A 57,185-nucleotide genomic window follows, 5' to 3' on the forward strand; every position below is an offset into this window, starting at 1 on the left:
GTCTCACCGGTATCCGGATTGGCGATGCGGATCTCGACATGTGGATGAACTCTTCCAACCGTTCCCACGCGCTTGTCGAGGGCGTCATCGCGCGCCGTCTGCGTCGACACCGGCGAGGTTTCGGTCATGCCGTAGATGATGGTCAGCTCCGGCATGTGGAAATCGTCGACCAGGCGTTTCATCACTTCCACCGGGCACGGCGAGCCGCCGATGGCACCGGTGCGCAGGCTGGATTTGTCGGAGCTCGCAAAGCTCGGATGCGCGAGCATGGCGATGTGCATGGTCGGCACGCACATGCAGGACGTGCAGCGTTCTCGCTCGATCGCCGCAAGGGTTTCACCCGGATCAAAGCTGGCCGCCGGCACCACCAGGGTGGCGCCATGCGCGGCGCACATCAGCGTGCCCATCACCATGCCCGCGCAGTGATAGAACGGCACCGGCACGCAGTGACGATCCTCCTCGGTGAAGCCCATGATCACACCGCCGAAATAAGCGTTGTTGAGAATGTTGCGATGGCTCAAGGTCGCGCCTTTCGGCGTGCCGGTGGTGCCCGAGGTGTACTGGATGTTGATCGGATCGTTCGGCGTCAACGTCTTCATGTGCGCGACGAGATCGGCCTGAGGTACTTGCTCCGCATCCGCCAGCAGCTGCGCCCAGTCTCCAGGCTCGCCTGGCTCGTCGATGAAGATCAGATCGCGCAGCGCCGGACATTCGCCGCGTACCTCATCAAGCATCGCTCGATAGTTGCTGGTCTTGAAACTGCGCGCAGCGAGAATCCCCCTGCAGCCGGACTGGCGCAGCGCATGCGCCATCTCGTGCGCACGGTAGGCCGGATTGATGTTGACCTGAATCACGCCGAGCTTGGCAGTGGCGTGCTGCATCAGCACCCACTCGACCAGATTCGGCGCCCACACCCCGATCCGCGCGCCCTTGGCATAACCCCGCGCCAGCAGGCCCCGCGCCACGCGGTCCACCTGCTCGTTAAGTTGCCGATAGGTCCAGCGAATCTGCTGGTGCGGCATCACCAGGGCTTCGCGATCGGCAAAGCGCTGGACCGTGGCCTCGAAGTAGTCGCCGATGGTCTGTTCGAACAACGGAATATCGGTACGTCCCCAGCGGTGTGCGGGCATGGTTTTCTCTGACGTTCTGAATTTCACGGCGATCGCACAGTAGTCCGGATGGAATATTGCCGCCACATCACTCGGGGTAGCTAGCTGAGGCTCGCTCCAGCGTCGAAGTTGCCGACATACCCACCGAAACTGACTGACGGTGCCGCAAGCACGGCAACCTAAGCAGCTCTGTTTCCGCTAGGTTCAGTATGAGCACAGATGCGTTTAGCTTAAGGTGGAGATCAGGAGCCGGTGGCATCTAGTTTTGGGGCCGGCATGACACCGCCGTTAACTTGAACTGCCAATGCCACGCCGCAAAGGAAAATCCGCATTCGACGACTGGGTAGAAATCCTGTCGCGCCTCCCTTGGCAGGCTTGCCTGATCCTGGCCTTCGTCTCCTGGCTCGGCTTTCACCAACTCGCCCAGATCGAGCTGCCGAAGCCGACGACCGTCTCCGGACTCGGTGCCGCCTACGGGCCAATGATGGCGCGCACGCTGGGCATGTTCATGCAGCTGATGGCGCCGGCCGCATGCGTCTTCGCCGCCCTGATTTCCTGGGTCGGCAAGCGCCGCAGAACAAAATTGCTGGCGGATGCCGAAGCCAGAACCACTGTCGCGCCGCTTGCCCAACTAACCTGGAAGGAATTCGAGCAACTGGTCGGCGCGCACTTCGAGCGTCTCGGCTACTCGGTTCGCTTCACCCCTGACGGTGCGGATGGCGGCGTGGACGTTGTTGCCAGCAAGGGCTCGGAGACTTACCTGATCCAGTGCAAGCAATGGCGCGCAACGCAGGTCGGCGTCAGCGTAGTTCGTGAGCTGTTCGGTCTCATCGCAGCACGTGGAGCGACTGGCGGTTATGTCGTATCAATCGGACCGTTCACGCCCGACGCCCACGCTTTCGCGGCAGGCAGGAACATCGAACTGGTTGATGCGAACCAACTTCTGCGGTCGAAGCAAGCCGCCGTACCAACGTCTCCCACAGCGGCGGCCCCCGCCTTAAAGCCAGCCGAGGCATCGAATACCACTTCACCAATCTGCCCAAAATGCGGATCACAGATGACTCGCAGAATTGCCAAGCAAGGAGCCAATGCCGGCCAGGCGTTTTATGGTTGCAGCACCTATCCGAAATGCCGGGCTGTCCTTCCAGCCTCCTGAGACCGCCCTTTGATGGTCATGTCTGTGCCAGAAGCGGTCGGTCGCGCTGCGGCTCTAAGCGGCCGCGTTTGCCCCTTTGCCAACTACGGCGCTCAAGAGGGTCAAGGACCGCCAAGCAGTGGAAGCAGTCGGTCGATCCGATCCTTGAGCTTGGTAGCCTTGGTCACATTGGCGCATCCGGGTTATTGATAATGACCAACACCACGTCAAAGAGGCAAACGTAGAATGAGCGAAACTAGAAATCTGAACCAAGCCGTCGAAGCCGATCCACTGGGACCAGCCGACCGCGCGCGCTCTAACTTCGTGCGCGACATGGTGCAGCGCCGTGACGGCTTGACGCTCGACTCGACGACGTGGTCCATTCCTACTCCAAAGCGCATCGTGCAGTTTTGGAACGATCTGCGGCGTTTGCCAGAAGACGTCAAAACCTGCATGGACTCGTGGAAACGACTCGAGCGGTTCGGGTTTGTGTTAGAGGTGTTCGATGAGAGTTCTGCGAGAGAATTCATCCGAAGCCGCTTAGGGGATCGCCATGAGAAAGCCTTTAACAGGTGCTACCACCCATCAATGATGTCGGACTACTTTCGCTACTCGTACGTGTTCGCGGAAGGGGGGTTTTATATCGATGCCGACGATGTCTACCACGGCACGCCGATCGACCAACTATTTGTGGACGGCCGTCTGAAGCTGCAGCCGTTCTGTTACGACGTTGCAACGTCTCAAATGGTGGCGCCGTCGATTTTTACTGAGCCAGGGGCCAACCAGCCGGGATGGATCTTCTACTTCAACACCACGCCTCTGATCGCGTCTCGCCATCATCCTATTATTAAAAGAGCGTTATTGAACGCCACCGTATCCCTTGAAGCGGAGCTAGCGAGAGGGTTGCCCGAAGTCCAGGCTACGACGGGCCCTGGTAACCTCACCCGGTCGGTGTTCGAAGTGCTCAACGAAGGATGCTCGCCTGATGCGATGGTGGTCGCGCCCGATTGGGAACTGACATCGACGAGCCAGTGGCCACTTAGCTACCGCAACGACTCGAGGAACTGGAGGCTGTCCAATCAGCAGGCGTACCGTGCATCTTCGCTTTTAGGCGCCCAGTGAATTTAGCACGTCCACCCCTGGCCGCACTTCGTCTGGTATTACGCTTGGCGCACGGCCTCCGGAAGATGCTTCCGGTGCAAACGTCGCGAGCATTCGGCGCTAAACGAACGTCGAACGGTCAGACGATTGAAAAAATCTACGTAATCAACCTCGACCGCGAGCCGGCCCGTTGGTCCAGCGTCAAGCAAGAGCTTGGACGCATATTGGATAGGTCTGGCAATGATCTTCTCAGCCTCACGGAGCGGCATGCCGCCGTGGATGCGCGGGATTTTTCGCAGGATCCGCCCAAAGACGCTGACGTTGACCCCTATTACACGCTGGCAGATCAACTTTTTGTGGAACCTCAACCGCGGGCACTTCCCACCCGGTACGAGCTTGATGTACCGATCCGAATGAGCAGGGCCGAGGTGGCGGTCGCCAAATCACACATTGACGTTTGGAGGCGAGTTGCTCAGGGCATGCAAGAACATGCTCTCATCCTTGAAGACGACGTTTGGTTTCATCCCAGTCTTGCTCGCCATCTGGACCAGGCCTGGAACGATGTTGCGATGGAGAGCAGAAACCACGAAAGCTTCGACGTCCTTTATGTGTCCTATATGGAAGTGACGCATGGGGCTCCAAAAACGTTTGTGTCGAGCCATGTGTTCCGGCCTGTACGCGGGTTATGGTACTTGTCCGGGTACATACTCTCCCGACAAGGCGCACAAAAACTTCTACGTTTACTTCCTTGTCGCGGCCCGATCGATCTCTGGATCAATCACCAGTTCAACGTGCTGAACGTGCGAGCAACCAGGCGGTCCCTCGTCCTTCAGAGAAGAGACGCCCCGTCTACAAACTCGTACTCGATTCTTCCCACCCTCTCCATGATTGGCGCGATCAACAGCGAGGGCGCTTCCCTGTTCAACATACGCCCGACTCAGTTACCTGTTTTTTCCTTTGGGCCAGAAAACTCGGGCCAATCTTCCCTCGCAATGGCGCTGTCGATGCTCGGGTATCGATGCTGCAGTGATCTGAATATGCTGCCATCGCTGGAGTTGCAGCGGCTCCGCGAAGGCAGTGTCGACCGGATCTTCAATGCGTACGTCAACGTGGGATGTCTGGAATCGATGGTCAGGGATCTGCGACGTGGCTATCCTCAAGCTAAGTTCATCGTGACAGCCCCTCAAGGCGATGCCCCTACCCAAAGCGCCTGGAGTCTTCCTGTCGGCCTCGAAGGCGCGGATGTTGTTGTCCTTGATTCGGGCAACCTCGATTCTTGGCGAATCCTTTGTGAGCACCTTAGGTGCGCGCCACCTTCAGGCTCGTTCCCAAAATTGGACGACCTGGGGCAACGGCATACCCTCGAGGCAGACCTGCAGCCTGGCCTTGCTCGCAAGCGCGCGGCGCCTGAGCGGGATCGGTCTCCTTGGGTCGTGGAGTCTGGTCACCGCAGCTGGATAGGCGTTCGTGTCGTGCCCGCGACCCATGAGAGCGAGAGACAGTGGGTCGATTTCGAAGATCGCTTGGAGCGCCTCGACCCACTACGCTGGTCTGCAAGGACCGACACCTTCCCAGGCAATATGGCGTTGTTCCGTCCGCTGAACGTCGAGTTCGACACCAAAGGCGCAGAATTTCACGTTCGACGAGAAGCGCTTGGCGTTCGCCAGTACAGCGCAGGCGCCCTAAGCAGCCGTGCCCGTTATCTTTTCGGAAGGTTTGAGTCAACCTTCCAGGCGTCTAACGTGCCAGGGGTAATCACTGGGTTCTTTCTCCACCGTAACTTACCGCATCAGGAGATTGACATCGAAATTGCCGGCAACATGCCGACCCGCCTCCTCGTCAATGTCTTCTACAACCCAGGCAATGAAGGCGCTCAGTTCGACTACGGCTACAGAGGCGCTCCAAGCCACATCGAGTTGGGCTTCGACGCTTCGAAGGGTATGCATCGATATGCCATCGAATGGACCTCGTACGAGATCCGATGGTGGGTAGATAACCGGCTTGTCCATCGGCGTGTACTTTGGGATCCAACCCCGATTCCCCACTTGCCGATGAAATTGCATGTCAACACTTGGCCCTCTCAATCCACTCAGCTTGCAGGGAAACTTAGTACCCACCTGCTCCCGGCCACGACCCATGTGCAGTCGATTCTCGTGAGAGCGCACGGCCCATTGGTGCTGGAGCATCAAGATGAGGCTCGTTCCACCCCGGACAGGTCATTTTCCTGCGAAGTTGCAACATGAAGATACTCTCTTACAACCCTGGGCACGACGGCGCATTTGCGTATGTGGAGGACGGCCGCTTGGTGTTTTCTATTGAGGCCGAGAAGGGTTCAAGGTACCGGCATTCATCGCTAACTATCCCCGATGCCTTCGACGCGCTCGCCGAACTTAATACCATTCCCGACGTGCTGTGTAGAGGAGGTTGGTGGCCCGGCGACTCCCCGCGCGCGCAGCACGCCGTAGCTGACTACCGAGGCAGCCACAACCATCACGTAGTTGTCAGCAAGAAGCGCCTGTTGGGTAAGACCGTCGACTTCTTCTCATCGTCCCACGAACGCTCTCACATTCTATGCGCATTCGGGATGTCAAACCTGCCGCAGGGAACTCCCTGCTACGTGCTGCTTTGGGAGGGTGTCATCGGAGCGTTCTACGAGATCGATGCGGAGCTGAACGTGACGAAGATCGGCGATGTCATGCCAGAGCCTGGCCATCGCTACGCCATGCTCTACGCGTTGGCAGATCCGAGTTTCGACAAAAGCACCGCCGAGTTCTCCCGTCTTTCTGATGCCGGGAAATTGATGGCGCTCGCTTCTTTTTCGACGAGAAGCCATCCCTCGGACGAGGAAGAGAGAATTACTTCCTTCTTATTACAGGATTGCCAGCATCTTAAGCCCAGTCAGTGTGAAGCCTTGAAAGAGTTGAGGCACTACAACGTGGGGCTGGACGATCCGGAGTTCCGCAACTTCGCAGGCATCTTCAGTGATCGCCTATTCGACCGCTTTCATCGGTTCGCTAAAGAAAATTTGAAACGGGGTATGCCGCTGCTGATTGCGGGAGGATGCGGCCTGAATTGCGACTGGAATACGAAGTGGAGAGAGTCAGGTTTTTTTTCCGACGTGTTCGTCCCTCCAGTCGTGAACGACTCAGGATCTGCGATTGGTACCGCTATCGACGCACAGTTCCATTTCACCGGCAATCCCAAGGTCGCGTGGGATGTTTACTCCGGACTACATTTTTTGGCCGACGAAGCTGTGGATGCCGCCCACTTCGACGAGTGGGAGCCGAACATAGCGACCATTGCCGACATGTTGGCCAATGACTTGATCTTGGGGTGGGCGAACGGCCGATATGAGATCGGACCGCGCGCTCTTGGCAATCGCTCCATCCTGGCCGCGCCCTTTAAAGCCACCACCAGAGAGCGGCTGAACGTCATCAAGCAGCGAGAGCAGTTCCGTCCGATTGCTCCCGTCTGCTTGGAGGAGGATGCCGGAAAGTGGTTTGGATGCAATCTCCCAAGCCCGTTCATGCTTTATACCTATCGAGCCACCACTGATGCTCTGGCAGCGGTAACCCATGTGAACCAGACTGCGCGCATTCAAACCGTGTCTGCGCTGACCAACCGTCCGCTGTTCGAGTTGCTGAATGCGTTCAAGGCGCTAACAGGCTATGGAGTCTTATGCAATACATCTCTGAATTTCAAGAGCAAGGGTTTCATCAACACGATGTCTGATCTTTCGGCTTACACGTTGCAGCATCAACTTGACGGGTTTGTGGTCGGAGGACGAATTCATATGCTGAAGTCGTCGGTGAAGTACCAGAAGTACCTGCGTGACAATAAGCGCACCCCGGCAGAAGGTTGACATATGCTTACCCCTCTCGCTGCACCGAACTGGACTGGCGAAACAACAGGCTACTGAATCGCTACAAATTCACCTTCTGAGAACCAATTGCTCTCCTTAATTCTGTTCAGTGCAGTCGCGGGGTCGGAGGACCAAAGCACGAAGGCCAGAGATTCCTGAGCTCGGCTGCAGGTGACATACAGAAGACGCAAGGTCCGGTCGATGGTCGTCTCCTTTCGTTTCCCCACATTCTCCCAGTCCGAATTGCTGAGCTGAACACCCCCAAAAATCTTGTCGTACGAAATTTGATTGCCGCCGGCCAGCTTGTCGTCCATCACGACCATCACATGGAGTAACTCTGAGCCTTTGACCACCTGATGAGTGGCGAGCACCGAATTTCCCGCGAGGTAAGTGCGATACTTCTGCAGCTGACTCCACGGAGTGGCGAACAGCGCAACTACAAGCAGAAGTCCGACGACTATGAGCCTCTCCCGATAGTCGGAGAGACCGGAGGTGCGGCCATCCTGAAGTCGCTCCTGAAGGTGCACTTCCTGCGTGCTCAGCGACACCTTGATGACCCCGGGAGCGGTGGTCGGACCGAGCAGAAAGTCTTTCGCGACGACTGAGCAGGTTCTATCAACGCAACCTGGAGAAGCGAGGTGACGACCATGCGGTTCTGAAGGCACTCGACTCTTCCGAGAAAGGCTTGAACTTCCACCTTGAGCAGGTCTTCCGATATGGTCACCGCAACACGCGCGGGAAACGAGTTCAGAGCAATGACTCTATTGCGACAGTACTGTCCTCGCTTGGCGGCGGGGTCTCTGCCGAAGGTTGGAGCTGTGGTTGTGTTGCAGGAGGCGCGAGCGGCCGTGATGGAACTCGTCGAGATACTGAATGACTCCGACGCTTCAGCGCGAGATGTGGCTGTACATCTTCGTGACACGGGCCTCTGGGCCTTTGAGGAGCGGTTCGAGCGAGTGCTACAGCTCCAGACCAGCTCGTCAGAACCTGCTGAGGAAGCACTTGAGCTGAACTCGTCAGACCTCGCGGTACTGAAGATGCTTGCGTGTCCCGCGCAAGAGCTTTGGCCTTATGAGCGGTATATCTCGGAGGGTTCGCCGTACGCCACACAGCATGGGGTGAAAGGTGCTCAGTTCGACCGAGTGCTCGTGGTGCTCGACGAAGAGGAGAGCAACTACAACAGCTACAACTACGAGCGGGTCTTTGCAGACGAGCAGTCACGAGCTGCAGACCGCGCGGCATTCGAAGCCGGAGGTGACAACACTTGGAGCAGAACTCTGCGCCTGCTCTATGTCTGCTGTACCCGCGCTAGGCGAGGGCTGGTACTGGCATTCTTCGTCACCGCCCCCGAAGCAATGAAGGCCAACGTCATTTCGAGCGGCATTCTTCCCGCGCATGCAGTGCTCACCGAGAAAGAATTGCACGACATCGCATCCATATAGCCGATCTGGCGCCAAGCGGTCAGAGAGCCGCCTCGCACATTCCCAAGTAAAAGTCCGAGACGCAAGACAGTTATAAATCAATTAGTTATGACGCTAGCTGCCGCGTGCGCATCTCGGACTTTATTTGCCTGTCTCAGACTTTATTTGCGAGCAACAGAATCCTTAAGCCCGTGCTCAACTATTCCACAGTCACAGACTTCGCCAAATTCCGCGGCTGATCGACATCCGTCCCCCGCAGCAGCGCCACGTGATACGCCAGCAACTGCAGCGGGATCGTGTAGAGGATCGGCGCCTGCAGCGGCGTGATGTGCTCGGGCATGGTGATGACTTCGATGCCTTCGCTGGCGGTGAAGCCAGATTCGGGGTCGGCGAACACGTAGAGCTTGCCGCCGCGGGCGCGGACTTCTTCGAGGTTGGATTTGAGCTTTTCGAGCAGGGCGTTGTTCGGTGCTACGGCAATCACCGGCATGTCGTGATCGACCAGGGCCAGCGGGCCGTGCTTGAGTTCGCCGGCGGGGTAGGCCTCGGCGTGGATGTAGGAGATTTCCTTCAACTTCAATGCACCTTCGAGCGCCACTGGCCAGGTGGGGCCACGGCCGAGGAAGAGCGCGTGGCGCTTGTCGGCGAAGTGCTTGGCCAGTTCCTTGATCTGCGGTTCGAGCTTCAGGGTGCGCTCGATCATTTCCGGCACATGGGCGATCTGGCGCACGTACTGGGCTTCCACCGCGGCACTCATGCCGTTGTGGCGCGCCAACGCCACGCCAAGGATGCCGAGCGCGGCGAGCTGGGTGGTGAAGGCCTTGGTCGAGGCCACACCGATCTCCGGGCCGGCGCGGGTCATCAGCACCAGATCGGCTTCGCGAACGAGCGAGGATTCCGGCACGTTGCAGATCGCGGCCGTGGCCAGATAGCCGAGCTTCTTGGCTTCCCGGAGTGCAGCCAGGGTGTCTGCCGTTTCGCCGCTCTGGGAGATGGCGAGGAACAGCGTGTCCTTCGGCACCACGGGGTTGCGGTAGCGGTATTCGCTGGCCACTTCGACGGTGCACGGCAGTTCAGCGCCCTGTTCGATGTAGTAACGGGCGATCAGGCCGGCGTGGTAGCTGGTGCCGCAGGCGACGATGTGGACGTTGCGCACTTTCGGCAGCAGTGCTTCGGCATGCGGGCCGAGGGCGGCGACCAGTACGCGCTTGCCGCTGATCCGTTCGGACAGCGTGTCGGCCAGCGCGCGCGGCTGCTCGAAGATTTCCTTGAGCATGTAGTGCGCGTAGTCGCCGCGTTCGACGGCATCGGCAGACAGGCTCGATTCGCGCACAGCGCGCTGCACCGGCTGGCCGCGGGCATCGACGATGGTGACGCCGCTTTCGCGCACTTCGGCGACATCGCCTTCTTCGAGGAAGCTGAAGCTGCGGGTGACTGGCAGCAGCGCCTGCACGTCGGAAGCGACGTAGTTCTCGCCATCGCCATAGCCGACGACGACCGGGCAGCCGGCGCGAGCGGCGACGATGCAGTCAGGATCTTTCGGCGAGATCACCACGATCGCGTAAGCGCCATGCAGGCGCTTGACCGCGGCCTGCACGGCCGCACGCAGCGAGCCAGTGAGCTTCAGTTCTTCGGCGACCAGATGGGCAACGACTTCGCTATCGGTCTCGCTGGTGAACGGATAGCCCTTGGCGCGCAGTTCATCGCGCAGCTCATCGTGGTTTTCGATGATGCCGTTGTGGACCAGGGCCACCGAATCGCCGGAAAAATGCGGATGGGCGTTACGCTCGCTGGGCACACCGTGGGTCGCCCAACGGGTGTGGGAAATGCCGCGATGGCCGGCGATCGGATCGGCGGCGATGCCATCGGCCAGTTTCTGCACCTTGCCTTGGGCACGGCGACGATCAAGCACACCGCTGGCGGTGAGCAGGGCGACACCGGCGGAGTCGTAGCCCCGGTATTCGAGACGGCGCAGGCCGTCGATCAGCATCGGGGTGACATCACGCGCCGCAACAGCGCCGACGATTCCGCACATGGCATGGAGGATAGGGAGGTGCCCGCGCTATTGTATCGGCAGCGCTTCCCCTTCCTTGTCGCAGGCCAACGCCTGCTTTCCGGAGATGCCTTTTGAGCCTCCTGCTGGCGATCCTTTCATTGCTCGTGGTGTTGCTGTCCGCCGCCCTCGGCTGGGCGCTGCTGCGCTTGCAGCGGAGAGTCGACGCGCTGCATACGCAGATCGGCGACGGCGCGTCTGCCATGCCGTCACCTCCGCCGGGATCCGGTCGCGCGCGGCCGGTGATCAAGATCGAAATCCTCAATCCGTTCGAGCTGGCGGTGCGCGATACACCGCTGGCCGGACCGGCAGCCAAGCTGGCGCCGAGGATGATCGAGCGCATCGTCTATTCGCGCGCGGCGATGCAGATTGCCGAGCAGCTGAAGGCGCAGGGTGTCGACGCGCAGGTGACCACCCATGGCGCCTGAAGTGGCTCAGATCGAAGCATCTGCAGATCCCTTGTTCTGGGCGCTGCTGCTGGGGCTGGTCATCGCCATTGGCCTGTTGGTCACCGTCGGTCTGCGCACCTTGAAGCTCAAGCGGGAATTGCAGCGGCTGGAAGCGGATCTGCAACGGGCGCTGGCCGATGGCCGCGAGCAAGCCGAGCGTCTGGCGACGCTGGAAAACCTCCTGGAAGCGCAGGCGACGGCCGAGCAGGTCATCGCCGCTGGCAGCTCGGTGGTGCGCGAGGTGCACAAGGGCATTGCGGCGATTCCGTTCAACATCCTCGATTCGATCCCGGCGACGCGTGAATCGGCGCGGCTGGTGCGCGGCGTGCACGATTCGATCACCGATGGCGTCTACGGCGCGCTATCCGGCCTCAACCGGGCGGTGGGCCGGGAGATTCGCAAGGGGTTGCAGGACGCGGCGTCAAAGCAGCGTGGCGAGCCCGGCAAGGCTGGCGTTGCGGTGGTGGTGCCGCCTCCCGCCATCGAGCCGCCGGACAGCGACGACAGCAAGCGCTGAATCGCGGACGATCCGTCGGCCATAAAAAAGCGCGAGACCGGCAAGCCGGCTCGCGCACCATCAGACAGAAACCGACGTTGAACCACCCGATGCGGTCAGATGGGGTCAGCTGACCCGGGAAGGTTCGAGGGGGAAGGTCGAATCTCTGTCGATGCAGGGAACGGTTCGGGTGCGGCTCAGGCCACAACGCCGAAGAAATGCGGGTTCGGTGCGTAATCCACCGCGCACTCACCGACGCTGCCGGGCAACTCCGGCGCGGCACGCAAGCGAGCGCTGATGTTGTCGATCTGCATCAGCATCAGCCGCGCTTGCAGCGCGATGTGCTGCAGCGTGTTGCCATCGACCAGCACCTGCGCCATCCAGACGCCGGTGCCATCGTCGCGATGCATGCGGCGCAGCGTTCCATCCGGGCGCAGACCGTGATCGCCGAGCGTGCGGCTCAGGGGTTCGATGGCGTCGCTGCCCAGCGTGACACGGTAAATATCGTCGGCAATGAATGAACGAAGCATGGTGATGAATCCTTTCAGGGGCGGAGGCCCTTGGGGCCCGTATCGCGATGGCTGAAGTCTGGGCGGACAGGCACAGACGTTTGTTGATGCACGTCGCAATAAGCGGCGACGGATGCATGAAGCCGAGCGAATCTGTTGGGTGCATCACAATCGCGGTTTCGAGGTGAACTGACGCTTAATGCGCCTTGGCGCGATTCAGCGGCGGCGTTGTTCAGCCAGCCCGTTCGGCCGCCGATGCGGCTAAAGTTCGGCCTCCTCTAATCGGAGCTACACCATGATCTGGACGCTTTTCATCGGCTTCGTCGTGGGCCTGGTCGCCCGCTTCCTGAAGCCTGGCAATGACGGCATGGGCATTATCCTGACCACCGTGCTGGGCATAGCCGGTTCGGCGGTCGCCAGCTACGGCGGCAAGGCGCTGGGCCTGTATCAGCCGGGCGAACCGGCTGGTTTCATCGGTGCGCTGATTGGTGCCGTGGTGTTGCTGTTCATCGTCGGCGCGATCCGCAAGCGGAACTGAAGGCCGCCACTTTCATCGCCGGAGGCGCCGCGTGCCGAGCAGGGCCGCCATACTCCGGCGATGAATTTTCTCGCCCATCTCTGGCTGACCGAACGCGCGGGCCTGCCGCTGGCCGGCGCGGTACTCGGTGACGTATTGCGCGGCCGGCTCGATGGCCGTCTGCCGCCGCAGCTGGAACGTTCGATCGCGCTGCATCGGCGGATCGACGTGGTGACCGATGCCCATCCGCTGGTGGTGCAGGCCAGAGCCGCATTCGGCAATGGTCAGCGCCGCTATGCCGGCATCGTCCTCGACGTGCTGCATGATCACGCGATGGCCCTCGCATGGCCTGCCATGCCAGAAGCGCTGGATGCGTTCGCGCTGCGGGCCGCAAGAGCTGTGGCCGATCCCGGTGCCTGGCAACTGGCGGTCAATCGCCCGGCGCCGGATGCTCAGCGCTTCGCTGCACTGCTGCGTTCGTATCGCGAAGAAACCGGCATCGACGAGTCGCTGGCGCGCATTTCAGCGCGGCTCAGCAAGCCACAGTTGCTGCTCGACGCCGCGGCTGGTTGGCGCACCCGGATGCCAACTGTTCGCGCCGAACATCCGATCCTGATGGCGGATCTGGAAGCGGCTGCGCTGACCTTCGTCGTTGGCGCCGCTCAGGGCGGCGAGGTCTGATCGAGCAGTTCGACGATCAACCCCGAGCAGTACGGGTAATCGTTCCAGATCAGGAAGTGATCGTCCTCGGGCAAGCGGATCACCCGCGTGTTCGGCTTCGGCAGGGTCTGCTCGGCGTAGTCCGCAGTGCGCGGGCTGACCAGCTTGTCCTTCATGCCCTGAGCCACTACCAGCGGCATCGTCAGCCGTGTCCAATCCGGCTCGATGGCTGCCAGCTCGCCTACCAGCGGCATGATCTCGTCGTTGGAATTGAACAGGTCATCGTCGGCGAACAGGCGCTGGAACCAGGTGCCCTTCAGCGACCGCGCCAGCCAGGTATCGGCCAGATGATTGAACCAGCGCGGATGCTCGAGCGCTGGCGAGATCGACGGCGCGAGCATCAGCACACCGGCCACCTGATCCGGATGATCCATCGCCATCTTGGCGGCGATCGGCCCGCCCAGTGAATGGCCGACCAGCCAGGTCTTGTGGCCATCGCTGCCGAGCAGGGGCGCCAGCAAGCGCGATTGATCGGCGAGCGCCGGTGCCATCTGGCCACTGCCGGAATTGCTGAAGCCGGGACGGTCGACGGCGATCAGGGTGGCGCGTTCGCGCAGACGCGGGTCGGCGAGATACCGATGCCAGCCCTGCCAGTTTCCGGGCGTGCCGTGGATGAAGAGCACGCGCTGCGGTCCGCCGGGCATCACCAGGTAATGGATGCTGCGGCCTTCGACGAGGTAGTCGTGCGCCTCGGGCTGCGGCCCGTCGGTAAACAGCTTGGCCAGTCGATCGTCGAAGCGCGGCGGCTTGGCGGGTTCCGCTGCGCCGGGGAGCTGCGAGCAGGCGCTCATCGCGACTAGGAGCAGAGACCGTAGCGCGGTACGCAACCAGCGACGCAGACCGCGCCGCCGGCTGCTCAAGCCGCGCCCGCCTCCGCGAGCAGTTCGCCGATGCGGCGATCCTTCTGCGCCCAGAGATCGGCGATCCAGTTCTGGATGTGCTTGCGGAACAGCTTGTCGGTCTCGTAACTGCCGACATACATTTCGTGCGGAATGGTGATCTGGCGAACGTCGACGATCACTTCCGGCACCCGGCAGCAGACGAAGTCCCAGAAGCCCTTTGCGCCGCCTGGATAGACGATGGTGACGTCGAGCAGCGAATTGATGTTCTCGCCGAGCGCGCCGATGGTCAGCGCGAAACCGCCCGCCTTCGGCTTCAGCAGATGCGTGTACGGCGACTTGGTTTCGGCCTGCTTGGTCTTGCTGAAGCGCGTGCCTTCAAGAAAGTTAAGCACCGTCACCGGAATGTTCTGGTAGCGCTCGCAGGCCTTCTTGGTGGTCTCGAAATCCTTACCACGCAGTTCCGGATGCTTGGCCAGGTACTTCGACGAATAGCGCTTCATGAACGGATAGTCGAGCGCCCACCAGCACAGGCCGAGTACCGGCACCCAGATCAGTTCCTGCTTGATGAAGAACTTGAAGAACGGCGCGCGCCGATCGAAAGCCTTCATCAGCACGTAAATGTCGTTCCAGGTCTGGTGATTGGAACTGACCAGGTACTGGCCCTTCATGTCGAGCTTGTCGACGCCGCGGATCGTCCAGCGCGTCGGCAGCAGCGCATCGCCGAGCAGCGTATTGACGGTGGCCCAGTGCTGGCCGCTGGCGGCCGCGGCGCGCGACAGCAGATCGCTGAGGCTACGGATCGGCGAAATCAGTTTCAGCAGCGCAAAGATCAGCAGCGGCGTGGCCCAGAACAGCGTGTTGACGGCCAGCAGCACCATCATGATCACGCCCGACAGCCAGCCCGGCAGGAAACGCAGCATCTGGGAAAACTCCTCGTGGGTGCCGCAGGTGATAAGGCTTATGGAGCCGGTACGGGCGCGGCGGGCGCTGGCTCGGCCGGCGCAGTTTCCGCAGGCGCAGTCTCGATCGGAGCGGCTGGAGCAGGCGCCACCGCTGCGGGAGCAGGCACTGGAGCAGCCGCAGCTGGCACCGCAGCGGCAGGAGCACCCGGAACCGGCGGCAGGTACTGCGCACGGCGTTTGCCGGACGGATCGACGACGCTGACCCGGTCGTAGTTGCCCGATGGCAGCTTGACCAGCACGCAAGGGCTGGTCGGCCCGTCGCTGCGCACTTCGCCCGTCTTCGGGCTCAGGAAGCTGGCGGTCAGACGCAATTCGTGCCCGTGCTGGTAGGCGAGACGGCTGATCAGCAAGCCATAACCGCCGGTCGCGCGAGCACCGTGTTCGACAACCGCGAACGGCCCCGGTGGGAGAGCAGCGCCCGGCGCGGCAATCAGATTGATGCCGCGGGCCGCCTGCCAGCTGCTTAGCGCGGCTTCATCGGCCAGCAGGGTGACGACGGCTGCGTCGCTAGTGGCGCCGCAGGAAACGAGGCGGCGAATCTCGCTGACTTCGGCGTTATCGTCGCCGCCCGGCAGCCGGTTCAGCCCCGGAATCGACACGCCGGCGCAGCCCGCCATCAACACCGCAGCCACCGCTGCGAGCGGTGCAGCGAGGTGATGGAAACGGGAAGCGAAGCCTGGACGCATGGCGGTTCATGTCTCTGATCAGGCGACAGCGGCTGCGGTCGCGCCTTCGTAGTTTGGCACGCTGCGCGCGAGCGCCGCATCCTGAAGGATCAGGTCGGCAGCTCGTTCGGCGATCATCGTCGTCGGCGCATTGGTGTTGCCGCCGATCAGGGTCGGCATGATCGAGGCATCGACCACGCGCAGTCCGGTCAGCCCGTGGACACGCAGACGCGGGTCGACCACGGCCATTGCATCGCGGCCCATCTTGCAGGTGCCGATCGGGTGGTAGACGGTTTCGGACTTGGCGCGGATGTAGGCACGGATGTCGTCGTCGCTCTGCACGGCGCGGCCCGGTTCCAGCTCATCGACGGCGTGCCTGGCGATTGCCGGCTGGGCCAGCAGTTCACGCGCCTTGTGGAAGCCTTCGACCAGCGCCTGCATGTCGCGTTCGGTGGCCAGATAGTTGGCATCGATCAAGGGCGCGGACATCGGATCGGCATCGCGCAAGCTCAGCCGGCCGCGGCTTTCCGGACGCAGGAAACACGTCATCAAGGTGTAGGCGTAATGCCGGAACAGCGGCGCCAGGGTCTGGCCGTGATTGGCGTAGACGAACGGTACCAGATGCCATTGCAGATCCGGCACCGTCTGCTCGGCATTGCTGCAGATGAAGCCGCCGGCCTGTGCGAAGTTCGAGGTCAGCTCGCCACGCCGGCCGAACAGATAGCGGATCACGCCCCAGGCGCCTTTCAGCAGGCCCAGCGGACGCAGGCTGATCGAATGCCGGGTGCGCTCGCGCATCGTGATGTGGATGTCGAGATGATCCTGCAGGTTTTCGCCTACACCCGGCAGTTCATGAATCTGCGGTATGGCGTGCTTGCTCAGCTCCGCCTTCGGGCCGACGCCGGACAGCAGCAACACCTGCGGCGAACCGATGGCACCGGCGCTGAGGATCACTTCCTGGCTGGCGCGAACATCGTGAATGCGGCCGCCGCCGAGGTAACGCACGCCGATCGCGCGCTTGCCTTCGAACAGCACGCGCGCGACATGGGCGCGGGTGATCACCGTCAGATTGTCGCGGCCCTTGACCGGATCGAGAAAGCCGCGCGCATTGCTGCAGCGCTGACCGTTCTTCTGCATCGTGTGGTAGTAGCCGACCCCTTCCTGCTGCGCGCCGTTGAAGTCATCGGTGACCGCGTGTCCAGCTTCGCGGCCGGCGGCGACGAAGGCCTTCATCAGCGGATTCAGGTAGCGCGGCTCGGCGACGTTCAAAGGCCCGCCGCTGCCGTGATAAGAACGGCCGTCGTCGACCTTGTCGATCGCCTCGAAATTCTCCATGCGCCGGAAGTACGGCAGCACGTCCTTGTACGACCAGCCCTCGTTGCCAAGGCTGGCCCAGTGGTCGTAATCCCAGGCGTGGCCCCGGACGTAGCACATGGCATTGATCGACGACGAGCCACCCAGGGTGCGGCCGCGCGGCCAGTACATCTGGCGGTTGCCGCAGTTCGCCTGCGGCGCGGTCCAGAAATTCCAGTTGAGGATCTTCGAGCGCACCACTGGAATGATGCCGGCCGGCATGTGGATGAACGGGCTGGAATCCGCCGGGCCGGCTTCGATCAGGCAGACCTTCCACTTGCCGCTGGCGCTCAGGCGATTGGCCAGCACGCAGCCCGCAGAACCGCCGCCAGCAATGATGAAATCAAAAGTTTTCTGGTCACTCATACCAATCGTCCTTGGTCAGTTCATCGCATCGCTGATGAATTCCGCACAATCGTAATCGCGCATACCGCTCGCCTTGGCGAACGAATCGAACGATCAGTCTATTGCCTGATGCAGCTGGCGTCACGCCGTGTAACTCCGATTGTTGAGTGCTAGCGTAGGGCCTGTTAGCAATTACTTTGATCGCTGCGGCGGAGGTCATTTCTGCGCAGTGCAACGAACGAGGGTCGGGCAATTGCCCGACCCAATGGCCGACCCATTGGCGCGACGAGAGAGGCAGCAATGCGCAGAAATGGCCCCGCCCCGAAGGGTTGCGGTCAAAAAGCCGCCGGGACTTCGTTGCGAACCTTGACCATAGGTAGGCTATGGCCTGCGGTTCGCGCGTCGCCCGGCGGCCCAGTGAGACTACTTGGGACCTGCAACGCAGCGACCAAAGCAATTGCCAACAGGCCCTCGCCATGAACGCTCTCAATTCGCCGCAGGCGGCCGACGCCAGCACTCGCCGTGTCGATGTCCCGCTGAACCTGGACACGGTGCTGTCGACCCTGATCGCCGATGGCCTCTGCACGCAGGCCGCGGCGCAGGCCTTGCTCGCCAAGCCGTTGCTGCGCGGCGAGCATCGGCATCCACTGGTGCGGGTCGCGGCTTGCGACTGGGACAACCCCACGCTACCGGGCCGCAAGCTGACCCTGGAAGCACTGATGCAATGGCTCGCTGGCCGCGCCGGCCTGCCCTATCTGCGCATCGATCCGCTCGGCATCGAAGTCGCGCGGATCACCACGGTGATGCCGTACGCCTATGCGTCGCGGCTGAAGATCCTGCCGATCAAGGTGCAGGGCAGCGAGGTGACGATCGCCACCAGCGAGCCCTGGGTGTTCGACTGGGTGCACGATCTGAAGCAGGCGCTGAAGCTCGACATCAAGCGCGTGGTCGCCAATCCGATCGACATCGATCGTTATCTGGTCGAGTTCTATGCGCTGGCCCGCTCGGTGAAAGCCAGCGGCGAGGAACGCGCGAAGCTAGTCAGCTTCGGCAGCGCGCGTTCGCTGGAACAGCTGACCGATCTCGGCCGCCGCGGCCAGCTGACGGCCGATGATTCGCACGTCGTCAACATCGTCGACTGGCTGCTGCAGTACGCCTTCGAATCGCGCGCCAGCGACATCCATCTGGAGCCGCGTCGCGACAGCGGCAACGTGCGCTTCCGCATCGACGGCGTGCTTCACGAGGTCTACCAGATCCCGGCGCCAGTGATGGTCGCGGTGACCAGCCGGATCAAGATCCTCGGCCGCATGGATGTCGCCGAGAAGCGCAAGCCGCAGGACGGCCGGATCAAGACCCGCTCGCCAGATGGCAAGGAGATCGAACTGCGTTGTTCGAGCCTGCCGACCGCGTTCGGCGAGAAGCTGGTCATGCGCATCTTCGACCCCGAAGTGCTGGTCAAGGATTTCCGCCAGCTCGGCTTCAACGAGGCCGAGGCCAAGGCCTGGGCAGCGATGATCGAGCAGCCGAACGGCATCGTGCTGGTCACCGGCCCGACCGGCTCGGGCAAGACCACGACGCTCTACTCATCGCTGAAGCAACTGGCGACACCGCAGGTCAACGTCTGCACGATCGAAGACCCGATCGAACTCGTCGACGGCAGCTTCAACCAGATGCAGGTGCAGCCGAACATCGAACTGGGCTTCGCAGAAGGCATCCGGGCGCTGATGCGCCAGGACCCGGACATCATCATGGTCGGCGAAATCCGCGATCTGGAAACTGCCGAGATCGCGATCCAGGCGGCGCTCACCGGCCATCTGGTGCTGTCGACGCTGCACACCAATGACGCGCCGAGCGCGATCAGCCGTTTGCTCGATCTGGGCGTGCCGGGTTATCTGATCAAGTCGACCTTGCTCGGTGTGGTGGCCCAGCGCCTGGTGCGCAAGCTGTGCCCGCACTGCAAGCGCGCTGCGGTGATCGAGCCCGAGCGCTGGGCCGAGATCAGCGGCGGCTGGCCGATCGACCGGCCGGCGCAGATCTACGCGCCGGTGGGCTGCCTGGAATGCCGCGAAACCGGCTATCTGGGCCGGGTCGGCATCTACGAGATCATGCCGCTGTCGGCGACCTTGAACGCCGCGATCAGCGCGACCACCGATCTGCTGCTGCTGCGCCAGCAGGCGCTCAAGGACGGCATGATGCCGCTGCGCATCGCTGGCTGCGTGAAGCTGGCCGAAGGCGTCACCAGCGTCGAGGAAGTGCTCGGTCTGGCGGCGTTCACGAAGGTCACTTAAGCACCATCGCTTTAACGCGATCGCCATCGGCCGTTCACGTTCGATGGACATCATCGGCGGTTCATCCCTCAACTGGAGAACCGACGATGAACCGAGCTTTGCGCAGATCGCTGTTTGCCGTGGCTGTTGCCGGCGTGCTGCATGTCGAAACCGCTGCCGCCGCCGTGACCCTGCTGGGCACCGGCGCGATTTCCGGCACCGCCACCGACCAGTCCGGCCTCACCGGCGTGCTCGAAGACGGCGTCACCCTGAAGAACCAGATCGGCGGCTTCGGCTCGGCGTTCACCTATACCGGTCGCGGCCTGAGCTTCATCGCCACCCCGGATCGTGGCCCGGCAGACGGCAACAGCAGCTACATCGACCGCATCTACCGCATCGACATCGGCGTGCGCCAGATCGCCCCGTACGGCACCAACGCCTTCCAGTTCACGCCGGCGGTCGTCCAGACCCTGCTGCTCAGCAATGAAGCCGGCCAGCCGCTGACCGGCAGCAACGCCGCGTTCGACGCCACCGGCTCGACCGACAGCCTGCGCTTCGATCCGGAAGGCATCCGCATCGACGCCTGTGGCACCAGCGCCTACGTTTCCGACGAATACGGCCCGTACCTGTACTCGTTCGACCTGGCCACCGGCAAGCGCACCGGCTCGGTGAAGCTGCCGACCAAGCTGCTGATCGATGCCGCTTCGGCCAACCCGGCCAGCGAACTGAGCAACAACGCGTTCGGCCGTCAGGCCAACCGCGGCATGGAAGGCCTGGCGATCAGCCCGGATGGCAGCAAGCTTTACGGCTTGATGCAGAACGCGCTGATCCAGGACGGCGCTCTGAGCCCGACCAACGCCCGCGTCAGCACCAACTCCCGCCTGGTCGAAATCACCCTGGCAACCGGCGCGCTGCGCGAGTTCTATTACCCGCTCGATGCCGCCGGCTACGGCCTGAACGAAATCCTGGCGATCAACGACCACGAGTTCCTGGTCATCGAGCGTGACGGCCGCGCCGGTGCTGCCGCCCAGTTCAAGCGCATCTTCAAGATCGACATCAATGGCGCCAGCGACATCCGCAACATCAAGTCGCTGCCGGCGACCGAGATTCCCGCCGGCGTGGTACCGGTGACCAAGACGCCGTTCATCGATCTGCTCAGCCCGGCGTTTGGCCTGGCAGGCGCCAGCTTCCCGGAGAAGATCGAAGGCCTGGCGTTCGGCCCGACCCTGCCGACCGGCCAGCGCACCTTGCTGGTCACCTCCGACAACGACTTCTTCGCCAACCAGAACTCGAACATCTTCGTGTTCGGTGTCGATGCCGCCGATCTGCCGGGTTATCAGGCGCAGCAGGTGCGCAGCTGCCAGTAAGCCGCCGATAGCTTCGGGCGGATATGAAAAACCCCGCTTCGGCGGGGTTTTTCTTTGCGGCGTAACGCCTGAATCTTCGCGGGCGAAGCTCGCGAAGATTCAGCCGAATCGACCCGTGATGTAGTCCTCGGTCTTCGATTCCTTCGGCTTGGTGAATACCTGGCTGGTTTCACCGAACTCGACCAGTTCGCCGAGATACATGAACGCCGTGAAGTCGGCGACGCGGGCGGCCTGCTGCATGTTGTGGGTGACGATACAGATCGTGTAATCGCTCTTCAGCTGATAGATCAGTTCTTCGACCTTGGCCGTGGCGATTGGATCGAGCGCCGAGGTCGGCTCATCGAGCAACAGCACTTCCGGGCGCACGGCGATCGAGCGGGCGATGCACAGGCGCTGCTGCTGACCGCCCGAAAGGCCCAGGCCGCTCTGGTTCAGCTTGTCCTTCACTTCGTCCCACAGCGCGCCGCGCTTCAGCGCCGTTTCAACGCGATCGTCGAGCTCGGACTTCGGCACCTTTTCGTACAGACGAATGCCGAAGGCGATGTTGTCGTAGATCGACATCGGGAACGGCGTCGGCTTCTGGAAGACCATGCCGATGCGCGCGCGCAGCAGGTTCAGATCCTGTTTCGGGTCCAGCAGGTTCTTGCCTTCGAACAGGATTTCGCCTTCCGCCCGCTGCTTCGGGTAAAGGTCGTACATGCGGTTGAAGATGCGCAGCAGGGTCGACTTGCCGCAGCCGGAGGGGCCGATCAGCGCGGTGACCTTCTTGTCGTAGATCGGCATCGAAATCGACTTCAGCGCCCGGTAGTCGCCGTAGTAGAAGTTGACGTCGCGCACCGAGACCTTCTCGTTCATCGGCAGCTTCGGCGCGCTGGTATCGCGCGGAGTGAGATACGGCCGCTGCGTCGAAATCGGTGCGGGATTGGCTTCGTTCATGGCGTCAGTTCTTCTTCGAATTCTGGGTCGACAGCGCGCGGGCACCGATATTCAGGATCAGTACCGTCATCGTGATCAGCAGTGCTGCCGTCCAGGCCAGCTGCTGCCACTCAGGATAGGGACTCAGTGCGAACTGGAAGATGACAACCGGCAGATTGGCCATCGGTGCGTTCATGTTGGTGGACATGAACTGGTTGTTGAGGGCGGTGAACAGCAGTGGCGCGGTCTCGCCGGTGACGCGGGCAATGGCGAGCAGCACGCCGGTGACCATGCCGGCCTTGGCAGCGCGGTAGCAGACCTTGGAAATCACCAGCCAGCGCGGTGAGCCGAGCGCGGCAGCAGCTTCGCGCAGGCCATCCGGCACCAGCAGCAGCATGTCTTCTGTGGTGCGCACCACCACCGGCAGCACGAGCAGCGCCAGCGCGACACCGCCGGCCCAGGCCGAGAAGTGGCCCATGGTCACCACCATGACTTCGTAGACGAACAGGCCGATGACGATCGACGGTGCCGACAGCAGGATGTCGTTGATGAAGCGGACGACCGTGGTCAGCCAGGTGTTGCGGCCGTACTCGGCCATGTAGGTGCCGGCGAGGATGCCGATCGGCGTGCCCAGCGCGGTGCCGAGCAGGGTCATCACCACGCTGCCGAAGATCGCATTCAGGATGCCGCCAGCACTGCCTGGCGGCGGCGTGTTCTCGGTGAACACCGCGAGGTTCAGACCACCGACGCCGCGGTACACGAGCGTGCCGAGGATCAGCAACAGCACGAACATGCCGGAGACCGCGGCCGCCCAGGACAGCACCATCAGCAGGCGGCTGACGAAGCGGCGGCGGTTGTACATCGCCATGTTGAACGCATGTGGCTGCATGGCGGTTATCCGGCTTTCTGCTTGAGGCGATAGAGCATGTAGCGAGCGATCGCCAGCACGATGAAGGTGATCACGAACAGCAGCAGGCCGAGCGCGATCAGGCTGGACGAATACAGCTCGGTCTCGGCTTCGGTGAACTCGTTGGCGATCGATGCGGAAATGGTCGTGCCGGGTGCCAGGATCGAACCGGAGATGCGGTGGGCGTTGCCGATCACGAAAGTGACCGCCATCGTTTCACCGAGTGCGCGGCCCAGGCCGAGCATGACGCCGCCGATGACGCCGGTGCGGGTGAACGGCAGCACCACCTTGGTGACCACTTCCCAGGTCGTGCAGCCGAGACCGTAGGCGGATTCCTTGAGCACCGGCGGCACGGTCTCGAAGACGTCGCGGGTGACCGAGGTGATGTACGGCAGCACCATGATGCTGAGGATGATGCCGGCCGTGAACACGCCGATGCCGTAGGGCGGGCCGGCAAACATCGCGCCGAGGAAAGGCACGCCTTCGAAGGCTTCGATGACCACCGGTTGCACGTGCACCTGCAGGAACGGCGCGAGTACGAACAGGCCCCAGATGCCGTAGATGATCGACGGGATGCCAGCCAGCAGTTCGATGGCCGTGGAGATGCTGCGCTTCAGGCTCGGCGGACAGAGTTCGGTGAGAAAGATCGCGATGCCAAGGCTGATCGGAATGCCGATCACCATGGCGATCAACGAAGTGATGATGGTGCCGTAGACCGGCGCCAGTGCGCCGAACTTCTCGGTCACCGGGTTCCATTTTTCGGTGGTCAGAAAATCAAAACCGAAAGTCTTGAAGGCCAGCCACGAGCCATTGATCAAGGTCACGATCACACCCGTGAGCAGCAGCAGCACGGTGATCGCGGCGATCCGCGTAGCGGAACGCAGCACGGCATCCCAGAGGGTGTGACGACGCAATCCGGCCGACGAGATGGACTGCATAGAGGCCTGATTCGCCACGGAGGCAACCTGGTTCACGGAAGGATTCCCCGGACTTTACACAAAGAAGGGAGACCGGCCATAGCCGACCTCCCTCGGGATCATTCGGCGGTTTACTTGAAGACGGCCTGACCTGCCTTGTCCTTGATGTTGGCCTTCCAGGAGGCCTGGATCAGCTTGACCACCGCCTCGGGCATCGGCACGTAGTCCAGATCGTCGGCCTGCTTGGCACCGGCGGCCGACATCGACCAGTCGAAGAACTTCAGCGCTTCGCCGACAGTCGCCGGATCGGACGGCTGCTTGTACATCAGCACGAACACGGCACCGGTGATCGGCCAGCTCTGGGCACCGGGCTGATCGGTCAGGATGACGTAGAAGCCGGGCGCCGAATCCCAGTTGGCATTGGAGGCGGCAGCCTTGAAGGTGTCGGCCTCCGGAGCGACGGTGCCGCCGCTCTTGTTGATCATCTTGGTGTACGTCAGCTTGTTCTGCTTGGCGTAGGCGTACTCGATGTAACCGATCGAGCCCTTGGTTTGCTTGACCACGCCGGCAACGCCTTCATTGCCCTTGGCGCCGATACCGGTCGGCCACTCGACGGCGGAATTGGCACCCACGGCTTCACGCCATTCCGAATTGGTCTTCGCGAGGTAGTCGGTAAACAGGAACGTGGTGCCCGAACCATCCGAACGATGGACAACGGCGATCTTGGTCTTCGGCAGCTTGGCCGACGGGTTCAGCGCGACGATCGCCTTGTCGTCCCAGGCGGTGATCTGGCCGAGGAAGATGCGCGAAATGAGGTCGGAACTCAGCACCAGGTCGCCCGGATTGATTCCATCGACATTGATGACCGGCACGACACCGCCCATCACGGCCGGGAACTGCGTCAGGCCGGCTTCGTTGAGTTCTTCGATTTTCAGCGGCTTGTCGGAAGCGCCGAAGGTGACGGTCTTGGCCTTGATCTGCTTGATGCCGCCGCCCGAACCGATCGACTGATAGTTGAGGCCGATGTCGGTGTCTTTCTTGTAGGTATCCGCCCACTTCGAGGCGATCGGATAGAAAAAGGTTGATCCGGCGCCGGATATGTCGGCAGCCAGCGCCATCGGCGCGATGAAGGTGACGGCCGCGCCAAGCACGAAGGTACGCAGCGCAGCTTTGTTGATGAGACTCACGAATTTCTCCTGAAGGGTTCGGCCCGAAAACCGACCGTAATGTCAGCTACTTAGAGCGTACTGGCGTTGTTTGACGGTTTCGTTGCACTGAAACCGGTCAAAGCTTGCCAAAGCACCCGTCAGGCATAGTGTTTGCGACTTTTGTGACAGTTGCATGACGGCGTTGACAAAAAATCAACGCTAGACGCCCAGGTCGTAATAGGCGATCCCGAAATCCTGCAGCGCGCCGGTACGGCGATCGCCGATGCGATTGATGCGGATGCCGCGGCAGGCAGGTGCAATGCCCGGTGCCGGGCGGCCTTCGTGCAGCGCCGCGTACTGCTCGGCGTTCAGCGCGACGGCGCCATCGAGCGCGCCGGCCAGATGGATGCGGCTGGCGGCGTCCTGCCAGCCCGGCACGATGCGCGCGGGGATCGCTTCGGAGGCGTCGCCGCTGCCATAGCCGATCAGCAGGATCTCGCGGCCGGCGAGATCGCGGCCCGCTTTCGCGGCTTCTTCAAGCCCGGCGGCCAGCCAGCCCGGCAGCGCTGCCGAATACAGGTTGCCCATCGCCATCATCGGCTTCGCACCGAGGCGCATCTTGTCGTCGACCACCCGCTTGTAGGTGTCGGTCTCGCGGAAGGCTTTCATCAGTCCGGCGGTCAGCGGATACGGTTCGGCGACGGTGCCGTCGAAGTCCGGCTCGAAGGCGCGCGTGGTCACCGCTGCCATCTCGGCTGCGAGCTGCACCGGATCGACGCCGGACGCCACGCAGTAGCCGTTCAGTTCGTCGGCACCGAGGGCGCCGTCGGCACCGAGCGCGAACAGGTAGCCGAGCGCCCAGGCCGTGACCGGCATCTTGTGATACGGGCGATGCATGAACACCGCTTCCAGCTCGCGGAAGTAGCGGCCGTGGGCGCCACCGCGCTTGGCCAGCAGCTGGTCGATCGCCGACAGGGTTTCGTCGACATAGCAGGCGGTCGAGAACTTGCCGTTGAACACCGGGAAATCGGAAAGGCGACCGCTGACGCTGGTGGTCTGGCCGGCGTAACGCTGGAACGGCTTGCGGAAATCGAGGCCGCGGAAGGTCGAAGCGCTGCCGCCGTTGCGCAGATCGAGGGCGACGATCTTCGGATCGCGCTCCAGCAGCATGGCGACCGCACCGGCGCCTTGCGTCGGTTCGCCGGAGGAGCCGCGCTCGTATTCGGCGATGTCGGCAGCAACGACGACGGCCTGACGCTCGGCGCCATCGTGGGCCAGATAGCGCACCGCGCCCTTGAGGCCGTAGACACCGGCCAGGCAGGCCTGCTTGAACTCCGGCACTTCGCAGTCGCGGGCGATGCGCGGCCGGCCGGTGGCGGCCAGCGCGCGATCGACGAGACCGCGGACGATCACCGCACCGGTGGCGTTGTCGACGCTGGACTCGGTGCCCAGCGCCAGATAGCCGATCTTCGCCGGGTCGACGGCATTGCGATCGATCAGCGCCAGCACTGCGTTGGCGGCCATCGTGTAGACGTCTTCCTCGACACCCGGCACGCGGAAGCTTTCGCCGATCACCGCGCGCGTCTTGTCCCAGCTGTTGCCGGTCCACTCGCACCATTCGCGCAGGTCCACGCGATACGGCGGCACATAGGCCGCGAAGGCACTGATGCCGAATTCTGCCTTGCTCATGTCTTCTCTCTCTTTTTGCAGCGCCCCACGTCGGTCACGGATGGACTTCGTAGGTGCGGTTTTTCCATTTCGAGCGCACGCCGCGCCAGCTCCGGATCGCGGAACTCCACGTCATCCCGAGATACAGCGCCCCAATCAAAGGTGAGGCCAGCGCCCAGAGCGGCGACAGGCCGTAGTAATGCAGGGTCGGCACATAGGCCGCGCACATCGCCAGCAGCGCCAGCGCGGCCAGCCAGGAGCCATGCGCCAGCGCGACCAGCGGGAACCAGTAGGCCAGCGCGAACAGCGCAGTGACCAGCAGCAGCAGCGGTGTGGAATAGCGCAGCTGGGTGAAAGCCGAGCGGGCGACCATGTCGTGCACGCTCTTCAGCGTGCCGTAGGGGCGCAAGCTGATGACGCCGCGGCTGAGGCCGATCCAGGTCTTGTAGCCGCCGTCCTTGACGTGCCGGGCCAGGGTGCAGTCATCGATCAGCGCGCCCTTCAGGCATTCGAAGGCATTGACCTTGCGAAGTGCGGACGTATCGACCAGCACGCAGCCACCGGCCGCAGCCGCCACCCACTTCGACGGCGAATTCGATACCGCGAACGGATAGATCAGCTTGAAGTAGTAGACGAAGGCCGGCAGCAGCAGGCGATCCCAGAACGAGGTGCGGCGCAGATCGGCCATCAGGCTGACGAAGTGCGCGCCCCTGGCCCGCTTGTGCGCGAGCAGCGCCGACAGCAGGCCCGGTTCGAGCGCGATATCGGCATCGAGCAGCAAGGTCATCGCCGTCTTGACCCGCGACTTGCCCTGCTCCAGCGCCCACAGCTTGCCGGCCCAGCCCTTCGGCAGCGGCTGGCCGGCAATCACTTCGACATTCGGATAGCGACGGGCGATATCGCCGGTGCCGTCATCGGACTGATCGTCGATGACGACGATATTCAATCCCGCGCCTTGTGCCTGAAGGCTGTCCAGCGTGCGCTCGAGGACTTCGGCCTCGTTGCGGGCCGGAATCAGCACGGTCACGGTATCCATGTCGCCGTGTCCGCCCTGGCCATCGGGGCCGAAGCCGGTCGGCTCCAGCTGCTCGCGGACGCTCCACGGCCGCCATGGGGCCAGCCACAGGCCGAACCACATGACAGCCGCAGGAACGGCCAACCAGAACGCGGCATCCATCTCGATCACCTTTGAAGACCGGCGGTTGCGGAAATCGCAGCTGCCGACTAGCCCTAGGCCTTTTCGGCTGCCGGCTTGGCCTTCTTGGTGATCGCGCTGATCGGAATCCGCACCGCCGCCGCATCGCTGCGATTGCCGTAGAGAATCGGCAGATCGGGCGCCATCGGGCCATCGATGTCCGGGCCGAACAGCGCCACGCGCGCCGCCTTCAGCGGGTTGGCGAAGGTGTCGTTGACCGCCGTGCCTTCGAAACCGCAGTGGGCCATGCAGTTATCGCACTTCGGGTTCTTGCCGACACCGTAGTTTTCCCACTGCGTGGTTTCCATCAGCTCCTTGTAGGTGCTGACATGACCTTCGTCGACGAGCAGGTAGCAGGGCTTCTGCCAGCCGAACACGTTGTAGGTCACCGTGCCCCAAGGCTCGCACTGGTAGGCCTGGTTGCCGGCGATGAAGTCGAGGAACATCGGCGACTGGTTGAACTTCCAGTTCGACTTGCGTGCCCGGCCGATGCGGAACACATCGCGGAACAGCTGCTTCGACGAGGTGCGGCCGAGGAACACGTCCTGACGCGGCGCGTGCTGGTAGCTGTAGCCCGGCGACACGGTGATGCCTTCAACGCCCAGGGTCATCGCGTAGTCGAAGAAATCGGCGATCTCTTCCGGCGGCTCGCCGGAGAACAGCGTGCAGTTGATGGTGACGCGGAAGCCGCGCTCGACGCACATCTTGATCGCTTCGACAGCCTTGACGAAGACGCCGTCCATGCACACCGATTCGTCGTGGCGCTTTTCCAGACCGTCGAGATGGATCGACATCGTCAGGTACGGCGACGGGGTGTAATCGTTGATGTGCTTCTTCAGCAGGATCGCGTTGGTGCACAGGTAGACGAATTTCTTCATCTTCACCAGGCCGGCGACGATCTGCGGCATTTCCTTGTGAATCAGCGGCTCGCCGCCCGGAATCGAGACCATCGGCGCGCCGCATTCGGCGGCGGCGGCCAGCGCCTTCTCGACGCTGACGCGCTGCTGCAGGATGTCCTTCTCGTAATCGATCTTGCCGCAGCCGGCACAGGCGAGATTGCACTGGAACAACGGCTCCAGCATCAACACCAGCGGATAGCGCTTCACACCCGCAAGCTTCTTGCCGAGAAGGTAGCGTGCGACGGTGACCTGCTGGATAAGCGGAACGCCCATGGGTTCTCCAAAACTCTAGTGACTGCGCCAGAAGGCGCTGCTGTGACGACTCCGCCGACCGCTCGCGGTGCCTTTTGCTAAGAGTGAGGAACTGGCCTGATCCAGACCAGTCCCCGAATCCTGCATTTTATGCCAAAGACGCCAGCGGCTGCCGCGCGTATACCCCGGCGTGCTGCGCGCGGATGCGCGCCCACTCGATCTTGAACCACGGCGTGAAGCGTTCCGGGCTCGCCTCGATCTCGGCATCGAGGGCATCCGGCGCGATGTAGCGGATCGCCGAAATCTCGTTGGCGTTGACCACCGGGGCCACATCGCTGCGGCCGGCATAGACCCAGCACAGCTCATGCTCGGCGCCGGTGGCGTCGAACTGGGCCTGGTACTGGAACTTGAACAGGAAATCGAAGCGGCATTCGAAGCCGAGTTCTTCCTTCAACCGGCGATGGATCGCGATATCCATGGTTTCGCCGCGGCGCGGGTGGCTGCAGCAGGTGTTCGACCAGAACTGGCCCCACAGCCGCTTGCCCGCCGCGCGCTGCTGCAGCAGCAGTTCGCCAGCCGAATTGAACACGAACAGCGAGAACGCGCGATGCAGGGTGCCGTGGCCCATGTGGGCTTCGGCCTTCAGCAGGTAGCCGACTTCGTTGTCCTGCTCGTCGACCAGGATCAGCGGCTCGTCGTCGAACGAGACCACCTCGTGCACGCCGCCAACCGCCATTTTCATGTCACCCAATGCGCACCTCCAGACCCGAATAACCCGCGTCGCGCAGCGCGGCGATGACCCGCTCCGGATGTTCCGGCGCCAGCGCGATGATCGAACCGCCGCCGCCGCCGCCGGTCAGCTTGGCGCCGAGGGCACCCTGCTCGCGGCAGATCTGCACCATTTCCTCGATTTCCCAGCTCGACACCCGCAGCGCATTGAGCAGACCGTGGCAGACATTCATCAGATCGCCAAGGCGCTCGAGCTGATAATTCTGCACCGCGTCGACCCCTTGCAAGGTCAGCGCGTCGATCTGCCGGAAGATGTTTTCGTACAGCTCCGGGTTCTTCAGCCAGGCCGCACGAACGCCGCCCACGGTTTTCGCGGTCAGGCTTTCCTTGCCGCTGATGCCGACCACCAGCGGAATCGGCTTGGCGAGCGCCAGCGGCTTCATCAGCAGCGGCTGGCCTTCATGCGCGCGGCGATAGAGCAGCGGCTTGCCGAAGGTGGCGACGGTGTTGTCGATGCCGCTCGGCGTGCCGTGGGCAACCTTCTCGCACTCGAAGGCCAGCGCGTTGATCTCGTCGTCGGTATGGCCGAGCTTGAAGTGCTGGTCGAGCGCACGGATCACCGCAACCGCCATCGCCGCCGAGCCGCCCAAGCCCATGCCGCGCGGCACGTTGGGGAACACTTCGATGCGCAAGCTGCGCTCGGTCAAGCCAAGCTTGTCGAAAACGATGCCCAAGCTACGCTGGAACGAATCGCGATGCGCCGGATCCTTGTGCAGGCGCGATTCGACGCCCCAGCGCGGAATGATCAGGTCGACACCCGGATTGGCGCTGCCGCTGTCGCCATCCTGCACGCTGGCCTCGATGGCCAGCGGCACCGGTGCGGCAATCGCATGGCTGCCGTAAACCACCGCATGTTCGCCGAGCAGGATGATCTTGCCGTGACCCTGGGAGCGCGGCGCGTTCGACGTCGGCTCCTCGCCACCAGCTTCCTGACGCAGGGCTTTCTTGACCTGCACGACGATTTCCTGCGCCTTCCAGATCTTGATGTCGCCGCCTTCGATCAGGCGCTCGACCACGGTTTCGAAGATCTCCGGCGAGGCTCCAGCGGCCAGCGCCACCGAGCGCGCGTGCAGGGTCATGTGACCCTGCTGGATGCCTTCGGTGGCCAAGGCGCGGATCGCCGAGAAGTTCTGCGCGAGACCGACGGTGCCCATCACCATCGCCAGTTCGCGCGCCGAGGTGGCGCCGAGCAGGCGGTGGTTCAGCGCTACGGTCGGGTTCGACTGCAACGGGCCGCCGACGGTACCGACCTTCATCGGAATCTCGATCTCGCCGACCAGCGCGCCGTCGTCGCCCTTGTACCAGCGGGTCAGCGAGGTATAGCGGCCAGAGCGCGCCGCATAGGCATGGGCACCGGCTTCGATCGCGCGCCAGTCATTGCCGGTGGCCAGCGCGACGGCATCGACGCCGTTCATCACACCCTTGTTATGGGTCGCCGCACGATACGGATCGACGCTGGCGAAATCGGTGGCCAGCACGATGCCGTCACGCACTTCCTCGCCCGAGAAACCCTTGCCGGCGAGACGCGCGACCGGAATCACGCACTTGGCGCGGACCAGCGCGCGATCGGTGAGGTTCGACAGGATGCGCAGAAAGACCTTGCCGCCGGTGATCGACTCGACCAGCGAGGCCAGGCCTTCGCACATCGTGTTGACCAGGTTCGCGCCCATCGCATCGCAGGTGTCGACGACCAGATGCAGCACCATCATGTCGCCGCGGCCATCGGGCCGCGGGTGCAGGTGGATCTCGACATCGCGGGCACCGCCGCCACGGGCGACCATCTGCGGATGTAGCGAATTGGCGAGGTTCAGCAGTTCGGCCTTGCGCTGCAGCAGCGCGCTCTGGGCGCGCGGCACGTTGGGAATATCGACGACCTGGATCTGGCCGATCAGCATCGACTCGTCCATCTCGGCCGTGAAGCCACCGGCGCCCCGAACGATCTTGGCGGCGCTGGAAAGTGCAGCGACGATCGACGGTTCCTCGACCACCAGCGGGATCACGTAGTCCTTGCCGTTGATCAGGAAGTTGAGCCCCAAACCGACCGGCAAGCCCATGACCCCGACGACGTTCTCGATCATCTTGTCGGCGCGATGCAGCGACAAGGTGTGCTCGCCGGAAATCATCTGCTGGTAGTCGGCTTCCGACACCCAGCCGCGCTCGCGCATCAGCCGCACGCGATCGCTGACCGACAGCTTGTAGAACTCCGGGATCCTCGATTTATCGAGCGATTGGTCGGGCGACTTGGCCGCGGCGGGCGCGGTGGGTTGGGGTTCGGCACTCATGCTTCGACACTCTCCGTTATCGCGATCCGCAGGCCGGTCACATCGACCGCCAGCGGCACGCTGGCGAACCCGGCTGCTGCCAGCTGCGCGACGGCAGCAGTCAGACGCTCGGGGTCCGTTGCAAACAACACGCCGACGTCACCACCACCGGCACCACAAGGCTTGTAGACCACACCTTCATGCGAGGCTGCGATGGCAGCGATCGCCACATGTTCTTCGGAATAGATGCTGACGCCGCTGGCCAGGCCGAGCGCACGCAGATCGTTGGCGTAGCTCGACGCACAGCTCAGGAAGCCCGCCGCATCAGCGGCCGCGAGTGCTTCGACGGCAGCCGAAGCGATCGAGCTCAGCGCGTCCATCCGGGTTCGGTATTCGGCTTCGTGATCGAGCCGCCAGGCGCGCAGGATCGACAGGAACTTCGGCGTCGACGCTGAACGGCCGGACCAGATGAAACGCTGGTGCAGACCGGCTGGCCAGGTCAGCGGCCGTGCGCTTGGCGTGGTACCGCCGTCGTACAGCTGATAGGCGATGACGCCGCCGATCAGGCTGGTCGCGACATCGACACCACTGCCCTGTCCGCCCTGGAACTTGCGATGCAAGGCCAAGAGGCGCGGCAGCCAGCTGGCATGGCTCGCTGCATCGTCCGCTTGTCCTGCGCGAGCAACGAAGGCCATCGCCAAGGCAACGGTCAGCGCGGCGCTGGAGCCGAGCCCGAGTTTGGGACGTTCTGCATTCTGCGTATCGAAGAACGCCGAGGTATCGAGTGCCAGATGGAAGCCGCTGCCGGCAGCCGGCGCCAGGCCTTCATCGGCCAGGCCGCGCAGCACTTCGTCGACCAGACTCAAGCGGGCGGCATCGGCGCCGGCAGCCTGCCAGTCCGGCAGACCATTGCTGCCGATCGAAAACGGAGTGCGCGCCTTCAGCACGTCCGGCGCGAACACTTCGCAGCGCGGGCCGGGCTGCGCCGTCAGCTTTGCCACCGCGCGACGATCGACGGCCATCGCCACCGCCGGCGCGCCTTCGAGCACGGCGTACTCGCCGAGCAGCACCAGCTTGCCGGGCGCCGATGCTGCGATGTTCATGAGCGGGTCATGGGTCGGCGCTTACGCAGCAGCCAGATCAGCGACGGGGATCAGACGCGCCGGGCCACCGAGACCGGTCTCGACGACGTTCAGCACACCCGGCACTTCGCGCAGCGCAGCGGCCACCGCGGCAGCGGCCGACGGCAGGCAGACCGCTTTCAGCTGCGGGCCGGCGTCGATGGTGAAAAACACCGGTACGCCTTTGGCACGCAGGCTACGCACGCAATGCATTGCCGCCACCGTCGCCGCGTTCCAGTACAGCAGGCCGGGCTTCGCGGCCAGCGCCAGCGCGTGCATCTTCAGACAGCTGTGTTCGGAGATATCGGCCAGCCGCTCGAAATCACGCGCGGCAATCGCGGCGCGGGCTTCGGCGAGATCGGCGTCCTGGCTATCGATCCAGGCCTGCTGATACGGACTGGTATCGGCCGTGCGGTTCATGCCCTCGGTCGAGCCGATTGCTTTCTCGGCCGTCGAGGTGATCGCGACGGCGACGCTCAGCGGCCAGGCAGCGGCTTCGAGCAGCGGCGTGGCGACCGAATCCTCGCCATCGGCCTGCTGGCCGTGCGCCCATTCGACATAGCCGCCGAAGATCGAGCGCGCCGCCGAGCCGGAGCAGCGCCGCGCCAGCACCGATTGCTGGGCTGGCGTCAGGCGCAGGCCCAGCGCTGCATCGCCGGCCATGACCATCGCCGCGAAGCCGGAGGCCGACGAAGCCAGACCGGCGCCGGTCGGGAAGTTGTTCTCACTGATCACTTCGGCGCGCGTCGTAACCCCGGCGCGGGCGCGCAGCAGGTCGAGACAGGCGCTGGTGCGCTTCAGCTGCTTGGCGTCGACGTTGCCGTTCAAGGTCATGGTATCGGCCTCGAGCGCGTCATCGAAGCGGACTTCGGTGCGCGTCCAGAGCGTGTCCAGAGTGATCGACAGCGAACCGACCACCGGCAGGTTCAGGCGCAGGTCGCGCTTGCCCCAGTACTTGATCAGCGCAATGTTCGGCTGGGCCTGGGCCGCAGCGCGACGGGAAACGTCCAGCGTCGTCGACATCACGCTCATAAATGGTGCACGGGGGTCGCGGTCGAGAGAGGGCAAAGCCCGCGAAAACGGGGCCAGCACGAAGGACAGTCAGACAGATGTGACAGTTTCACGAGCGAAGTTTACTAGACCGTCATCGAGACGACGAACAGGGACCCCCTATGCCCTACCTCGTCACGGCGACGGCAGCGCCGCGACCCGCGTCCAGACCGAGGTCATGCCGAAGATCGGCAGACCGAAATAGCCACGCAGATTCAGGTGATCACGATCGGCGAGCGAGACCTGGACGCTGTAGGTGCGGCCGTCGTTGCAGCTGTAGACGCGGCCGTCGAGCCAGTGATCCTGACCGTCGAAGTGCAGGCCTTTCAGCATCGGCAGGCCGATCAGCGGCCGCTGGCGCAGCGCCGGGTCCGGATTGCGCCGATCGAGCAGCGGCTTGCCGTTCAAGGCCGGGCCGTCCTTTTCGTCATAGGTCTTGTCGAGCAGCCAGGCGATCGAGCCGTGGTACTCGCTGCCGGCCGGGCCATCGACCGGATGGATGTCGATCACCGCGTCCTTCGAGGCGATCAGCCAGCGGCCGACGATCGCGTCCGGCGACCACGGCGCATCGGCTGCCGTTCTGATTGGCAGCACGGTGATCGCGACCAGCGCGATGACTCTCAGAAGCGGCGGCACGGCTCGGTCTGCGTCATCGAAATACCGACTCCAGGGGATGGCAAGACCTTACACAAGGCACCTCCGCGACGCAGCGCACAGCGGCACCAAACTTGCGCCGCTACCATGTGGCGACTCCCTGCCGCTTATCCGGACTGCCTCGGCCCGTCGTGACCCTCGCCCCCATCCTCGGCCACGCCTTGCTGATCGCCACTGGCGGTTACGCACTGCTGAGCCTGCTGGCCTGCCGCTGGTGGCAGCGCCGCGTGCGGCAACCGCCGGCGGTGTCCGCAACGCAGCCGGTATCGGTGCTGAAGCCGCTGTACGGTGATGAACCCGGCCTGTACGACAACCTGCGCAGCTTCTGTCTGCAGGACCATCCGCACTATCAACTGGTGTTCGGCCTGCATAGCGCGAACGATGCCGCGCTGGCCACCGTCGAGCGCCTGCGTGCCGAGTTTCCGCGGCAGGACATCGCTGTGGTCATCGATGCCCGCGTGCATGGCCTGAACCTGAAGGTCAGCAATCTGATCAACCTGCTGCCGCGGGCGCGCCACGACTGGCTGCTGCTGGCCGACAGCGACATCCACGCGCCGTCCGATCTGCTGCGCCGGATCACTACGCCGCTAGCGGATCCGACGGTCGGCGTGATCACTTGCCTGTATCACGGCGCAGCACTAGGTGGCCTGTGGTCGCGACTCGGCGCGCAGTTCATCGACGATTGGTTCGCGCCTTCGGTGACCCTCGCCCGCCGCTTCGGATACACCGATTACTCGTTTGGCGCGTCGATTGCCCTGCGTCGCGACGCGCTGAACGCCATCGGCGGCTTCGAAGCGCTGTCCCAGCACGTGGCGGATGACTACTGGCTCGGCGAACTGACTCGCCGGCAAGGCCTGCGCACGGTCCTGTCGGAATGCAGCGTGCTGACCGATGTCGTCGAGCAGCGGCTCGCCGATCTCGCCGCTCGTGAACTGCGCTGGCTGCGCTCGATCCGCTCGATCGCGCCCCTCGGATATCTGTTCATGTTCATCTCGTTCGCCACGCCGATGGCCGTCGCCGGCTGGTTCATGGCCGGTGGAACGCTGCTGGCCAGCCTGCTCGCCAGCGCGGCCTTGGGCTTGCGCCTCGTGCTACATTCGGTCCAATCCAGATCGTTGGACGATGCGTCTAAGCCTCTGGATTCCTTGAAGAATTTCGCGCTCGTTCCGGCACGTGATAGCCTTTCGCTACTGCTCTGGACGATCGCTCTCGCAGGCCGTGTGGTGCGCTGGCGCGGTCGCCAGATGAAGATTGCCCGGCGCGCGCGCCGCCCCGCCCGAACCCGAGCCCTGCAATGTCCGCCAGTCCGACGGCCCGAGCACTGAAAACCCTGTTCCTGCAGGCGCCTTCCTTCGATGGTTTCGACGGTGGTGCCGGCAGCCGCTATCAGGCCAAGCGCGAGATCAAGAGCTTCTGGTATCCGACTTGGCTCGCCCAGCCGGCGGCGATGGTGCCGGGCAGCCGGGTCGTCGATGCGCCGGCCGATGAGCTGAGCGTCGAGCAGAGCCTGACGATCGCCGAAGCCTATGAGCTGGTGATCATCCACACCTCGACGCCATCGTTCCCGACCGACGCCAAGTTCGCCGAGCTGCTGAAAGCGCGCGCACCGCAGATCGTCATCGGCATGGTCGGCGCCAAGGTCGCCGTTGATCCGGGCGGCTCGCTGAAGGCCTCTGAAGCCATCGCCTTCGTTGCCCGCGAAGAATTCGACTACACCTGCGCCGAACTCGCCGCCAACGACAAGCCCTGGGACGGGATCACCGGCATCAGCTATCGCCTTGCCGATGGCACGATCAAGCACAACACGCCGCGTGCGACGATCGAGGACATGGACGCGCTGCCGTTCGTGGCGCCGATCTACCAGCGCGATCTGACGATCAGGAACTACTTCATCGGCTACCTGCAACACCCCTACGTGTCGCTGTACACCGGCCGTGGTTGCCGCTCGAAGTGCACCTTCTGCCTGTGGCCGCAGACCGTCGGTGGCCATCGCTACCGCGTGCGCTCGGCCGCCAACGTCATCGAGGAAGCGCGCTGGATCCAGCAGCACATGCCGGAAGTGAAGGAACTGATGTTCGACGACGACACCTTCACCGATTCCTCGAACATGGAGCGTGTCCACGAGATCGCGATCGGCTTGGGCAAGCTCGGCTGGACCTGGAGCTGCAACGCCAAGGCCAACGTTCCCTATGCGTCGCTGAAGCTGATGAAGGACAACGGCCTGCGGCTGCTGCTGGTCGGCTACGAATCCGGCGACGACCAGATCCTGCACAACATCAAGAAGGGCCTGAAGACCGACATCGCCGAACGCTTCACCGAGGATTGCCGGAAGCTCGGCATCGTCATCCACGGCACTTTCATTCTCGGCCTGCCCGGCGAGACGAAAGCGACGATCGAGAAGACCATCGAGTGGGCGAAGGCGATCAATCCGCACACCATTCAGGTCTCGCTGGCGGCGCCGTATCCCGGCACCACGCTGTACAAGCAGGCGGTCGACAACGGCTGGCTGGTCGAGAACGACGCGGTGAACCTGGTCAACGAGCAGGGCGTGCAACTGGCGGCGATCAGCTATCCGCATCTGTCCAAGGACGAGATCTTCCACAGCATGGAAGTGTTCTACCGGCGCTTCTATTTCCGCCCGAGCAAGATCTGGGAAATCGTTCGCGAGATGCTCAGTGATTGGCAGATGCTGAAACGGCGGCTGCGAGAGGGTGTGGAGTTTTTCCGGTTTCTGCGTGCTCGCGAAGCCTGATCCCGGACGTGCAACGGCGATGCGTCGCCTGATCATCAACGCCGACGACTACGGCCTCGATCTGGCCGTGAATGCCGCTGTCGAGCAAGCGCATGTCGACGGCGTGCTGACCACGGCCAGCCTGATGGTCGGCGCGGCAGCAGTGGCCGATGCGGTTGAACGCGCCAGGCGATTACCGAGACTCGGTGTCGGCCTGCACTTGGTACTCGCCGATGGTCCGGCCGTATCGCGTCCCGAAACCGTCCCCGATCTAGTCGATGCACGCGGCTGCTTCGGCGACCACATGGCGCGCGATGGCTTCCGCTTCTTCTTTCTGCCGCGCGTCCGCCGGCAACTGACCATCGAGATTCGCGCCCAGTTCGAAGCGTTCCGGGCGACCGGCATCGCGCTCGACCACGTCAACGTACACAAGCATTTCCATCTGCATCCGACGGTGCTGAGCCTGATCCTCGACATCGGCCGCGATTACGGCCTGAACGCCGTGCGCCTGCCGCGCGAGCCCGGCGCAGCGCCGTTGCTCGCGCCGTGGCTGGCGCTGACCCGGCGACGACTGCGAGCTGCGAACATCCTGCACAACGATGCGATGTTCGGCCTGAGCGCGACCGGCGCGATGGATGAAGCAGCGCTGCTGGCGGCAATCGAAAAACTGCCGCCGGGCTTGAGCGAAATCTATCTGCATCCGGCGACCCGACGAAGACTGACGCCGACCATGAGCCACTACCGGCACGACGACGAACTGGCCGCGCTGCTGTCGCCCAAAGTGCAGGACGCCATCGCGCAGCACGGCATCGTCACCGGTCGCTGGGCCGATTTCGTCGAACGCCGATGACCAAATGGCTGACGGCGCTGTTCGGCCTGCTGGGCCTGGGCCTGCTGATCGGCCTGGTCGCGCAGGGCGGCACCACGGAAATCCTTGCGCTACTGGCGACTGCCGGCTGGGGCCTGCTCTGGCTGATCCCTTTCCACGTGTTGCCGATCGCGCTCGATGCCGAAGGCTGGCGCGTGCTGCTGCGCCATCGCGACGTCAACGGCACAGCGCATCTGCCATTCCTGTGGTGGATCGCGTCGGTGCGTGAAGCGGTAGGCCGGCTGTTGCCGGTCGGCGGTGTCGGTGGCGAGATCGTCGGCATCCGATTGACCTTGTGGCGGGTGCCGGATGGCGCGGCGGTCACCGCAAGCGTCGTTATCGAAACCTTGCTGACCATCGTCAACGTTTATCTGTTCGTCGCCGCCGGGCTTTGCCTGGTGATCGCGCTCGATGGCGGCAGCCTCGCCGGCTCGCTGCTCGGTGGACTTGCCGCGACCTTGCCGGTGCCGCTGCTGCTGTATTGGCTGCTACGTCACGGTGCGTTGTTCGCGCGCATCGAGAAGCTAGTGATCGGCATGCTCGGAGAAGAGAGCAAGCTCGCTGCGCTGTTCGGCAGCGCTTCAAGGCTGGACGCCGAACTGAGGCTGATCTTCGAGCGTCGGCGCGATCTGCTGATCAGCCTGCTCTGGCAGCTTGCGGGGATGGTGGTCGGCGCCTTCGAGGTGTGGTTGGCGCTGCGCCTGCTCGGCCACGAGATCTCGCCGCTGCCGGCGATCGCGCTGGAAGCACTGGGTCTTTCGATCCGTCACTTCGCGTTCTTCGTGCCGGCAGGGCTTGGCGTGCAGGAAGCGGGCTTCGTGCTGTTCGGCCAGCTGCTCGGCGTGCCGGCCGATGCGGCGATCGCGCTATCGCTGGCGAAGCGCGTCCGCGAACTCGGTTACGGCATTCCGGCGCTGCTGTCCTGGCAATGGGCCGAGACGCGGCGGGCGCTCAAACGCCAAGGCAGCGATCAGAGATAGCCGTTGTCACGAAACCAGCGCACGGCATCTTCGAGCGCGGCACGTGCCGGGCGCGGGGCATAGCCGAGTTCGCGCTTGGCCTTCGCGCAGGAGAAATACATCCGCTTTTTCGACATCCGGATTTCCTCGACCGTCGCCACTGGCGCGCGGCCGGTGAACCGCGACAGCGCTTCGGCGAAGTAGGCCACTGGCATCACGGCGGCATGCGGCAGCTGGATCTTCGGCGCGCGGCGGCCGGTGATGTCGGCAATGGTGGCGAGAATTTCGCGCAGGCTCATGTCGTCACCGCCGAGCACGTAGCGCTCGCCGAGCTTGCCCTTGCGATACGCCAGCAGATGGCCTTCGGCAACGTCGTCGACATGGGCGACGTTCAGGCCGGTATCGACGAAGGCCGGCATGCGGCCCGCCGCGGCATCGCGGACCACGCGGCCAGTCGGCGTCGGCTTTACATCGCGCGGGCCGATTGGCGTCGAAGGATTGACGATCACCACCGGCGCGCCCTGCGCGGCAAGTTCGCGCACCGCTTCTTCGGCCAGGAACTTGGAGCGCTTGTAGTGGCCGACCATGTCGGCAACGGTCACCGGCGTGCGCTCGTCGCCGGGCGTGCCGTTCTTCGGAATGCCGAGCACGGCAACGCTGGAGGTGTAGACGATGCGTTTGACGCCAGCGGCATGGGCGGCGGCAACCAAGGCCCGCGAGCCATCGACATTGGCCTGGTACAGCTCGTCCGGATTCGGTGCCCACAGCCGGTAATCGGCCGCCACATGGAACACCGCGTCGCAACCTTGGACGGCGCGCTTCAGCGATGCGGGATCGGTCAGATCGCCAACCACCACTGTCGCATTCAGGCCATCGACGTTGCGGCGATCGGAGTTCTTGCGGCTCAGCAGGCGCAGCTCGAAACCGTCCGCGAGCAAACGACGGGCAACAGCCGAACCGACGAAGCCGGTGGCGCCGGTGACCAGGGCAATGGGTGGCTTCATCGTGCGGATTCGGTCGCGAATGCGAAATCAGGGGCGGCGGCGCAAACGGCGCGCAGGCTACGCTCGGCCGCGGCGAATGAACTGGCGAGACCGGGCAGCTTCATGATCTGCCACGGCGCTTTCAGCAGGCCGCCGATCATCGCCGCCGCTTTCGGCCGACCATAGGCGTCGACACCGTCGATCACTGCCAGCGGCAAGCTTGCTTCAGCGTCATCGACAATTGCCCGCACGGCCAGGAACGGCAGTCCGTGTGCGGCGGCGACATCGGCGATCGCCGAGCTTTCCTGATCGACGGCGACGGCCTGGCTTTGCGTGTGGGCCAGATACTTGATGCCGGCGTTGAGCAGGGTTTGCCGCGTGGTCAGCAAGCGGCCGTCGACCAGCGCGATGTCAGCCTGCGCGCAGGCGGCGACAAGGCGTGCTCGCCAGGCATGATCGGTATCGACGTAATGGCCATCCATGAACATCACCTGGCTGGGCACCACGACATCGCCTGATTCGAGTGCGGCGGCAAGACCGCCGGCGGTGCCGAAGCTGAGCAGTGCCTGGCAGCCGCGATCGACCAGCACTTCGGCGGCCATCGCCGCGGCCGTTTCGCCGATGCCGGAGACGTGGATCAGCAGACCCGGGCGGCCGTCATTGAGCCCGGGCTTCGGCGCGCGCAGGCCGAGCGCTTTCGCTTCCGACAGCAGCGCGACGACGACACCAAGCTTCGCTTGCGGCATCGTCTTCGCAGTTCCGGCTCAGACGGCCCGGCGCGCGCGCAGCTGGCGGTAACGGGCCAAGGTCCACAGCGGGAAGTAGGCGTCGTAGCCGTAGTACTTCATGTAGAACACGCGCGGGAAGCCCGGTGCGTTGTGGCCCGGGTCATGCCACAGACCGTCGTACTGACCGCCGCTGTGTTGATTGGCGATCAGCCATTCGATGCCGGCTTCGATCGCCGGATGCTCAGGCCCGTGCACGGCCATCAGCGCCAGCAGCGCCCAGGACGTGCTGTTCGGCGTGCTGATCACCGCGCCCTTGCGCGGCATCGTGCCGGTGAGCGTCGGATCGAGATAGGTGTCGTTGGTCTCGCCCCAGCCGCCATCGGCGTTCTGGCGCGCTTCGATGTAGGCCACGGCTCTGGCGACGTACGGCGCATCGGCCTTTTCGCCGACCAGCGCCAGCCCGGCCAGTGCCGACCAGGTGCCATAGATGTAGTTGGTGCCCCAGCGTCCCCACCAGGAGCCGTCCGGCTGCTGGGCTTTCTTCAGGTACTTGATCGCGCGTTCGATCGCCGGGCGATCTTCCGGGCGCTTGAGCACACCGAGGAAGGCCAGCACGCGGCCGGTGACGTCTTCGGTCGGCGGATCGAGCATCGCCTTGTGATCGGCGAACGGGATCGAGTTGATCCAGTGATGGGTGTTGTCGGCGTCGTAGGCACCGAAGCCGCCATTCTTCGACTGCAGGCCGAGCAGCCATTCGGCCGCGCGGCTGACCGCTTCCGCATGGCGATTGCCGCCCACCGTACCTTCGCGGCCGGCCAGATGCATGACGCCGGCAACCACGGCAGTGTCATCGAGATCCGGGTAGTACTCGTTCCAGTACTGGAACGCCCAGCCACCGGGACGCAGGAATTTGTCCGGTGCCGACTGGATCCAGTCGCCGACGTGGTCGAGGATCTGGCGCGGCTTCATCCAGTCTTCGGCGCGGCGGATCGCGGCCTTGGTCGCGGCGCGGCTGGAGCCGTCCGGCGCATCGGCGTGGATCAGCGCCATCATCGCCCAGCCGGTATCCCAGGTCGGCGACAGGCAGGGCTGCACGTAGGCGCTGCCGTCCGGCGTTTCCTGGATCAGCTTCTGGATCGACTTCAGACAGGTGGCACGCAGCGGGTGATCGGCCGGATAGCCCAGCAGGGCCAGCGCTTCATAAGCGTTGACCATCGCGGGGAAGATGCCGTTGATGCCGTCCTCGCCATTGAGGCGGGCGACGAACCAGTTCTCGGCCCGCTTCAGGGCCAGCTTGCGCAGCTTCTTCGGCGCGAAGCGGTCCATGACGCGGCCGAACTTGTCGAGCGCCAGGAAGAATCGGGCGAACGCGGTGTCGTTCGGGAACCACTGGGTTTCCTGCTCCGGCGGCCGGACGAACAGTTCGGCGATGTGAATCGCGCGCGGGTTCTTGGCCTTCGCCTTCAAGGTGCAGAGCACGAACAGCGGCACCATCACCGCACGCGCCCAGGTCGCGACCTTGTAGATCTCGAACGGGAACCAGCGCGGGAACAGCACGATCTCGACCGGCACATACGGCGCCGCTGCCCACGGCACCTGACCGAACATCGCCAGCAGGATGCGGGTGAAGACGTTGGCCTTGGCAGCACCGCCCATCGCCAGGATCACTTCGCGAGCGCGGACCATGTGCGGTGCATCGACGTCATCGCCGGCGCACTTCAGCGCGTAATAGCTCTTGACCGTGCAGGACAGATCGATCGCGCCCGGCTGGTCGTAGTTGCGGTACTGCGGCCAGCCGCCATGTCCATCGAGGACTTGCTGGGCGCGAATGAACTTGGCGATCTTCGCCTGCAGCGCATCGTCGATCTCATCCATGAAATGCATCATCAGGATGTATTCGGCGGGGATCGTGCAGTCCGCCTCGAACTCGAAGCACCACTCGCCGTCCGGCTTCTGCAGCTTCAGCAACGCCTCGCGGCCGATGTCGATCGCCGCATGCAGCCGGCCTTCGGCCTCGGCGATCAGTTCGCTGGGCGAGCGACGAAACAGGGCGGCATTCGGTGCATTCATCGGCTTCAAGTCTTCAGTAACTAACGGTGCTTGCTCGGAAGCCGATGCACGCAAGAACCACGCGCAGCGGGCGGCTTAGCTAGCGCGGAATCAGGCTTCGAGCGGCGCCTGAGCCGGCGTGGTGACGATCTGCGGCAGGCCCGCCGCGGTGCGTCGGAACAGAAAGCGGAGCCAGGTGTTGCTGCGGATGCCGAGGCTGGTCAGCGCCATCGTCCACATCACCGAGGTGCGCGAGATCTTCACCTCGGCCGCACTCGTGTAACCAGGCGTGGCGACGATCTTGCGCAGGGTCAGCAATGCCATGCCGATGTTCCACGCGCAGAACTTGCGGATGCCGGTATCGCCCGGCGCGATCGCCAAGGTGAATTCCAGCGCATAGGCGAGCTGGGCGTGAGTGACGGCGACCAGTTCATGCAGCGCGCGCTGCACCGCTTCGCCCTGCTTCGCCGGATCGACCTCGATCATGACCACGCCGTGCTGGGCGAACTCATGACGCGGCATCCAGCTGACGCCGCGGGCGCGGTCTTCCCAGATGTCCTTGAGGATGTTGGTCATCTGCAGGCCCTGACCGAAGGCCACGGCATAGCGCGACAGATCGCCGCGACGCCTGGCGGTATCGGCCGAGAACGCGCAGAACAGATCGGACAGCATTTCGCCGACGACGCCGGCGACGTAATAGCAGTAGCGGCCCAGCTCGTTCAGATCGCGCAGGCCATCGGGCCCGGCCTGTTGCTGGAAGCGGTGCATACCGCGGCACATGATGCGCAGGCAGCGTTCGATCGCGGCGCGTGGGCCGGGCTCGAAGCTGTAGGTCATGGTCAGCACGGCCTGGGTGTTCTTGACCAGCTCCATCTCGGTCGCCAGGGTTGCCGTCGACAGCTTCGGCAGCAGCTCGTCGACGAAAGCCGCCACCGAACCACGGCCGCCGACCAGATCCGCGAACTGCTCGGTCAGCCGTACCTTGTCTTGCGGGTTCAGCGCCGGCTCGTCCTCGATGGTGTCGGCGATCCGACACAACAGGTAAGCGTTGGCGACGACGCCACCGAGCGGCTGCGGCAGCTGCGGAATGGTCAGCGCAAAGGTGCGGGACACGCCCGGCAGGATGTGCGCCTGGAACGCGGCCGCGATCAGCAGGGCGTCCGTGGTGGATTGCTCGATCGTCATCAAGGATTCGATACGGTTGCCGGCTGGCGGGACGGGATCGCAGGCTTTGAAGTCGGCTGCCAGTACGGATTTCCGGGCCGAATCGAGCGGATCATGTGGTGAGTCATGGCATGGAACGGCGGATGAAGGGCATGCTCGCCAGCGTTTTCTGCCGGGCATTGTATCAATCTTGTCTGTAACGGCGTCGCGACGCTCCAAAACGGAGCATCCGGCCAGCGGTCGAAGATTGTAATCACCCGTAGGTTACGAGACTGTCAACCGACACACCCGGCAGACGGCTGCGGCCATCGAGAAACGCCAGCTCGATCGGGAACGCACAAGCAGCCAGCACACCACCGAGCCGGGTAACCAGCGACACGACCGCTGCCGCCGTGCCGCCGGTGGCCAGCACGTCATCGACGATCACGTAACGACGGCCGGCAACGATGGCATCGGCGTGCACTTCGAGCAGGTCTTCGCCGTACTCGAGCTGGTAGGCAACAGACTCCGTGCGCCGCGGCAGCTTGCCCGGCTTGCGAACCACGATCAGCGGCAGGCCGATCAGGGTCGCCAGCGGCGCGCCGAAGATGAAGCCGCGCGACTCGATCGCGATCAGCGCGTCCGGCCGGTGCTCGGCGATGCGGGCCGCGAGTGCCGCGATGCAGGCACGAAAACCGGCGACATTCTCGAGTAGCGGCGTGATGTCCTTGAAGCCGACCCCCGGCTTCGGGAAGTCCGCCACATCGCGGATCAGTGCTCTCAACTGCGATTCGACAGCTTCCCGATCAGCCGGCTTGGCGGTGGCAGCAATGGACGTCATGTTCGTTATCGTCTTGTCCGGTTCGGGCCGTTCGGTTCAAACTGCGCGGCCTCAGGCTTATCGCAATGCAACAGTTTGGCAGCTTCCGCCAGAGCTTTCAGCCCGAAATCCGCCCTGCCATCATTGCCGCCGTGAGCCGCCTGCCTTGAATTCCGTCGCAGCATTGCCTTCTTTCTCGGCGCGCATCGCCGCCTATCGCAGCCGCTTCGACGGCGCCCTCGATGCCGCCCTGCCGCCACTTGGCACCGACCCTGCGCAGCTGCACGAAGCGATGCGCTACACCTGCAACGGCGGCAAGCGCCTGCGCGCGCTGCTGGTCTACGCCGCTGGCGAAGCGCTAGGCCTGCCGGCCGATCAGCTCGACGCTCCGGCCGTCGCCGTCGAACTGATCCACGCCTACTCGCTGGTTCACGACGATCTGCCGGCGATGGACGACGACGACCTGCGCCGTGGCCAGCCCACCGTGCACAAGGTCTGGGACGATGCGATGGGCGTGCTGGTCGGCGATGCGCTGCAGACGCTGGCCTTCGAGACACTGACTCACAGCATTCCGGCCGACGGCGAAGCCGCTCGCCGCCTGCTCGGCGTGATCAAGGCATTGGCGCACGCCTCCGGCTCGCTCGGCATGGTCGGCGGCCAGGCCGTCGACATCGAATCGGAAGGCCAGCGCATTCCGCTCGAACGGCTGAAATCACTGCACGCGCGCAAGACCGGCGCGCTGATCCTCAGCTGCCTGCAGATGCCGCTGGCACTGGCCGCACCTGCGGCGGACGTGGTCGAAGCGCTGACCACCTACGGCCGCCAGCTGGGCCTGGCCTACCAGATCCAGGACGACGTGCTCGACATCACCCAGTCCACCGAACAGCTTGGTAAGACTGCCGGCAAGGACGTGGCGCAGGAGAAGTCGACTTATCCGGCGCTGCTCGGTTTCGATGCCGCAAAGGCGCTGGCCGAGCAGACGTTTGCCGATGCGCGGGCAGCGGTTGCCGGGCTGGGCGAGAAGGCTGAGGGGCTGCAGTGGTTGGCTCTGGAGATTGAGGGGCGGAATCATTGAGGTTGAGGACTGGGGTCACAAACAATCAATGCTGCCGGCGCGTCTTGCGCCGCGTTCGGGGACTTCTATGAAAAATAATAAAATGCGTCCGCTGCTGTTGCTGTTCTCCACGTGCCTGCTGTCTGCACCAGCGTTCGCCGACCCCTGCCTGCAGACCGACAAGAAGGGCGCCGACGGTGATCCGCGCAGTTACGACTACGGCAAGTGCAAGTCCGACAAGCCGAGCGAGACCTATGGGTCGATCGGCGTCATCGGCCAGCAGATGCAGGGCCTGATGGAGCAGCGCCAAGCCAATGACGATGCGCAGCGCGCCGCGATCCAGCGTAGCAACGCGGCCTTCCTGGCCGAGCGCGCGCAGCTGTACTCGAAGATGAAATTCGGCACTTCGATGGAACTGGTCAACGGCCAGGAAACCGTCGCCATCTACCAGTACAAGGACGCCGATATCTCGGCAGAACAGCGTGCCGCGATCCGCAGCGAAATCGGTACCGCGATCGATGCCGGCAAGCTGCTGGAAACCTACGGAATCGTCGACTACAGCAGCGACGCCGCCTGGCCAGCAGAACCGGCCAGCGAGAAGTGGAAAGCCTGCGAAGTCGCCACGGTGCTGACCCGCGCCTATACCTTCGGCGATTTCATCACCGCCGATCAGAAGAATCCGGCCAAGGGCTTCGCAATCGCTCGGAAGGGCAAAGACCGCAACTGCGGCGGCACCGCCTACTGGTTGGGCCGTATCTTCGAACTCGGCGACACGGTGACGCCGGGTGTCGACAAGGTGCTGGACAAGTATCCGCGCACGCGCATCCGCGATGCCTACGAGATCGCCATCATCAACGGCGTGCTGCCGGCCTACGAGCGCGCCGCCGAGATGAACACCCACCCGCTGCCGCGCTACAAGGACAAGAAGTACTTCGAGCCGACCGAGTTCACGCGCTACCAATACTGGTACGACATGCAGGGCGAGGAGTATCAGCTGGCAACGCGCCAGTACCTCAAATGCCTGGATTTCGAGCCCGGCAACCTGGTATGCGCGCGCGGCCTGCGCGACCTGTACAGCCTCGACAAGCCGCCGTTCAAGCCGAATGTGGAACTGGCGGCTTACTACAAGGACTACGTCGGCAAGCTGGAGCAGCTGATCGCGGCGAGCGATAGCGGGAAGTGACGAAACGAAAAGCCCGACATCGAGTCGGGCTTTGCCGGCCACGCGGTCGTGCCGACTCTCTCGCCTGAAAGTTGACCCCCGGCCACTGCGCGGCTTCGAATCCCACCCTCGGCTTTTCCGCCACAAACAAAAAACCCGACATTCAGTCGGGTTTTTTGTTTGTGTGGCGGAGAGGGTGGGATTTTTCACCGACCGTCACAGGCTGTTGAATCACAACGTAAGTTCATGTTGTCTCGGGGTTTTTCAGGTTTTGCTACGTGAGAGTGCTACAAACTCTCGCATCTGGAACAACCATGTCCCGAGAGCCGTTCGTTATCCGTCGCGGCAACGTCCTTTACTTCCGAATCGCCATCCCTGCCGACCTCCGCCCGGCGCTCGGTCGGCTGGAAATCTTGAAGACCCTGAATACCTGCGACACTCGGCGCGGTGGACCGATGGCGCTCAGACTGGCCGCCGACGCCAAAGAACTATTCCAGGCATTGCGCCACCAGACGCACCGCCAACAAGAGACGCATGCGAGGCCCTCAGACGAGCCCTACTGCGTCCGACCTTCCGGGGCAGCCATGGCAGCGGGACAAGGTAAATCGCGCCGTCAGGGTCGCCCCACGGCCGCGCCGGAGACGTTCGAGACGGACTACTCGGTCAAGTTCAACTTCGGGCCGTCTGGTGAAACCCAGAGCATGGAAGTCGTCGCTGAACCCCACGAGGGCGACGCGGTCGCGTCGCTTTTCAGGGAGCTAAGGGTTTCCGGTCCTGTTCAGATCGGGGCAACTCGGAACGTCGTACCTGCTAGCCCGCAGCCCAAAAAGGGGAAGCCAGTTTCCATAAATGGCCTCTATGACGCCTACGTCAAAGAACGGCAGCCAAAAGCGAAGACGGTCGATTCTTGGCGCAGTCGCGTGAAGGACTTTGTAACTTTCATCGAGCACGACGACGCAACCTTGGTTACACCGGAAGACGTGGTCTGTTGGAAAGACGAGCTGGTCGGCAAAGACTTAGCTGCGACGACGATCAACAATGGCTACCTCGCCGCCCTTCGATCGGCTTTCAAACACGGACTCAGGAACAAGTACCTGGCGACCGATCCGACTGACGGCATCATCGTGTTGGAACCGTCTGGGGACGGCAGTAAAAACCAAAAACCGTACACCGACGAAGAAGCACGCCGGATGATCGGCGAGGCTAGAAATCTCAAGACCTGGCTGAGGTGGTTGCCGGTCTTGCTCGCCTACACCGGCGCACGGGTCGAAGAAATCGCAGGGGCAATGAAAGCGGACGTTCGCGAGATCAACAAAGTTCTGGTCATCGACCTGAACGAAAAACACCGGCATCTGAAAAACACAACTTCAGTGCGGAAGGTACCGCTTCATTCCGCCATCGTCAGCGAAGGCTTCCTTGACTACGTCGCGACCCTGCCGGATCAATCGCCCCTGTTTCCGGACATAACGCCCGACCAGTACGGCCGGCGCGGAACCAATGCCTCCAAGATCAACGCCCGATGGGTCAGGGGCGACATCGGCATTAGCGATCCCCTCATACAACCCGCACACGCATGGCGGCATCGGTTCGCGGACCTGTGCCGGGATTGGGACATTCCTTCAGAAGCTCGGTACGCCATTGACGGACACAAGGTTCCGGGAGTTGGTGCCTCTTACGGACAAGGCTTCAAGTTGGAGAAGCTGGCCGCTTTAATCGAGTTGATCCCTTCACAGGGCTAGTCACCTATGACGCTCGTAACGTTCACAACCAAACCGGAAAACCCCTCTTGAAAAATCTTGTCGGCCTCATCATCACTCTGAGCCTGTCGGCCTGTGCCGCTGCGGGAAACAAGTTTGATGCGTCGAAAATCAACACCCTGATTCCAGGAGTTACGACGCTCGATTCAGCTACTCAGGAGCTCGGTCGATCTGCTGCCACCGAAACTAACGAGGACGGCAGCAAGCTGGTCAAGTGGAAGTACGCAACTGCATCACTCGTCGGAACGCATTTTGACGGAGTAGCCATCTTGTTTGGACCGGACGGCAAGATGATGCGCATCACAAAGCAAGAATCACACTAACTTCGAGCACCGCATCAGAGCGGCCATCCTGATGCGGTTCCTTTCACGCCACGCCGTGAACGCATGAAGTGAAGAACATTTGCCTTATCTGTCCCCCTAAACCGGGAATCAGGTCGCCTTCATAAGGACACGCTGTAGCTGCATTCTCGACCAGCACCCGCCACGCGGAGCAACGATCCCGGGCGTGCGATCTGTTGAACCAAGCTCAACCCCGTTGGTAAAGCCGTCTAGCACAGCTAAGCGTGAGCGATAAACCCTCACGGCTATTCGACGACAAAACGAACTCGCCATCCGTCTCGAGCTAACGGCCGTACATCGACCTGCACCCTTGCTAACGGGTTAAAGGGTCGCTAAGGTGAAGGTGTTGGGGGGTGAAGAGCGAGAAGGCCGCGATGGAACCTCCCCTCTTGCTAGGAAGTCAGAATATCTGTAGGGTAGAGGCCCCTGAAGTTGTAGGGTGAATTTCCAAGTGGGACTCGGAGATAATGGTGACTATGAATACAGTGGCAATGGATGTTGGCCCGAAGGGCGACTAAGTCATTGATTTTAAGCAGTAAAAAAGCTCCTTTCTAGGGGCTTTTTTGTTTTCGGCACATCTATCCCGCGCACTTCACGATGTGACATCCGCGAACTCGACTGCATAGTTAGCTTTCAGCCATGCTAAGTCCTCGTCTTGAATCGCAGACTGTTTCATGCTCGGATTCAGCTTGAAGGACTTTCGCAGCGCCCCTAAAGCATCCGAAGAAAGAACTTTTCTTTCTGCATCGCTCGCAGGGCCAGCCGGCAAAGAGCCAGCGATCTGAGCCGAATAGCAGGCAACATTAAACCAAGCGTTTTCATCTTCTCCGCTCGCGGCAATAATCGTATGAACAGACTTTAGTGCTTCACGAAAGTCTTTTTTACGCTTATACAGATTGCCGCGGACGCCATGAGCACGCTTGATAACCGATGGATTAACCTTCGACGCATCTTTAAGCGCAAGGTTCACGTAGTTAATTCCATCATCGAGAACCCTTACATACTCAGCATCCGTACAAGGATCTGATTGCGGATCTTTTAACTTAAGCATCTTTGCGACTGTATTAGCGATCTCACGCGCGACAATGCCGTGCATAACGTTTAATGCCGCAATTGAATTTGAGTTGTAGTCGTGCTCGAAAAATTGATTAACCAGAGCCTGAACATCTTCGGCTCGCGATTCAGCATCGCTGACTTTGGTGTGAGCTTCTGAAATCGTTGTATATCCTTTAAAGCCGAGAAAAGTTAGTAGCGCGGCAATCGCCCCAATTATGGTAAGCGTTCTTTCTTGATTTTCTTTTAGAAGGGTAACGCGCTCATTCAACAACTGGATTTCTGCTTTGGACGTCGCAGCTGCTACAGCAGCTTTCACTGAGACCTGCTCTACAGGAACCTTACCGGTGGAACCCACGGCAGCGGCATCGAAGTATTGGCCTAAAAAAGATGGCCTCCCCATGCTGAAAGACAACAGTGAAATACAGATGACGAAGATCAGAACATATACCGGAATGGCGAATTCAAAAACCCATCTAATCAGCCGCCATAACTTCTTGAAGACGTATATGAGTGCGCCAGTCTTGGGATGCTTTTGAGAGAATGTGTGCTGAACAGATTGTGAGGTCATAAAGACATTCATATCGTCAATTTTCAGAACCCAGACTATAAATCAACTCGCCAACGCGCAGAAATCACCGCCTAATTGGCAGCGTCTGGACTGCGTTAAGGATGTTGATTCGGTGTAATTGCATACGCGACCACCTCCCTCCCCGTGGCGCACCAATTCCTAAGCTGTTGAGTTGCGCAACCTGTTCTTCCTGACTGAACCCTTCGGCCACAAGGCCGTCTAGTATCGACTTGAGCTTATGCGCAAATTCCCGCGCTGCTTTTTTTCGCGTTTCGAGATTAGCACGCAGGTTGGCCGGCCCTGCCGCTCCCAACGCTACGCCGCGCGCCTTAGCGGCGATAAGGGCGGACTTCGTGCGGGCGCTGATCTGGTCGCGTTCCCATTCCGCCATGACCGCGTGCATCTGGATCATCACCTTGTTGGCGTGCGGCATGTCTGCCGCAACGAACTCGCACCGGGTTTCGAGCAAGCCCGAAATGAAATGAACATTTCGAGCCAGCCTGTCCAGCTTCGCGATGATCAGTGTTGCACCGTGCTTCTTGCACATGGCCAGTGCTGCCCGTAGCTGCGGCCTTTTAGCTAGAGCGTTCGCACCCTTGCCCGTCTCGACTTCAACGAACTCGCCGACAAGCTCGCCATGCTTGTCACCGAGGTATGCGGTAACTGCTGCCTGCTGCGCCTCAAGGCCAAGACCTGAGCGACCCTGCTGAAGGGTGCTGACACGGCAATAGCTGACGAACTTTCCTGCGGTCATTTTTTCCTTCCTGTAACAGATTAGACGGACGTTTAATGTGTTGCACTATACGACTGATCCTTATATAGCGCAAATGCGCAAATTGTGGTACAGTCAGCTCCTCAAAACTGAAAGAGCTTTTTATGAAGCGCCGAATGCTTCCCATCGCTAGCGGCAAGCGATTCCCCATCACCCTCGACGAATCGACGTGGACAGCCGTTGACCTGCTGGCGGCACGAGCCGGCATCTCATGGGGACAGTGGTGCGGGGCCGTAATCAGCAAGACGAAGGAAACGGAAAACTGGACAGCGGCGGTTCGCAAGGCCGCGATTGACGGTCTTCTGCTTGGTGAGTTCATGAGCGACCTGAGCGGTCGAGCGCAAGAAGTTGGCGTTCAAGAGCGCCATTCACTTATGCGTGGTGCGGCTCTGTTGGGAGACGCGGCTTTTGAACAGGAAATGTCGAAGGCCACCGTGCAGGGTGAATTCGATTGCACCAGCTTTCGCGTGATCTTTGGCCACGATGAACTAGGCACGGACTGCGTCTGGATTCGCAATCAACTGATCGGCGGGATGCACTTCGCCTTTGTTTCGCCGATCAAGTGAAGGGCACGACAAGCGGTCTGGTCTGGCACTACACCGTCCCGGCCGCTCTCCCGAAGATCATCGAGACAGGCGAGTTGCGGGCTTACATTTCAAAGCAGCACCGCGCTTCGCTGTATGAGTTGCCGCTGATCTGGTTTTCAGCCCATCAGACATGGGAGCCGGCCCTGATTCGGCAGGGAAAAGGTAGCGACGGCCTGCTGACGCCTTTTTCGGACGATGGCGGGCTTGACGGCAGACCGGTCTATCGCGGCGGCGGGGTCAGGTTTGGCGTACCTCGCGACCGGCTTGTCCCCTATCGACTGCTGCCGCTGATGGCCGGCATGAGTGCGGCCACGCATCGCAGAATCACCGAGAAATACCAGAACCTAGCCCGCGAACTTGGCGATCCAAGTCTTGGAACTCATCAGTGGTTCTGTTCAACGCGAACTCTTTCACTGGCCGAAGTGGTCCCGCAGGTTGATTTTGGCAACGGCTGGGAAGGCGACCATCGTGGCAAGACGCTTCACTGACATTTACCAACCAGAGGTTTATCACCATGTCCGTTTCAAACCAGGCCGTACTTAGCGGCGCTCAAGTCGCTACGATCCTTCACGCCGAGTTCGGCCCTGTCCGCGAGTGGAGCGACACCCTTGCCGATATGCGTCGCGGCCGTTCGTCAATCGCCGGCTTCTCCCTCGCACCGTTCTGCCGGATGCAAGCAAAGGGGTCAGGCACATCTAAGAGGCCGCTCTACCTGCAAGCCGAAACGGAAGAGTTCATCCAGGACTTGCGCGCGGTCCTGCCAACTGCTCCGCCTTTGTCGCTTGAGCCTCAAATCATCGCGGTTGACGATGCCGACAATCGGGGCTGGCGGTCATGCAAGATCATCCACTAGACCTAGGCCGGATGCGTCGCGCGGTGCGCGTCCGCGCCCTTCCAAGCCGCGACCAGGAGAGACGTACAACACAATGAAGACAATGACGCTGGACCAGACCGCTGACTACCTTCAGTTCGCCAGCATTGAACAGACGATCGATGCCGGGTTTGCCCTGGTCAACATCGGCAGGACTGAAGCCGGACAAAGATTTGTCATGGTGAATGACATGAGAGGAGACACGGCCGTGACGGAAAGCCTCTAACAGGACAACGACGGAAGGCACATTCGCCTTCCGTCGTTGCCCTGGTTTGATCAGTCACTACTGACTGATAGTCGCACCCAAAAATAAGCCGCAGTCGGCATGCACCGATGCGGCAAAAAGGCATATAACTCAATGGATTATAGCAAGTACCGCTTCAGCGCGGTCATCGACTTCATTGAATTCGAGATCGAAACCAGCAAGCACACGAACTTTCAGACCGTGCAAGGCAGGCTTGGCTTATCGCCTCAAGGTCGACCGCGTTACGTGCATGGCTTGGATGAAGGTCCGGGCGGGGCGGCTACTCGGTTCCGGTTCAGGCTGTACGACGTTGAAAGCTGGACCGATGTTCAGGCGACTCTGGATAGCATCGCGGCCCGGCACCCCCTTGTCTTTGAACCACACATCACTGCGGTTGAGGTGGCGTTTGACGCCTACAGCAAGGCTAACGATCCTGAAGAGCTAACGGACATGGCCGCAACCCTGTACCGCTTCCATACCCGACCTCCGCCTGGTATCGAACGCTTCGCGGGGAAGGATGCACATAGCGGCGAAGACACCGGCACTGTTCGCTCACGACGGCTCATCTTCGCCAGCCGCAGTAAGACCCTGTATGCGGGGAACCAGCACGACGCACCGCTCAAGGGTCGGAAAGCCGAGCCATACTGCGCACGCATCTACGTCAAGGTAACGAACGACGGCACGCCTTTGCCCTCGTCTGAGCACCGGACCAGATTCGAGATAACGCGACAGCTGGAAGCCTTGCCATTCATCAACATGGTCGGCGCGGTTGCGTTCGACTTCACCAGTCTTGCCGAGTGGTTCAAGTGGCGTCGGCCCCGCCCCGGCCTGAACAAACTCGATCGAGTTCTCATCGAAGCCTATTCCGGTCGGATAGGACAACGAGAGAAGCGGAACCGGCGCGAAGGCGGAACGCGCATGCACTCACGGCTGACCGTGGCAGACACGGCGCTGAACCGTCACAGCTATGACGCGCTGAGATCGCTGACAAAGCGCTTGGGGACGTAGATCGCGAAGACCGCCGAAGCGCGGCTTGCGGATTTTACGGGTTTGAATCCGACCAGGGCGGCGCTGAAACCGTTGTACAACTAAGGAAACTCCGACTTCCTCGTCGTTCGCCCTAATAACTATCTACAACAACCAATATAGAGGGAGAAGACGCTTACAAATCCGACCGACGAGGTACTGGCACATGATCACCATGACGGTCATGCAACCAGAGCGAAGGGGGCGTCTATCTTAGATAAAAAGCCGCGCCTTCAAGGGCATGCTTTGAATAATTTCCGGGCTGAAAAAACACAACCTTACCTTTCAGTAGGTCGGTCAGATGCCAGGCTGGCGAGACCAGTCACCAGGCGGTTGCATGACCGCACTGGTTAAGCTGAGTATTGGCGCAGAGGGCTGCTACAAAAGCCCTCAAAGTGCCCCGAAATTCATGCGCACAATCAACAGCTTATAAAAATGGCGGAGAGGGTGGGATTCGAACCCACGGTACCGTGAGGTACGCCTGATTTCGAATCAGGTACGTTCGACCACTCCGCCACCTCTCCGGGTTGCTTCAGCGCCTGTGCGCCGGAGGATCGATTCCGGGAGCGGGCTTTGTTGCTGCAGCCCGACTATTCTACCAACTCGGCGCGCGCAGCGGAGAAATTTCTGTTGCTGTCGAACGGTCGGAACGGCTGCTGCATAGAGATGCCGATTCCACGTCGACAAGGCACCGGGTATCACGCGATCACGACAGCGCCGCCGGACCACGGATGGTTCGAGTAACGACGCGAATGAGGAAGCATGACGAGCAGAGCCGTTCGACGATGACCGCGTGGCCCAGCCGGGTGTTCTCGCTGCGGGCGCTGCTGACTGCCGGTCTGCTGTCGGTGCTGATGACCTGTTCGCCGCAGCCAGACAGCCTGGAGCGAGTGCTTGCCGATGGCCGCCTGCGGGTCGCGACCGTCAACAGTCCCACCACCTGTTATGACGGGCCGGCCGGTCCCACCGGTTACGAATGCGATCTGCTGCGCGGCTTCGCCGAGCACCTCGGCGTGAAGCTGGAGCTGACCTACCTCGCCAACAGCGCCCAGATGCTCGACTACGTGGCCGGTGGCAAGGCCGATATCGCGGCCGGCGGCATCAATGTGACTGCGGCGCGAGCCACGCAGGTGCGCTTCACGCAGCCGGTGCAGAGCGTGCGCCTGCAGCTGATCTATCGCGCCGATGACCGGAAACCGCGTGATCCCGGCGATCTCGAGGGTCAGCTGGCAGTACCGGCCGGCAGTTCGATGGCTGAACGTCTGACCCAACTACGCGCCAGCCGTTATCCGAAGCTGCAGTGGCTGGAAGTGCCGGATGCCGGCGCCAACGATCTGCTGAGCCGGGTTTCCGATGGCGAACTCGCTTACACGGTGGCCAACTCCGATCTGGTGGCGATCAATCGCCGCTATGCGCCGCAACTGCGTGTGGCCTTCGATATGTCCGGCCAGGAAGACATTGCCTGGGCGCTGCCGATAGCCGGCGATTCCTCGCTGTTCGACGCGATCCAGGAATACCTCAAGCAACTGCCGCCCAGCGAACTGGCGCGACTTCGCGATCGTCATTTCGGCGAACTGGAGAGCGACGAATACCTCGGTGTGGTCCGCTTCGTCACCGATGTGAAAGCGCTGCTGCCGAAGTATCAGCAGCACTTCGAGGACGCCGCCGAACGCTACGGACTGGACTGGCGAACGCTGGCTGCGATCGGTTATCAGGAGTCGAAGTGGAACGAGGATGCAGTCAGTTCCACCGGCGTGCGCGGCATCATGATGCTGACGCTCGATACTGCCGCGCACCTGAAAGTGCGGGATCGTGAAGATCCGAAGCAGAGCATTCAGGGCGGCGCCCGCTATCTGCAGCTGTTGCAGCGCCAGCTGCCGCAGTCGATCGCCGAGCCGGATCGCACCTGGATGGCGCTGGCGGCCTACAACCAGGGCATGGGCCATCTCCTCGACGCCCGGCTGCTGGCGCAGAAGGCCGGCAAGAATCCCAATCGCTGGCCCGATGTGCTCGAAGGCCTGCGCTTGCTGACGAAGGAAAAATATTACTCGCAGACCAAGCACGGCTACGCGCGCGGCGGCGAAGCGGTGCGCTTCGTCACCAACGTGCGCAGTTATTACGACGTGCTGATGTGGATGACCGGCAGCCTCAGCATCGCGCCGAGCGCCGAAGCTCAGGCGACAGCGGTCAAATCCGCAATCGATCAACCACTCGACCCTGAGCCAGGTGCTCGCTGACAATCTCGTCGATGTCAGCCTTGTTCTTGTAGCGATACCAGACGCCTTCCGGATAGACCACCATCACCGGCCCCAGCTCGCAGCGATCGAGACAGCCCGCCTGATTGACCCGGGCGCGGCCGACGCCGGTCAGCGCCGCTTTCTTCACCCGGTTCTTGCAGTAGTCGCGCAGCTCGTTGGCGCCGTGATCCTCGCAGGATTCGCGGCCATCCTTGCGCTGATTGCAGCAGAAGAAGACGTGATGCTTGAAGTAGGAAACGGGGACGGTGCTATCACTCAT

General features: G+C 62.5%; 52 protein-coding genes, 1 tRNA gene and 1 pseudogene (1 of these 54 cut by a window edge). 25 read left to right on the forward strand and 29 right to left on the reverse strand.

From position 1 onward, the window contains the following. Positions 1-1,130, reverse strand: partial view of an AMP-binding protein gene (locus G513_RS0118530; protein WP_022978363.1) — the 5' portion only. 523 nt of this gene lie to the left of the window's left edge; 1,130 of the gene's 1,653 nt are visible here — the first part of the coding sequence; the start codon lies at positions 1,128-1,130; its stop codon lies beyond the left edge, outside the window. 283 nt (positions 1,131-1,413) lie between these two features. Between G513_RS0118530 and G513_RS0118535 the strand changes: the two genes are divergently transcribed. From G513_RS0118535 to G513_RS24050, 4 genes are all read left to right on the forward strand, one after another. Beyond that, on the forward strand, positions 1,414-2,265 hold the full coding sequence (locus tag G513_RS0118535; protein WP_028475741.1) for a restriction endonuclease: 852 nt from the start codon (positions 1,414-1,416) through the stop codon (positions 2,263-2,265). A 225-nt stretch (positions 2,266-2,490) separates the two neighbouring features. Continuing rightward, a complete protein-coding gene (locus G513_RS0118540) occupies positions 2,491-3,366 on the forward strand; it encodes a glycosyltransferase family 32 protein (RefSeq protein ID WP_022978364.1) in 876 nt (291 codons plus the stop codon). A gap of 74 nt (positions 3,367-3,440) precedes the next feature. Further along, positions 3,441-5,588, forward strand: coding sequence for a family 16 glycosylhydrolase (locus G513_RS0118545; RefSeq protein ID WP_169560694.1), 2,148 nt, complete (start codon positions 3,441-3,443; stop codon positions 5,586-5,588). Continuing rightward, positions 5,585-7,207 (forward strand): carbamoyltransferase C-terminal domain-containing protein, encoded by a 1,623-nt coding sequence (locus G513_RS24050; RefSeq protein ID WP_022978366.1) that lies wholly within the window; start codon positions 5,585-5,587, stop codon positions 7,205-7,207. The genes G513_RS0118545 and G513_RS24050 overlap by 4 nt, the downstream gene beginning before the upstream one ends. 50 nt (positions 7,208-7,257) lie before the next feature. Here G513_RS24050 and G513_RS0118555 read toward each other — a convergent pair. Next, a pseudogene (locus G513_RS0118555) lies at positions 7,258-7,641 on the reverse strand (UvrD-helicase domain-containing protein); the annotation flags it as partial. A gap of 417 nt (positions 7,642-8,058) precedes the next feature. Between G513_RS0118555 and G513_RS25570 the strand changes: the two are divergent. Next, the gene (locus G513_RS25570) at positions 8,059-8,649 is read left to right on the forward strand and encodes a hypothetical protein (RefSeq protein ID WP_211219711.1); all 591 of its coding nucleotides are present in this window, start codon (positions 8,059-8,061) and stop codon (positions 8,647-8,649) included. 178 nt (positions 8,650-8,827) lie between these two features. On the opposite strand, the gene glmS is transcribed toward G513_RS25570, so the two are convergent. Continuing rightward, complete coding sequence (gene glmS, locus G513_RS0118565; RefSeq protein ID WP_022978369.1) at positions 8,828-10,663, reverse strand: glutamine--fructose-6-phosphate transaminase (isomerizing); 1,836 nt, start codon at positions 10,661-10,663, stop codon at positions 8,828-8,830. A 92-nt stretch (positions 10,664-10,755) separates the two neighbouring features. Between glmS and G513_RS0118575 the strand changes: the two genes are divergently transcribed. Together G513_RS0118575 and G513_RS0118580 are read left to right on the forward strand one after the other, a co-directional pair. Beyond that, positions 10,756-11,109 carry a hypothetical protein gene (locus G513_RS0118575; protein WP_022978370.1) on the forward strand — a complete coding sequence of 118 codons (354 nt, stop codon included), beginning with the start codon at positions 10,756-10,758 and terminating at the stop codon, positions 11,107-11,109. Continuing rightward, positions 11,099-11,647, forward strand: coding sequence for a hypothetical protein (locus G513_RS0118580; RefSeq protein ID WP_022978371.1), 549 nt, complete (start codon positions 11,099-11,101; stop codon positions 11,645-11,647). Before G513_RS0118575 ends, G513_RS0118580 begins: the two co-directional genes overlap by 11 nt. A 176-nt stretch (positions 11,648-11,823) precedes the next feature. Here G513_RS0118580 and G513_RS0118585 read toward each other — a convergent pair whose 3' ends face one another. Next, the gene (locus G513_RS0118585) at positions 11,824-12,156 is read right to left on the reverse strand and encodes a hypothetical protein (RefSeq protein ID WP_022978372.1); all 333 of its coding nucleotides are present in this window, start codon (positions 12,154-12,156) and stop codon (positions 11,824-11,826) included. Between the two features lie 274 nt (positions 12,157-12,430). Here G513_RS0118585 and G513_RS0118590 point away from each other — a divergent pair, with 274 nt between their 5' ends. Both G513_RS0118590 and G513_RS24060 read left to right on the forward strand, forming a co-directional pair. Then, positions 12,431-12,673 carry a GlsB/YeaQ/YmgE family stress response membrane protein gene (locus G513_RS0118590; RefSeq protein WP_022978373.1) on the forward strand — a complete coding sequence of 81 codons (243 nt, stop codon included), beginning with the start codon at positions 12,431-12,433 and terminating at the stop codon, positions 12,671-12,673. 60 nt (positions 12,674-12,733) lie between these two features. Next, positions 12,734-13,333 (forward strand): ACP phosphodiesterase, encoded by a 600-nt coding sequence (locus tag G513_RS24060; protein WP_022978374.1) that lies wholly within the window; start codon positions 12,734-12,736, stop codon positions 13,331-13,333. Here the strand turns inward: G513_RS24060 and G513_RS24065 are convergent. From G513_RS24065 to G513_RS0118615, 4 genes are all read right to left on the reverse strand, one after another. Next, positions 13,315-14,163, reverse strand: coding sequence for an alpha/beta fold hydrolase (locus tag G513_RS24065; protein WP_022978375.1), 849 nt, complete (start codon positions 14,161-14,163; stop codon positions 13,315-13,317). The two genes, G513_RS24060 and G513_RS24065, sit on opposite strands and share 19 nt — an antisense overlap. A 65-nt stretch (positions 14,164-14,228) precedes the next feature. Then, the gene (gene yihG, locus G513_RS0118605) at positions 14,229-15,134 is read right to left on the reverse strand and encodes a 1-acylglycerol-3-phosphate O-acyltransferase, YihG family (protein ID WP_022978376.1); all 906 of its coding nucleotides are present in this window, start codon (positions 15,132-15,134) and stop codon (positions 14,229-14,231) included. A gap of 38 nt (positions 15,135-15,172) precedes the next feature. Next, positions 15,173-15,862 carry a protease complex subunit PrcB family protein gene (locus G513_RS0118610; protein WP_022978377.1) on the reverse strand — a complete coding sequence of 230 codons (690 nt, stop codon included), beginning with the start codon at positions 15,860-15,862 and terminating at the stop codon, positions 15,173-15,175. 18 nt (positions 15,863-15,880) lie between these two features. Then, positions 15,881-17,560: a GMC family oxidoreductase gene (locus G513_RS0118615; RefSeq protein WP_022978378.1), complete on the reverse strand. Its 1,680-nt coding sequence runs from the start codon at positions 17,558-17,560 to the stop codon at positions 15,881-15,883. A 455-nt stretch (positions 17,561-18,015) separates the two neighbouring features. On the opposite strand from G513_RS0118615, the gene tfpB reads away from it, so the two are divergent. After that, a complete protein-coding gene (gene tfpB / locus G513_RS0118620) occupies positions 18,016-19,827 on the forward strand; it encodes a type IV pilus assembly ATPase TfpB (protein ID WP_022978379.1) in 1,812 nt (603 codons plus the stop codon). An 86-nt stretch (positions 19,828-19,913) separates the two neighbouring features. Next, positions 19,914-21,173: an esterase-like activity of phytase family protein gene (locus tag G513_RS0118625; RefSeq protein WP_022978380.1), complete on the forward strand. Its 1,260-nt coding sequence runs from the start codon at positions 19,914-19,916 to the stop codon at positions 21,171-21,173. A gap of 99 nt (positions 21,174-21,272) precedes the next feature. Here G513_RS0118625 and pstB read toward each other — a convergent pair whose 3' ends face one another. From pstB to G513_RS0118685, 12 genes are all read right to left on the reverse strand, one after another. Continuing rightward, complete coding sequence (gene pstB / locus G513_RS0118630) at positions 21,273-22,109, reverse strand: phosphate ABC transporter ATP-binding protein PstB (RefSeq protein ID WP_022978381.1); 837 nt, start codon at positions 22,107-22,109, stop codon at positions 21,273-21,275. 4 nt (positions 22,110-22,113) lie between these two features. Then, entirely contained in the window at positions 22,114-22,956 is an 843-nt protein-coding gene (gene pstA, locus G513_RS0118635) for a phosphate ABC transporter permease PstA (RefSeq protein WP_084711630.1), read from the reverse strand. A 26-nt stretch (positions 22,957-22,982) separates the two neighbouring features. Continuing rightward, positions 22,983-23,933, reverse strand: coding sequence for a phosphate ABC transporter permease subunit PstC (pstC, locus tag G513_RS0118640; RefSeq protein WP_022978383.1), 951 nt, complete (start codon positions 23,931-23,933; stop codon positions 22,983-22,985). Between the two features lie 110 nt (positions 23,934-24,043). After that, on the reverse strand, positions 24,044-25,090 hold the full coding sequence (pstS, locus tag G513_RS0118645; protein WP_428386084.1) for a phosphate ABC transporter substrate-binding protein PstS: 1,047 nt from the start codon (positions 25,088-25,090) through the stop codon (positions 24,044-24,046). Between the two features lie 189 nt (positions 25,091-25,279). After that, on the reverse strand, positions 25,280-26,749 hold the full coding sequence (locus G513_RS0118650) for a hydroxymethylglutaryl-CoA synthase family protein (RefSeq protein WP_022978385.1): 1,470 nt from the start codon (positions 26,747-26,749) through the stop codon (positions 25,280-25,282). Positions 26,750-26,783: 34 nt separating this feature from the next. Then, positions 26,784-27,905: a glycosyltransferase gene (locus G513_RS0118655; RefSeq protein WP_028475746.1), complete on the reverse strand. Its 1,122-nt coding sequence runs from the start codon at positions 27,903-27,905 to the stop codon at positions 26,784-26,786. Between the two features lie 53 nt (positions 27,906-27,958). Next, positions 27,959-29,095: an adenosyl-hopene transferase HpnH gene (gene hpnH / locus G513_RS0118660; protein WP_022978387.1), complete on the reverse strand. Its 1,137-nt coding sequence runs from the start codon at positions 29,093-29,095 to the stop codon at positions 27,959-27,961. Between the two features lie 127 nt (positions 29,096-29,222). Then, entirely contained in the window at positions 29,223-29,816 is a 594-nt protein-coding gene (idi, locus tag G513_RS0118665; protein WP_028475747.1) for an isopentenyl-diphosphate Delta-isomerase, read from the reverse strand. Position 29,817: 1 nt separating this feature from the next. Next, the gene (locus tag G513_RS0118670) at positions 29,818-32,145 is read right to left on the reverse strand and encodes a hydroxymethylglutaryl-CoA reductase, degradative (protein ID WP_022978389.1); all 2,328 of its coding nucleotides are present in this window, start codon (positions 32,143-32,145) and stop codon (positions 29,818-29,820) included. Continuing rightward, positions 32,142-33,227, reverse strand: a complete 1,086-nt coding sequence (locus G513_RS0118675; protein WP_022978390.1) for a mevalonate kinase family protein — start codon at positions 33,225-33,227, stop codon at positions 32,142-32,144. The genes G513_RS0118670 and G513_RS0118675 overlap by 4 nt, the downstream gene beginning before the upstream one ends. Before the next feature lie 21 nt (positions 33,228-33,248). Beyond that, positions 33,249-34,268, reverse strand: a complete 1,020-nt coding sequence (gene mvaD, locus G513_RS0118680) for a diphosphomevalonate decarboxylase (RefSeq protein ID WP_033418185.1) — start codon at positions 34,266-34,268, stop codon at positions 33,249-33,251. A gap of 162 nt (positions 34,269-34,430) precedes the next feature. Next, positions 34,431-34,931 (reverse strand): DUF2147 domain-containing protein, encoded by a 501-nt coding sequence (locus tag G513_RS0118685; protein WP_022978392.1) that lies wholly within the window; start codon positions 34,929-34,931, stop codon positions 34,431-34,433. Positions 34,932-35,080: 149 nt separating this feature from the next. On the opposite strand from G513_RS0118685, the gene hpnI reads away from it, so the two are divergent. The 4 genes from hpnI to G513_RS0118705 are packed head-to-tail and all read left to right on the forward strand — an operon-like array spanning position 35,081 to position 39,528. Then, complete coding sequence (gene hpnI / locus G513_RS24070; RefSeq protein ID WP_211219713.1) at positions 35,081-36,274, forward strand: bacteriohopanetetrol glucosamine biosynthesis glycosyltransferase HpnI; 1,194 nt, start codon at positions 35,081-35,083, stop codon at positions 36,272-36,274. Beyond that, the gene (gene hpnJ, locus G513_RS0118695) at positions 36,244-37,701 is read left to right on the forward strand and encodes a hopanoid biosynthesis associated radical SAM protein HpnJ (RefSeq protein ID WP_022978394.1); all 1,458 of its coding nucleotides are present in this window, start codon (positions 36,244-36,246) and stop codon (positions 37,699-37,701) included. Before hpnI ends, hpnJ begins: the two co-directional genes overlap by 31 nt. 19 nt (positions 37,702-37,720) lie before the next feature. Next, positions 37,721-38,530, forward strand: coding sequence for a hopanoid biosynthesis-associated protein HpnK (gene hpnK / locus G513_RS24075; RefSeq protein WP_022978395.1), 810 nt, complete (start codon positions 37,721-37,723; stop codon positions 38,528-38,530). After that, positions 38,527-39,528, forward strand: coding sequence for a lysylphosphatidylglycerol synthase domain-containing protein (locus G513_RS0118705; RefSeq protein ID WP_022978396.1), 1,002 nt, complete (start codon positions 38,527-38,529; stop codon positions 39,526-39,528). The genes hpnK and G513_RS0118705 overlap by 4 nt, the downstream gene beginning before the upstream one ends. Here the strand turns inward: G513_RS0118705 and hpnA are convergent. The 5 genes from hpnA to G513_RS0118730 form a co-directional block, all read right to left on the reverse strand. Continuing rightward, positions 39,519-40,511, reverse strand: coding sequence for a hopanoid-associated sugar epimerase (hpnA, locus tag G513_RS0118710; RefSeq protein WP_022978397.1), 993 nt, complete (start codon positions 40,509-40,511; stop codon positions 39,519-39,521). The genes G513_RS0118705 and hpnA overlap by 10 nt on opposite strands. Then, positions 40,508-41,236 carry a phosphorylase family protein gene (locus G513_RS0118715; RefSeq protein ID WP_022978398.1) on the reverse strand — a complete coding sequence of 243 codons (729 nt, stop codon included), beginning with the start codon at positions 41,234-41,236 and terminating at the stop codon, positions 40,508-40,510. Before G513_RS0118715 ends, hpnA begins: the two co-directional genes overlap by 4 nt. Before the next feature lie 18 nt (positions 41,237-41,254). Further along, complete coding sequence (gene shc / locus G513_RS0118720) at positions 41,255-43,288, reverse strand: squalene--hopene cyclase (protein ID WP_084711631.1); 2,034 nt, start codon at positions 43,286-43,288, stop codon at positions 41,255-41,257. A gap of 90 nt (positions 43,289-43,378) precedes the next feature. Then, entirely contained in the window at positions 43,379-44,452 is a 1,074-nt protein-coding gene (locus G513_RS0118725; RefSeq protein WP_022978400.1) for a phytoene/squalene synthase family protein, read from the reverse strand. Positions 44,453-44,684: 232 nt separating this feature from the next. Beyond that, on the reverse strand, positions 44,685-45,251 hold the full coding sequence (locus tag G513_RS0118730; RefSeq protein ID WP_022978401.1) for an adenine phosphoribosyltransferase: 567 nt from the start codon (positions 45,249-45,251) through the stop codon (positions 44,685-44,687). A 145-nt stretch (positions 45,252-45,396) separates the two neighbouring features. Here G513_RS0118730 and G513_RS0118735 point away from each other — a divergent pair, with 145 nt between their 5' ends. From G513_RS0118735 to G513_RS0118750, 4 genes are all read left to right on the forward strand, one after another. Continuing rightward, the gene (locus G513_RS0118735; RefSeq protein WP_051144498.1) at positions 45,397-46,305 is read left to right on the forward strand and encodes a polyprenyl synthetase family protein; all 909 of its coding nucleotides are present in this window, start codon (positions 45,397-45,399) and stop codon (positions 46,303-46,305) included. Between the two features lie 67 nt (positions 46,306-46,372). Continuing rightward, on the forward strand, positions 46,373-47,467 hold the full coding sequence (locus tag G513_RS0118740; protein WP_156891800.1) for a hypothetical protein: 1,095 nt from the start codon (positions 46,373-46,375) through the stop codon (positions 47,465-47,467). A 293-nt stretch (positions 47,468-47,760) separates the two neighbouring features. Next, entirely contained in the window at positions 47,761-49,185 is a 1,425-nt protein-coding gene (locus G513_RS0118745; RefSeq protein WP_022978404.1) for a DUF6538 domain-containing protein, read from the forward strand. A 47-nt stretch (positions 49,186-49,232) separates the two neighbouring features. Continuing rightward, positions 49,233-49,526, forward strand: a complete 294-nt coding sequence (locus G513_RS0118750; RefSeq protein WP_022978405.1) for a hypothetical protein — start codon at positions 49,233-49,235, stop codon at positions 49,524-49,526. Positions 49,527-50,136: 610 nt separating this feature from the next. Here G513_RS0118750 and G513_RS0118755 read toward each other — a convergent pair. Together G513_RS0118755 and G513_RS0118760 are read right to left on the reverse strand one after the other, a co-directional pair. Next, a complete protein-coding gene (locus G513_RS0118755) occupies positions 50,137-51,168 on the reverse strand; it encodes a hypothetical protein (RefSeq protein ID WP_156891801.1) in 1,032 nt (343 codons plus the stop codon). 64 nt (positions 51,169-51,232) lie between these two features. After that, the gene (locus G513_RS0118760; RefSeq protein ID WP_022978407.1) at positions 51,233-51,922 is read right to left on the reverse strand and encodes a recombinase family protein; all 690 of its coding nucleotides are present in this window, start codon (positions 51,920-51,922) and stop codon (positions 51,233-51,235) included. A 134-nt stretch (positions 51,923-52,056) separates the two neighbouring features. Between G513_RS0118760 and G513_RS0118765 the strand changes: the two genes are divergently transcribed. The 5 genes from G513_RS0118765 to G513_RS0118785 all read left to right on the forward strand — a co-directional run bounded on the left by G513_RS0118765 (position 52,057) and on the right by G513_RS0118785 (position 54,650). Then, positions 52,057-52,506 (forward strand): hypothetical protein, encoded by a 450-nt coding sequence (locus G513_RS0118765; RefSeq protein ID WP_022978408.1) that lies wholly within the window; start codon positions 52,057-52,059, stop codon positions 52,504-52,506. Further along, positions 52,503-53,015 carry a hypothetical protein gene (locus G513_RS0118770; RefSeq protein ID WP_022978409.1) on the forward strand — a complete coding sequence of 171 codons (513 nt, stop codon included), beginning with the start codon at positions 52,503-52,505 and terminating at the stop codon, positions 53,013-53,015. Before G513_RS0118765 ends, G513_RS0118770 begins: the two co-directional genes overlap by 4 nt. A 26-nt stretch (positions 53,016-53,041) precedes the next feature. Beyond that, positions 53,042-53,380 (forward strand): hypothetical protein, encoded by a 339-nt coding sequence (locus G513_RS24080; protein WP_022978410.1) that lies wholly within the window; start codon positions 53,042-53,044, stop codon positions 53,378-53,380. A gap of 82 nt (positions 53,381-53,462) precedes the next feature. Beyond that, positions 53,463-53,624, forward strand: coding sequence for a hypothetical protein (locus G513_RS25885; protein ID WP_156891802.1), 162 nt, complete (start codon positions 53,463-53,465; stop codon positions 53,622-53,624). Between the two features lie 132 nt (positions 53,625-53,756). Next, positions 53,757-54,650, forward strand: a complete 894-nt coding sequence (locus tag G513_RS0118785) for a hypothetical protein (RefSeq protein WP_022978412.1) — start codon at positions 53,757-53,759, stop codon at positions 54,648-54,650. Positions 54,651-55,104: 454 nt separating this feature from the next. Here the strand turns inward: G513_RS0118785 and G513_RS0118790 are convergent. Further along, positions 55,105-55,192 (reverse strand) — tRNA-Ser (locus G513_RS0118790). 228 nt (positions 55,193-55,420) lie between these two features. Here G513_RS0118790 and mltF point away from each other — a divergent pair. Next, entirely contained in the window at positions 55,421-56,905 is a 1,485-nt protein-coding gene (mltF, locus tag G513_RS24085) for a membrane-bound lytic murein transglycosylase MltF (protein WP_022978413.1), read from the forward strand. Here the strand turns inward: mltF and G513_RS0118800 are convergent. Next, entirely contained in the window at positions 56,856-57,185 is a 330-nt protein-coding gene (locus G513_RS0118800) for a (2Fe-2S) ferredoxin domain-containing protein (protein ID WP_022978414.1), read from the reverse strand. The genes mltF and G513_RS0118800 overlap by 50 nt on opposite strands.

Source organism: Nevskia ramosa DSM 11499 (assembly GCF_000420645.1).
GTDB classification, from domain to species: domain Bacteria; phylum Pseudomonadota; class Gammaproteobacteria; order Nevskiales; family Nevskiaceae; genus Nevskia; species Nevskia ramosa.

What these genes read in the sequence shown, in the direction of transcription:
- G513_RS0118535 (WP_028475741.1), top strand. Translation starts at nt 1,414, where the DNA reads ATGCCACGCCGCAAAGGAAAATCCGCATTCGACGACTGGGTAGAAATC.
- G513_RS0118540 (WP_022978364.1), top strand. Translation starts at nt 2,491, where the DNA reads ATGAGCGAAACTAGAAATCTGAACCAAGCCGTCGAAGCCGATCCACTG.
- G513_RS24050 (WP_022978366.1), top strand. Translation starts at nt 5,585, where the DNA reads ATGAAGATACTCTCTTACAACCCTGGGCACGACGGCGCATTTGCGTAT.
- G513_RS25570 (WP_211219711.1), top strand. Translation starts at nt 8,059, where the DNA reads ATGGAACTCGTCGAGATACTGAATGACTCCGACGCTTCAGCGCGAGAT.
- glmS (WP_022978369.1), bottom strand. Translation starts at nt 10,663, where the DNA reads ATGTGCGGAATCGTCGGCGCTGTTGCGGCGCGTGATGTCACCCCGATG.
- G513_RS0118580 (WP_022978371.1), top strand. Translation starts at nt 11,099, where the DNA reads ATGGCGCCTGAAGTGGCTCAGATCGAAGCATCTGCAGATCCCTTGTTC.
- G513_RS0118585 (WP_022978372.1), bottom strand. Translation starts at nt 12,156, where the DNA reads ATGCTTCGTTCATTCATTGCCGACGATATTTACCGTGTCACGCTGGGC.
- G513_RS0118590 (WP_022978373.1), top strand. Translation starts at nt 12,431, where the DNA reads ATGATCTGGACGCTTTTCATCGGCTTCGTCGTGGGCCTGGTCGCCCGC.
- G513_RS24060 (WP_022978374.1), top strand. Translation starts at nt 12,734, where the DNA reads ATGAATTTTCTCGCCCATCTCTGGCTGACCGAACGCGCGGGCCTGCCG.
- G513_RS24065 (WP_022978375.1), bottom strand. Translation starts at nt 14,163, where the DNA reads ATGAGCGCCTGCTCGCAGCTCCCCGGCGCAGCGGAACCCGCCAAGCCG.
- yihG (WP_022978376.1), bottom strand. Translation starts at nt 15,134, where the DNA reads ATGCTGCGTTTCCTGCCGGGCTGGCTGTCGGGCGTGATCATGATGGTG.
- G513_RS0118610 (WP_022978377.1), bottom strand. Translation starts at nt 15,862, where the DNA reads ATGCGTCCAGGCTTCGCTTCCCGTTTCCATCACCTCGCTGCACCGCTC.
- G513_RS0118615 (WP_022978378.1), bottom strand. Translation starts at nt 17,560, where the DNA reads ATGAGTGACCAGAAAACTTTTGATTTCATCATTGCTGGCGGCGGTTCT.
- tfpB (WP_022978379.1), top strand. Translation starts at nt 18,016, where the DNA reads ATGAACGCTCTCAATTCGCCGCAGGCGGCCGACGCCAGCACTCGCCGT.
- G513_RS0118625 (WP_022978380.1), top strand. Translation starts at nt 19,914, where the DNA reads ATGAACCGAGCTTTGCGCAGATCGCTGTTTGCCGTGGCTGTTGCCGGC.
- pstB (WP_022978381.1), bottom strand. Translation starts at nt 22,109, where the DNA reads ATGAACGAAGCCAATCCCGCACCGATTTCGACGCAGCGGCCGTATCTC.
- pstA (WP_084711630.1), bottom strand. Translation starts at nt 22,956, where the DNA reads ATGGCGATGTACAACCGCCGCCGCTTCGTCAGCCGCCTGCTGATGGTG.
- pstC (WP_022978383.1), bottom strand. Translation starts at nt 23,933, where the DNA reads ATGCAGTCCATCTCGTCGGCCGGATTGCGTCGTCACACCCTCTGGGAT.
- G513_RS0118650 (WP_022978385.1), bottom strand. Translation starts at nt 26,749, where the DNA reads ATGAGCAAGGCAGAATTCGGCATCAGTGCCTTCGCGGCCTATGTGCCG.
- G513_RS0118655 (WP_028475746.1), bottom strand. Translation starts at nt 27,905, where the DNA reads ATGGATGCCGCGTTCTGGTTGGCCGTTCCTGCGGCTGTCATGTGGTTC.
- hpnH (WP_022978387.1), bottom strand. Translation starts at nt 29,095, where the DNA reads ATGGGCGTTCCGCTTATCCAGCAGGTCACCGTCGCACGCTACCTTCTC.
- idi (WP_028475747.1), bottom strand. Translation starts at nt 29,816, where the DNA reads ATGAAAATGGCGGTTGGCGGCGTGCACGAGGTGGTCTCGTTCGACGAC.
- G513_RS0118670 (WP_022978389.1), bottom strand. Translation starts at nt 32,145, where the DNA reads ATGAGTGCCGAACCCCAACCCACCGCGCCCGCCGCGGCCAAGTCGCCC.
- G513_RS0118675 (WP_022978390.1), bottom strand. Translation starts at nt 33,227, where the DNA reads ATGAACATCGCAGCATCGGCGCCCGGCAAGCTGGTGCTGCTCGGCGAG.
- mvaD (WP_033418185.1), bottom strand. Translation starts at nt 34,268, where the DNA reads ATGTCGACGACGCTGGACGTTTCCCGTCGCGCTGCGGCCCAGGCCCAG.
- hpnJ (WP_022978394.1), top strand. Translation starts at nt 36,244, where the DNA reads ATGTCCGCCAGTCCGACGGCCCGAGCACTGAAAACCCTGTTCCTGCAG.
- hpnK (WP_022978395.1), top strand. Translation starts at nt 37,721, where the DNA reads ATGCGTCGCCTGATCATCAACGCCGACGACTACGGCCTCGATCTGGCC.
- G513_RS0118705 (WP_022978396.1), top strand. Translation starts at nt 38,527, where the DNA reads ATGACCAAATGGCTGACGGCGCTGTTCGGCCTGCTGGGCCTGGGCCTG.
- hpnA (WP_022978397.1), bottom strand. Translation starts at nt 40,511, where the DNA reads ATGAAGCCACCCATTGCCCTGGTCACCGGCGCCACCGGCTTCGTCGGT.
- G513_RS0118715 (WP_022978398.1), bottom strand. Translation starts at nt 41,236, where the DNA reads ATGCCGCAAGCGAAGCTTGGTGTCGTCGTCGCGCTGCTGTCGGAAGCG.
- shc (WP_084711631.1), bottom strand. Translation starts at nt 43,288, where the DNA reads ATGAATGCACCGAATGCCGCCCTGTTTCGTCGCTCGCCCAGCGAACTG.
- G513_RS0118725 (WP_022978400.1), bottom strand. Translation starts at nt 44,452, where the DNA reads ATGACGATCGAGCAATCCACCACGGACGCCCTGCTGATCGCGGCCGCG.
- G513_RS0118730 (WP_022978401.1), bottom strand. Translation starts at nt 45,251, where the DNA reads ATGACGTCCATTGCTGCCACCGCCAAGCCGGCTGATCGGGAAGCTGTC.
- G513_RS0118740 (WP_156891800.1), top strand. Translation starts at nt 46,373, where the DNA reads ATGAAAAATAATAAAATGCGTCCGCTGCTGTTGCTGTTCTCCACGTGC.
- G513_RS0118745 (WP_022978404.1), top strand. Translation starts at nt 47,761, where the DNA reads ATGTCCCGAGAGCCGTTCGTTATCCGTCGCGGCAACGTCCTTTACTTC.
- G513_RS0118755 (WP_156891801.1), bottom strand. Translation starts at nt 51,168, where the DNA reads ATGACCTCACAATCTGTTCAGCACACATTCTCTCAAAAGCATCCCAAG.
- G513_RS0118760 (WP_022978407.1), bottom strand. Translation starts at nt 51,922, where the DNA reads ATGACCGCAGGAAAGTTCGTCAGCTATTGCCGTGTCAGCACCCTTCAG.
- G513_RS0118765 (WP_022978408.1), top strand. Translation starts at nt 52,057, where the DNA reads ATGCTTCCCATCGCTAGCGGCAAGCGATTCCCCATCACCCTCGACGAA.
- G513_RS24080 (WP_022978410.1), top strand. Translation starts at nt 53,042, where the DNA reads ATGTCCGTTTCAAACCAGGCCGTACTTAGCGGCGCTCAAGTCGCTACG.
- G513_RS25885 (WP_156891802.1), top strand. Translation starts at nt 53,463, where the DNA reads ATGACGCTGGACCAGACCGCTGACTACCTTCAGTTCGCCAGCATTGAA.
- G513_RS0118785 (WP_022978412.1), top strand. Translation starts at nt 53,757, where the DNA reads ATGGATTATAGCAAGTACCGCTTCAGCGCGGTCATCGACTTCATTGAA.
- mltF (WP_022978413.1), top strand. Translation starts at nt 55,421, where the DNA reads ATGAGGAAGCATGACGAGCAGAGCCGTTCGACGATGACCGCGTGGCCC.
- G513_RS0118800 (WP_022978414.1), bottom strand. Translation starts at nt 57,185, where the DNA reads ATGAGTGATAGCACCGTCCCCGTTTCCTACTTCAAGCATCACGTCTTC.